The sequence below is a fragment of the Spirosoma koreense genome (assembly GCF_054777875.1).
Genome location: NZ_BAAHAC010000022.1, coordinates 230,686 through 288,356 on the forward strand (window position 1 = coordinate 230,686; position 57,671 = coordinate 288,356).

The 57,671-nt window shown below is 55.3% G+C and carries 48 protein-coding genes (2 of these 48 only partly in view); 13 read left to right on the top strand and 35 right to left on the bottom strand.

The features are described from left to right. On the bottom strand, positions 1-314 hold the 5' portion of the coding sequence (locus ACYVC2_RS14510; protein WP_461103168.1) for a zinc-dependent alcohol dehydrogenase family protein. Its footprint begins 658 nt before the window's first position; only the first 314 of its 972 coding nucleotides appear in the window; its start codon is at positions 312-314; its stop codon lies off the left edge, out of view. 198 nt (positions 315-512) lie between these two features. On the opposite strand from ACYVC2_RS14510, the gene ACYVC2_RS14515 reads away from it, so the two are divergent. Continuing rightward, positions 513-1,238 (top strand): MIP/aquaporin family protein, encoded by a 726-nt coding sequence (locus ACYVC2_RS14515; RefSeq protein ID WP_461103169.1) that lies wholly within the window; start codon positions 513-515, stop codon positions 1,236-1,238. Positions 1,239-1,244: 6 nt separating this feature from the next. Here the strand turns inward: ACYVC2_RS14515 and ACYVC2_RS14520 are convergent, their stop codons facing one another. Together ACYVC2_RS14520 and ACYVC2_RS14525 are read right to left on the bottom strand one after the other, a co-directional pair. Further along, positions 1,245-1,448, bottom strand: a complete 204-nt coding sequence (locus ACYVC2_RS14520; protein WP_461103170.1) for a type II toxin-antitoxin system HicA family toxin — start codon at positions 1,446-1,448, stop codon at positions 1,245-1,247. A 1-nt stretch (position 1,449) separates the two neighbouring features. Beyond that, positions 1,450-1,689: a type II toxin-antitoxin system HicB family antitoxin gene (locus ACYVC2_RS14525; RefSeq protein ID WP_461103171.1), complete on the bottom strand. Its 240-nt coding sequence runs from the start codon at positions 1,687-1,689 to the stop codon at positions 1,450-1,452. 55 nt (positions 1,690-1,744) lie between these two features. Between ACYVC2_RS14525 and glpK the strand changes: the two genes are divergently transcribed. Beyond that, a complete protein-coding gene (gene glpK, locus ACYVC2_RS14530) occupies positions 1,745-3,244 on the top strand; it encodes a glycerol kinase GlpK (protein WP_461103172.1) in 1,500 nt (499 codons plus the stop codon). A gap of 62 nt (positions 3,245-3,306) precedes the next feature. On the opposite strand, the gene ACYVC2_RS14535 is transcribed toward glpK, so the two are convergent. Then, on the bottom strand, positions 3,307-3,771 hold the full coding sequence (locus ACYVC2_RS14535) for an Lrp/AsnC family transcriptional regulator (protein WP_461103173.1): 465 nt from the start codon (positions 3,769-3,771) through the stop codon (positions 3,307-3,309). A 212-nt stretch (positions 3,772-3,983) separates the two neighbouring features. Between ACYVC2_RS14535 and ACYVC2_RS14540 the strand changes: the two genes are divergently transcribed. From ACYVC2_RS14540 to ACYVC2_RS14550, 3 genes are all read left to right on the top strand, one after another. After that, entirely contained in the window at positions 3,984-4,946 is a 963-nt protein-coding gene (locus ACYVC2_RS14540) for an NAD-dependent epimerase/dehydratase family protein (protein ID WP_461107139.1), read from the top strand. A gap of 4 nt (positions 4,947-4,950) precedes the next feature. Next, positions 4,951-6,165, top strand: a complete 1,215-nt coding sequence (kbl, locus tag ACYVC2_RS14545; protein ID WP_461103174.1) for a glycine C-acetyltransferase — start codon at positions 4,951-4,953, stop codon at positions 6,163-6,165. 213 nt (positions 6,166-6,378) lie between these two features. Next, positions 6,379-8,934: a GH116 family glycosyl-hydrolase gene (locus ACYVC2_RS14550; protein WP_461103175.1), complete on the top strand. Its 2,556-nt coding sequence runs from the start codon at positions 6,379-6,381 to the stop codon at positions 8,932-8,934. A gap of 27 nt (positions 8,935-8,961) precedes the next feature. Here the strand turns inward: ACYVC2_RS14550 and ACYVC2_RS14555 are convergent, their stop codons facing one another. The 9 genes from ACYVC2_RS14555 to ACYVC2_RS14595 all read right to left on the bottom strand — a co-directional run bounded on the left by ACYVC2_RS14555 (position 8,962) and on the right by ACYVC2_RS14595 (position 21,650). Then, complete coding sequence (locus ACYVC2_RS14555; protein WP_461103176.1) at positions 8,962-10,290, bottom strand: NAD(P)/FAD-dependent oxidoreductase; 1,329 nt, start codon at positions 10,288-10,290, stop codon at positions 8,962-8,964. 101 nt (positions 10,291-10,391) lie between these two features. Then, positions 10,392-10,688, bottom strand: coding sequence for an antibiotic biosynthesis monooxygenase family protein (locus ACYVC2_RS14560; protein ID WP_461103177.1), 297 nt, complete (start codon positions 10,686-10,688; stop codon positions 10,392-10,394). A gap of 178 nt (positions 10,689-10,866) precedes the next feature. Then, positions 10,867-14,835, bottom strand: a complete 3,969-nt coding sequence (locus ACYVC2_RS14565) for a hybrid sensor histidine kinase/response regulator transcription factor (protein ID WP_461103178.1) — start codon at positions 14,833-14,835, stop codon at positions 10,867-10,869. A gap of 314 nt (positions 14,836-15,149) precedes the next feature. Continuing rightward, a complete protein-coding gene (locus ACYVC2_RS14570; RefSeq protein WP_461103179.1) occupies positions 15,150-16,340 on the bottom strand; it encodes an amine oxidase in 1,191 nt (396 codons plus the stop codon). A 17-nt stretch (positions 16,341-16,357) separates the two neighbouring features. Continuing rightward, the gene (locus ACYVC2_RS14575) at positions 16,358-17,140 is read right to left on the bottom strand and encodes an alpha/beta fold hydrolase (RefSeq protein WP_461103180.1); all 783 of its coding nucleotides are present in this window, start codon (positions 17,138-17,140) and stop codon (positions 16,358-16,360) included. 11 nt (positions 17,141-17,151) lie between these two features. After that, positions 17,152-18,492, bottom strand: a complete 1,341-nt coding sequence (locus tag ACYVC2_RS14580; RefSeq protein ID WP_461107141.1) for a family 1 glycosylhydrolase — start codon at positions 18,490-18,492, stop codon at positions 17,152-17,154. Positions 18,493-18,544: 52 nt separating this feature from the next. Beyond that, on the bottom strand, positions 18,545-20,086 hold the full coding sequence (locus tag ACYVC2_RS14585) for a GMC family oxidoreductase (RefSeq protein ID WP_461103181.1): 1,542 nt from the start codon (positions 20,084-20,086) through the stop codon (positions 18,545-18,547). Positions 20,087-20,176: 90 nt separating this feature from the next. Beyond that, complete coding sequence (locus tag ACYVC2_RS14590; RefSeq protein WP_461103182.1) at positions 20,177-20,776, bottom strand: gluconate 2-dehydrogenase subunit 3 family protein; 600 nt, start codon at positions 20,774-20,776, stop codon at positions 20,177-20,179. A gap of 7 nt (positions 20,777-20,783) precedes the next feature. Then, positions 20,784-21,650 (bottom strand): SDR family oxidoreductase, encoded by an 867-nt coding sequence (locus ACYVC2_RS14595; protein WP_461103183.1) that lies wholly within the window; start codon positions 21,648-21,650, stop codon positions 20,784-20,786. A 310-nt stretch (positions 21,651-21,960) separates the two neighbouring features. On the opposite strand from ACYVC2_RS14595, the gene ACYVC2_RS14600 reads away from it, so the two are divergent. Next, positions 21,961-23,166, top strand: a complete 1,206-nt coding sequence (locus tag ACYVC2_RS14600) for a glycosyltransferase family 1 protein (RefSeq protein ID WP_461103184.1) — start codon at positions 21,961-21,963, stop codon at positions 23,164-23,166. A 77-nt stretch (positions 23,167-23,243) separates the two neighbouring features. On the opposite strand, the gene ACYVC2_RS14605 is transcribed toward ACYVC2_RS14600, so the two are convergent. The 4 genes from ACYVC2_RS14605 to ACYVC2_RS14620 form a co-directional block, all read right to left on the bottom strand. Further along, positions 23,244-25,958: a permease prefix domain 2-containing transporter gene (locus ACYVC2_RS14605; RefSeq protein ID WP_461103185.1), complete on the bottom strand. Its 2,715-nt coding sequence runs from the start codon at positions 25,956-25,958 to the stop codon at positions 23,244-23,246. A 316-nt stretch (positions 25,959-26,274) separates the two neighbouring features. Next, a complete protein-coding gene (locus ACYVC2_RS14610) occupies positions 26,275-26,952 on the bottom strand; it encodes a response regulator transcription factor (protein ID WP_461103186.1) in 678 nt (225 codons plus the stop codon). A gap of 3 nt (positions 26,953-26,955) precedes the next feature. Beyond that, positions 26,956-28,458, bottom strand: coding sequence for a sensor histidine kinase (locus ACYVC2_RS14615; protein WP_461103187.1), 1,503 nt, complete (start codon positions 28,456-28,458; stop codon positions 26,956-26,958). A gap of 84 nt (positions 28,459-28,542) precedes the next feature. Continuing rightward, a complete protein-coding gene (locus tag ACYVC2_RS14620; RefSeq protein WP_461103188.1) occupies positions 28,543-29,508 on the bottom strand; it encodes an aldo/keto reductase in 966 nt (321 codons plus the stop codon). Between the two features lie 90 nt (positions 29,509-29,598). Here ACYVC2_RS14620 and ACYVC2_RS14625 point away from each other — a divergent pair, with 90 nt between their 5' ends. Further along, a complete protein-coding gene (locus tag ACYVC2_RS14625) occupies positions 29,599-29,961 on the top strand; it encodes a winged helix-turn-helix transcriptional regulator (RefSeq protein WP_461103189.1) in 363 nt (120 codons plus the stop codon). A 62-nt stretch (positions 29,962-30,023) separates the two neighbouring features. Here the strand turns inward: ACYVC2_RS14625 and ACYVC2_RS14630 are convergent, their stop codons facing one another. Beyond that, positions 30,024-30,944 (bottom strand): helix-turn-helix domain-containing protein, encoded by a 921-nt coding sequence (locus ACYVC2_RS14630; protein ID WP_461103190.1) that lies wholly within the window; start codon positions 30,942-30,944, stop codon positions 30,024-30,026. Between the two features lie 71 nt (positions 30,945-31,015). Then, the gene (locus tag ACYVC2_RS14635) at positions 31,016-31,816 is read right to left on the bottom strand and encodes an SDR family oxidoreductase (protein ID WP_461103191.1); all 801 of its coding nucleotides are present in this window, start codon (positions 31,814-31,816) and stop codon (positions 31,016-31,018) included. Between the two features lie 223 nt (positions 31,817-32,039). Between ACYVC2_RS14635 and ACYVC2_RS14640 the strand changes: the two genes are divergently transcribed. From ACYVC2_RS14640 to ACYVC2_RS14665, 6 genes are all read left to right on the top strand, one after another. Then, complete coding sequence (locus tag ACYVC2_RS14640) at positions 32,040-33,434, top strand: FG-GAP repeat protein (RefSeq protein ID WP_461103192.1); 1,395 nt, start codon at positions 32,040-32,042, stop codon at positions 33,432-33,434. Between the two features lie 246 nt (positions 33,435-33,680). Continuing rightward, a complete protein-coding gene (sugE, locus tag ACYVC2_RS14645; protein ID WP_461103193.1) occupies positions 33,681-34,001 on the top strand; it encodes a quaternary ammonium compound efflux SMR transporter SugE in 321 nt (106 codons plus the stop codon). A gap of 129 nt (positions 34,002-34,130) precedes the next feature. Then, positions 34,131-34,922 (top strand): GLPGLI family protein, encoded by a 792-nt coding sequence (locus ACYVC2_RS14650; protein ID WP_461103194.1) that lies wholly within the window; start codon positions 34,131-34,133, stop codon positions 34,920-34,922. Positions 34,923-34,971: 49 nt separating this feature from the next. Then, positions 34,972-37,722, top strand: coding sequence for an outer membrane beta-barrel protein (locus ACYVC2_RS14655; protein WP_461103195.1), 2,751 nt, complete (start codon positions 34,972-34,974; stop codon positions 37,720-37,722). A gap of 184 nt (positions 37,723-37,906) precedes the next feature. Beyond that, positions 37,907-38,941, top strand: coding sequence for a dienelactone hydrolase family protein (locus ACYVC2_RS14660; protein ID WP_461103196.1), 1,035 nt, complete (start codon positions 37,907-37,909; stop codon positions 38,939-38,941). Between the two features lie 511 nt (positions 38,942-39,452). Next, a complete protein-coding gene (locus ACYVC2_RS14665; protein ID WP_461103197.1) occupies positions 39,453-40,121 on the top strand; it encodes a TetR/AcrR family transcriptional regulator in 669 nt (222 codons plus the stop codon). Between the two features lie 75 nt (positions 40,122-40,196). On the opposite strand, the gene ACYVC2_RS14670 is transcribed toward ACYVC2_RS14665, so the two are convergent. The 16 genes from ACYVC2_RS14670 to ACYVC2_RS14745 form a co-directional block, all read right to left on the bottom strand. Continuing rightward, on the bottom strand, positions 40,197-41,714 hold the full coding sequence (locus ACYVC2_RS14670) for a C1 family peptidase (protein ID WP_461103198.1): 1,518 nt from the start codon (positions 41,712-41,714) through the stop codon (positions 40,197-40,199). A gap of 92 nt (positions 41,715-41,806) precedes the next feature. Further along, a complete protein-coding gene (locus ACYVC2_RS14675; RefSeq protein ID WP_461103199.1) occupies positions 41,807-42,763 on the bottom strand; it encodes a hypothetical protein in 957 nt (318 codons plus the stop codon). Positions 42,764-42,786: 23 nt separating this feature from the next. Continuing rightward, a complete protein-coding gene (locus tag ACYVC2_RS14680) occupies positions 42,787-43,287 on the bottom strand; it encodes a hypothetical protein (protein ID WP_461103200.1) in 501 nt (166 codons plus the stop codon). 65 nt (positions 43,288-43,352) lie between these two features. Beyond that, positions 43,353-44,492: a hypothetical protein gene (locus ACYVC2_RS14685; protein ID WP_461103201.1), complete on the bottom strand. Its 1,140-nt coding sequence runs from the start codon at positions 44,490-44,492 to the stop codon at positions 43,353-43,355. 63 nt (positions 44,493-44,555) lie between these two features. Next, positions 44,556-45,404 (bottom strand): TssN family type VI secretion system protein, encoded by an 849-nt coding sequence (locus ACYVC2_RS14690; RefSeq protein ID WP_461103202.1) that lies wholly within the window; start codon positions 45,402-45,404, stop codon positions 44,556-44,558. Between the two features lie 202 nt (positions 45,405-45,606). Next, positions 45,607-46,536 carry a type VI secretion system baseplate subunit TssG gene (locus ACYVC2_RS14695; RefSeq protein WP_461103203.1) on the bottom strand — a complete coding sequence of 310 codons (930 nt, stop codon included), beginning with the start codon at positions 46,534-46,536 and terminating at the stop codon, positions 45,607-45,609. A 13-nt stretch (positions 46,537-46,549) separates the two neighbouring features. Continuing rightward, entirely contained in the window at positions 46,550-48,358 is a 1,809-nt protein-coding gene (locus ACYVC2_RS14700) for a hypothetical protein (protein WP_461103204.1), read from the bottom strand. A gap of 54 nt (positions 48,359-48,412) precedes the next feature. Next, positions 48,413-48,892, bottom strand: coding sequence for a hypothetical protein (locus ACYVC2_RS14705; RefSeq protein WP_461103205.1), 480 nt, complete (start codon positions 48,890-48,892; stop codon positions 48,413-48,415). 23 nt (positions 48,893-48,915) lie between these two features. Continuing rightward, positions 48,916-49,353: a GPW/gp25 family protein gene (locus tag ACYVC2_RS14710; RefSeq protein ID WP_461103206.1), complete on the bottom strand. Its 438-nt coding sequence runs from the start codon at positions 49,351-49,353 to the stop codon at positions 48,916-48,918. A gap of 4 nt (positions 49,354-49,357) precedes the next feature. Next, entirely contained in the window at positions 49,358-49,885 is a 528-nt protein-coding gene (locus ACYVC2_RS14715; protein WP_461103207.1) for a hypothetical protein, read from the bottom strand. Beyond that, entirely contained in the window at positions 49,860-50,792 is a 933-nt protein-coding gene (locus tag ACYVC2_RS14720; RefSeq protein ID WP_461103208.1) for a PAAR domain-containing protein, read from the bottom strand. Before ACYVC2_RS14720 ends, ACYVC2_RS14715 begins: the two co-directional genes overlap by 26 nt. 8 nt (positions 50,793-50,800) lie before the next feature. Beyond that, positions 50,801-52,582, bottom strand: a complete 1,782-nt coding sequence (locus ACYVC2_RS14725) for a type VI secretion system Vgr family protein (protein WP_461103209.1) — start codon at positions 52,580-52,582, stop codon at positions 50,801-50,803. A 102-nt stretch (positions 52,583-52,684) separates the two neighbouring features. Next, on the bottom strand, positions 52,685-53,080 hold the full coding sequence (tssD, locus tag ACYVC2_RS14730) for a type VI secretion system tube protein TssD (protein ID WP_461103210.1): 396 nt from the start codon (positions 53,078-53,080) through the stop codon (positions 52,685-52,687). A gap of 77 nt (positions 53,081-53,157) precedes the next feature. Then, positions 53,158-54,528, bottom strand: coding sequence for a type VI secretion system contractile sheath protein TssC (locus tag ACYVC2_RS14735; RefSeq protein ID WP_461103211.1), 1,371 nt, complete (start codon positions 54,526-54,528; stop codon positions 53,158-53,160). Positions 54,529-54,589: 61 nt separating this feature from the next. Next, positions 54,590-55,039, bottom strand: coding sequence for a hypothetical protein (locus ACYVC2_RS14740; RefSeq protein WP_461103212.1), 450 nt, complete (start codon positions 55,037-55,039; stop codon positions 54,590-54,592). 75 nt (positions 55,040-55,114) lie between these two features. Beyond that, a protein-coding gene (locus ACYVC2_RS14745) for an ATP-dependent Clp protease ATP-binding subunit (RefSeq protein ID WP_461103213.1) crosses the window boundary here: on the bottom strand, positions 55,115-57,671 show its 3' portion. The gene runs 92 nt beyond the window's last position; the window shows 2,557 of its 2,649 coding nt (coding positions 93-2,649); its start codon lies beyond the right edge, outside the window; its stop codon occupies positions 55,115-55,117.

A 57,671-nucleotide genomic window follows, 5' to 3' on the forward strand; every position in this document is an offset into this window, starting at 1 on the left:
ACCAGGCTTCTGTGATGCGCAATGGCATATTCGGACCAGGTGCCAATGCTGGTAAAACTTACCCGGCTACCGGTCGGCATCTGAACCCCTTCGCCCACGGCATCGACAATTCCGACGCCCTCGAAGCCCGCGCTGGAGGGTAGCTGCGGCCGAATACCATACAGGTTTTGTACGAACATGATGTCTGATGGATTGATGGGGCTGGCAATAACCCTGACCCGCACTTCATTGGGGCCGGGCTCGGGCATAGGAACATCGACAGGTTTGAGGATTTCGGTTGGTTTTCCAGTCTGTTCAAATAAAATGCTTTTCATACTCGTGGAGATTCTACTGCGTAAAAGAGTGAATTTCAGGGTAAAGTTTGGAAATGTTCTGGAAATATGATTAAATTTGCATAAACTATTCCTAAACCATGAACCAGTGGTTAGTCGCTAGGACGTAGTCGATAGGTAGAACCGCTCATAAAGCTACTTATTGATGAACAACTATCGACTAACCACTTTTGACTTTTCATGCAGACGTCTCCCTTTCTTGGTGAATTGATCGGCACTACGGTGCTCTTGTTATTAGGTAATGGTGTCGTCGCAAATGTGGTGTTGAAACAAACGAAGGGAGAGTCGTCGGGCTGGATTGTCATTACGGCTGGGTGGGCATTTGCGGTAACCATGGGCGTTTTCGTCGCCAAAGCGTTCGGCAGCATCGATGCCCACCTGAATCCCGCCGTAACGGTTGCTTTTGCGGTGGCTACCGGCGATTATAGTCATGTCGGTCCTTACATCATGGCTCAAATGATCGGCGCTTTCCTGGGAGCAACGCTGGTCTGGTTGCATTACCTACCCCACTGGTCGGCCACGGCTGATCCAGCCGATAAACTAGCCTGTTTTTCCACGGGACCTGCCATTCGGAATACGGGTGCCAATCTTCTAAGCGAAGCGCTGGCCACACTGGTGCTCATTCTGGGCCTGGCGGGGATTTCTTCCAAAAATCTGGGTGAGCTGGCCATCGGCGTCGGTCCATATTTGGTGGGTATCCTGGTCTGGAGCATTGGTCTCTCGCTTGGCGGTACCACCGGCTATGCCATGAGTCCCGCCCGCGATCTCAGCCCAAGGCTGGCTCACGCCTTCCTGCCGATTCCTAATAAAGGTTCATCTGATTGGAGTTATGCCTGGATTCCGGTAGTCGGTCCGCTGGTCGGAGCCGTCCTTGGTGGGGTGCTGATCCGATGGTTCGCGTTGTAGAATACGCTACAAACGTTCTTTATCAATGCCAGCGTCTCGAAGTATGGCCAGGAACGTGCCTTTCTTCATATCCTTGTTATGGACGGGAACCGGCACAGTCACTTTGGTATCCGGATTATAATAAATGTGGTGGCTACCTTTTCCTGTTCTCTTTAAGTAAAAGCCATTTTCTTCCAGGATTTTAATTAATCTTTTGGGAGATAAATCCATATCAGACTAACTCAGTAACCAGATTTAATGAATATTCAAACGTGTTGCTATCGTCAGGTGGAATAGGTTGGCCTTCTTCGACTAATACTTCCAGACATCCTTCAATGGCATCTCTGGCCATCGCAATAGCTTCTTCGAGCGTTTCGCCATAAGTGACACACCCACGGATGGCAGGTACGCGAACGGTATAACCTCCTTCTGGTTCCGGGGTCAGAATAAGCCGATAGTTGAGCGTTTTCATCAGTAAGTCAGACGTATTGTATTGCTAAATATAACTCCTTTCTTCCAAAAATTTTATGCCCACTTACGTAGCTGCCATTGACCAGGGAACGACCAGTACACGCTGCATTGTCTTCGATCGGCAGGGACAGATCGTTTCGCTGGCTCAGAAAGAACATAAGCAGATTTATCCGCAACCCGGCTGGGTCGAGCATGACCCGGACGAAATCTGGCGGAACACCCTCGAAGTGATCGCCCTGGCGCGCATCAAAGCCAAACTGTTTGCCCATAACATTGTTGCCATCGGCATTACCAACCAGCGCGAAACCACGGTGGTCTGGAACCGCCGAACCGGCAAACCCTACTATAACGCCATCGTCTGGCAGGACATGCGCACGGCCGAGCTGGTCGGTCAGTTTGCGAGCGAAGGCGGGCAGGACCGTTTTCGGCCACAGACCGGATTGCCACTGGCCACCTATTTCAGTGGACTGAAACTCAAATGGCTGCTGGATAACGTACCGGGCCTGCGCGAAGATGCCGAAACCGGCGAAGCCCTCTTTGGCAACATGGATACGTTTGTGGTCTGGAACCTCACCGGCGGACCCGCGGGCGGCTTGCACCTCACCGACGTGACCAACGCCAGCCGGACGCAGTTGATGAATCTTCAGACCCTCAACTGGGATGATCAGTTGCTGGCCGATTTTACGGTGCCGCGCGCCATGCTGCCCGAAATCCGGCCCAGCAGCCAAGTCTACGGCACCGTTTCGTCGGAGGTGTTGCCGGGCGTTCCGGTGGCGGGAATTCTGGGCGATCAGCAGGCGGCCCTCGTCGGGCAAACGTGCTATGAACCGGGGCAGGCCAAAAATACCTACGGCACCGGCTGCTTTCTGCTTATGAATACCGGCACCGAACTCCGTACATCGACCTGTGGCCTGCTGACGACGGTAGCCTACCAGTTTCAGAATGAGCCGGTTCATTACGCGCTCGAAGGCAGCGTGGCCATTACGGGGGCGCTGGTGCAATGGTTGCGGGATAATCTGGGCATCATCAAAAAAAGTACGGACATCGAAACCCTGGCCCGGTCGGTCGAGGATAACGGCGGAGCGTATTTTGTGCCCGCTTTTTCGGGGTTGTACGCGCCCCACTGGAAAGCCGATGCCCGCGGGGTCATTGCCGGGCTGACGCGCTTTGTGAACAAGGGTCACCTGGCGCGGGCGGTGCTGGAAGCCACCGCTTATCAAACTGTCGATGTCGTGCGGGCGATGGAGCAGGACGCTGGCGTTTCGCTCAAATCATTGCGTGTCGATGGCGGTATGGTGGTCAATTCGTTGCTGATGCAGTTTCAGTCCGATGTGCTAAACGGGCCGGTCGTGTGTCCGCAGATGACCGAAACCACGGCGCTGGGGGCCGCTTACGCCGCCGGGCTAGCCGTCGGTTACTGGCAGAACCTGGACGACCTGCGCCAGAACTGGGGTGTCGCCCGAACCTACGAACCGAATATGGACGACGCCCAACGCAAACGACTCATGCGAGGTTGGCAGAAAGCCATCGAGCGCTCCTTCGGCTGGGAAGAGTAGCGCCAACCGGGACCGGTCGAGAGTGATTCAAACTCGCTCACTCCCGACTGGTCCTGGTTAGTTTAGGGAATAAAGTAACCTAGATTGTGCTTGATCTCCTTGAGCACGAATGTACTGTTCAGGACGCCGATGTTTTCGATCTGCGACAGTTTATACTTGACAAAATCGTGGTATTCGCTCAGGCTGCCGACGTGGATTTTAAGCAGAAAATCGACCTGCCCCGCCATGTGGTAGCACTCCTGCACTTCTTCCAGCTTCTGGATTTCTTCCTCAAACTTGTCGATAAACGCTTTGTCGTGGTAGCGCATCGATACCTGGCAAAAGGTTGTGATGGGCTGGCCTAGCAGGCTTTTGTCCAGAACGGCGACGTACTGCTTAATAAAGCCGAGTCCTTCCAGACGCTTGATGCGCTCATATACCGGCGACAGCGTAAGCCCAAGTTGCGCGGCCAGTTCCTTGGTTGTCAGCTTGGCATCGTGCTGTAAAAGCCGTAACAACTTCTTGTCGGTATCGTCCAGTAGTTCCATGCCGAAATATTTTCTGTGCTGGTTGATAAGGAAAAAATGATTCAGGAAATTTATCTATAAGTAATCGTCAACGCAACAATATTCGCTGTATTTAGTCCAATTCGATCAACTTACTGCCGCCAAATTTAACTTTGTGCCGTAAATATTCGTTATCGTTCGTAGCGTTTATTCAGCTTTACTCATCCCTTCTAAACCTGTTTTCCTGGTTCATGATGAAGCGAGAAACTGTCTTAGTCATTGGCGCCAATGGGCAGATCGGAACGGCTCTGCTGCCGCAATTACAACAGCTGTTTGGCTCCGGAAATGTTATTGCCTCTGATCTGCGGAAGCCCCAGACCGACGTAGGCATCTTTGAGCAACTAGATGCTACCAAGCCCGAGCTGTTGACGGAAGTGGTTCGTAAGTACCGCGTGACGCAGATTTACCACCTGGCGGCTGTACTGTCGGCCAAGGGCGAAAGCGATCCGCTCTGGGCCTGGAATCTGAATATGCAGACTGTGCTGAACGTGCTGGAAGTAGCCCGGCTTCACAACATCCGGAAGTTATTCATTCCCAGTTCGATAGCCGCTTTCGGTGAGCATGCGCCCAAGGAAGATACTCCGCAAACCGCGTTTCTCGATCCGGCCACCGTCTACGGCATCAGCAAGGTTGCGGCCGAAAACTGGTCGCTCTATTATCACAAGCGGTACGGGCTGGACGTGCGTTCGTTGCGGTATCCGGGCGTGATTAGTTATCAGTCTATGCCCGGTGGCGGCACCACCGACTATGCGGTCGCTATTTTTCACGAAGCCGTTCAGGGGCATTCGTACGATTGTTTTCTGGCTGCCGATACCCGTCTGCCCATGATCTATATGGACGATGCCCTTCGAGCAACACTGGAGCTGATGGAAGCCCCGGCTGAGCAGATCAGCGTACGGACATCGTATAATCTGGCCGGAATGAGTTTTACTCCCGCTGAGCTGACGACGGCTATTCAGGCCTATTTCCCGAACTTCGTTACGCATTACAAGCCCGATTTCCGGCAGGCTATCGCCGAGTCATGGCCCCGGACCATCGACGATTCGGTGGCGCGTCAGGACTGGGGCTGGAAACCCGCTTTCGATCTGACCCGCCTGACGCACGAAATGATTACAAACCTGACGGCGACTTATCAGCCGCTCGTCTCAGCCCTTTAAACACATGTACGGAACGATCAAAGAACAACTTCAGCAGGAACTGAATGCTATCAAAGACGCCGGTCTGTATAAGTCCGAGCGCATTATTGTGTCGCCCCAATCGTCGGTGATTGCCATTCACGGCGGGCGGGAAGTACTGAATTTCTGCGCTAACAACTACCTGGGCCTGTCGTCGCACCCGGCGGTGATTGAAGCGGCTCACCAGACGCTGGACAGCCACGGGTTCGGGATGTCGTCGGTGCGGTTTATCTGCGGGACGCAGGATATCCACAAAGAACTCGAACAGAAAACTGCCGAATTTGTCGGGGCAGAAGACTGTATCCTGTATGCAGCAGCGTTCGATGCCAACGGCGGGGTGTTCGAACCACTGCTGGGCGAAGAAGACGCCATCATTTCAGACGAACTGAACCACGCGTCCATCATCGACGGTATCCGGTTGTGCAAAGCCAGGCGCTTCCGGTATAAGCACAACGACATGGCCGATCTGGAAACCCAGCTCAAAGCAGCTTCGTCGGCCCGGCGGACGCTGATCGTTACGGATGGGGTTTTCTCGATGGATGGCACAATCGCTCAGCTCGACAAAATCTGTGACCTGGCCGATCAGTACGGCGCCATGGTGATGGTGGACGAATGCCACGCCAGTGGCTTCATGGGCAAAACCGGCCGGGGTACCCCCGAATATCGGAACGTGCTCGGGCGCATCGATATCATTACTGGTACGTATGGCAAAGCCCTTGGCGGAGCATCGGGTGGTTTTACGGCGGCCCGGAAAGAAATCGTTGACTTACTGCGCCAGCGCTCGCGTCCGTATCTGTTTTCCAACACCCTGGCTCCGTCGATCGTTGGGGCGTCGCTGAAAGTACTCGACATTCTGAAAGGGTCTACTGCTCTGCGCGACAAGCTCGAAGCGAACACCCGCTACTTCCGGGAGGCCATGACAGCCGCCGGATTCGATATTCTGCCGGGCGAGCACCCGATTGTGCCGATCATGCTTTACGAGGCCCCGCTAGCGCAGGAGTTTGCGGCCCGGCTGCTGCAGGAAGGTATTTATGTGATTGGTTTCTTTTACCCCGTGGTGCCGAACGGAAAAGCCCGGATTCGGGTACAGATTTCGGCCGGTCACGAACCCGAACATCTGCAACAGGCTGTGGAGGCTTTCACCAAAGTGGGGCAGGAGCTTGGCGTCATCAAAGCCGGTGAACCGGTAGCCCAGGCGTAGTTATTTTCTGACTTATTCGTTAAAGCGCCGGAGTGGAAGCCTTATCAGGTTTCTACTCCGGCGCTTCTGGTTTTCACGATGCATATGTATGCATCTGACTTTATTTGCATAATGGCTAAGTGCAGTGATTAACAATGGCCGGATTTAGCCTTATGTAGCGCGGGTGGTCGGCCGCAGCCGCGGAAACCCGCGCTACATAAAATCCTGCCTGTTATGAAATCGTTTGTCCTGTTTTTTCTCCTGAGCGTGCTGACGGTTCAGGCTCAGACCGCCGTGTGGCGACCACAGTCCTGGCCCGCCCTGAAGCATTATGACCAGCAGCACCTTACCCGCATTGCTTTACCACTGGGAGGTATCGGTACCGGTACCGTGTCGCTTGGTGGGCGAGGGCAGTTGCAGGACTGGGAAATCATGAACCGCCCGGCCAAAGGCTACAGCACGGTACTGACGGGCAATACCGCGCCATTTTTTGCCATCCACGTGGCCGAAGGAAAGAAAACCAAAGCCCTGCTGGGTCCGCTCGAAGCGCATGAGTACCAGCATATGGAAGGCCGACCCGTCGATCACCACGGGCTGCCCCGCTTTGCCCGCGCCAGTTTCGAAACGGCTTACCCATTCGGACAGGTCAGTCTGGACGATCCAGGCATGCCGGTTTCCGTACGGATCAAAGGCTTCAATCCGCTTGTTCCGGCCGACGCCGACGCTAGCGGAATCCCTATTGCCGTGCTGACCTATGAGGTGACGAATACCAGCAGCCAGCCGCTGACGGTATCCGTTTGTGGCTCGATGCACAACTTCGTGGGGCGCGATGGCAGCCGCACTAGTAAATCCTGGAAAGGCGAACTGGAGCCGCAGGGAGCCAGTAAGAATCGGAATCAGTTTCGGCAGGGTAATGGCGTTCGGGGTATTTATCTGTCTTCCGATGGCGTCGACAAAGCCGATCCGGCCTGGGGAACGGTGGCGCTGACGACCAACGAGTCGCAGGGTGTCAGCTACCGCACATCGTCGGTGACGAATGCCTGGGAAAATGCCCTGCTCGATTTCTGGGATGATTTCAGCGACGATGGCCGACTGACCGAAAAATCCCGCCCGGCGGATGAAGACCCAATGGCGTCGCTGGCGGTGCAGAAGAAAATCGGTCCGAAGCAAACTCAGGCGTTCACATTTTTCCTGACCTGGCACTTTCCCAACCGCTTTGCCTGGTCGAAGGAGCGGGTGGGGAACTACTACACAACCCAATACGATGATGCCTGGGCCGTAGCTGAAAAAACCATACCACGGTTGCCTCAGTTGGAGCAGAAGACGATCCAATTTGTAAACGCACTTTTGCAGAGTACGTATCCGGCCGAAGTAAAGGAAGCGAGTCTGTTTAATATCAGTACGTTGCGTTCTCAAACGGTGTTTCGGACGCCGGACGGGCGGATGTTTGGCTGGGAAGGAACCATGGACGATGTCGGCTCCTGTCACGGCTCCTGCACCCACGTCTGGAATTATGAGCAGGCCACCGCGTTTCTGTTCGGTGGTCTGGCCAAAACCATGCGCGATGTGGAGTTCAACTACGCGCTCGACACCACGGGGCTGATGAGCTTCCGGGTCGGATTGCCGCTGCAGCGGGGCTTCGGGGGTGGGGTGGCGGCTGCGGATGGGCAGATGGGGACGATCATGAAATTTTACCGCGACTGGCAGCTTTCCGGCGACACCGATTTTCTGCGTACCAACTGGCCGCATGTCAAACGGGCGCTGGCGTTTGCCTGGATTCCCGGCGGCTGGGATGCTGACCAGGACGGCGTTATGGAAGGATCGCAGCACAACACGATGGACGTTGAATATTTCGGGCCGAATCCGCAGATGCAGCTCTGGTATTTGGGGGCGCTGAAGGCCGCATCGGCTATGGCTACCGCCTTGAATGATCCCGCTTTCAGCCAGACCTGCGAGCAGCTTTTTCAGAAAGGCAGCACCTGGACCGACGCCAATCTGTTCAATGGGGAATATTATGAACAACAGGTGATCGCGCCCGCCGGGCATCTGTTAGCGAAAGGAACGTTTTCGGGTTTCAATACTGTGGATCAGCGGGAGCCCGCTTACCAACTCGCCAAAGGCTGTCTGGTCGATCAGCTAGTGGGGCAGTTTATGGCGCATGTTTGCGGGCTGGGTTATCTGGTCAATCCGCAGCATGTGCAGAAAACCCTGCAGTCGATCCTGAAATACAACTACCGGGCGTCGATGGCTGATCATTTCAACAACATGCGCTCATACGCGCTGGGCAACGAAGCTGCGCTGCTCATGGCCAGCTGGCCGAAAGGTCGTCCGACGGTGCCCTTCCCGTATTTTTCGGAAGTAATGACCGGGTTCGAGTACACGGCCGCTATCGGTATGCTATACGAAAATCAGACGGAGCCGGGGCTGCGCTGCATCCGGAATATCCGTAACCGCTTCGATGGCAGCAAACGCAACCCTTTCGACGAAGCCGAATGTGGTCACCACTACGCCCGGGCTATGGTGAGCTGGGCCACGACGCTGGCCATGAGCGGATTTCATTACTCGGGCGTCGATCAAACCATGCAGTTCAACCGGCAGGAAGGTACGTACTTCTGGTCGAATGGCTACGCCTGGGGAACCTGTACCAAGAAAAAACAGGCGGGTCAGTTGCAGATAACGCTCGCTGTACTGCATGGACAGTTGCCCTTGAAAACCCTTATTGTGGGCGATCACCGCATCACGGCCAAACCGATGGCTGAAGGCAACACGTTCGTAGCCCTTATGAAATGACGCCAGAACCGACAGCGGCTGCCCGGGCTAAGCCATGGTGTGTTCCAACTGCCTTTCGCGATGAATAACCGATTTCTGTGGACGGAACGGCTTCAGTCCTTTGCGCTGACCCCGGAAAAGAAGAGAAAACCAATTGCCGATGGTACGAATCATGAGTCGACGCGACGGCATGAAGTAATGAAAGAAAAACCAGCGCATCAGCCAGGCAATCGGGCCGGTAAACTGAAATCCGTATAGCTCCGTAATTCCTTTGCCGATACCCAGACTAGCGGTCTGCCCCAGCCCTTTGTAAGTAAACGGCCGGAGCGGATGGCCGTTGATGGCCCGGACTATGTTTCGGCCCGCATACTCGCCGTGCTTCATCGCCCACAAGGCATTGGCCGGGCAGGCTTCTCCCGTCTGGATGTGTGGCACATGACAGGCATCGCCCCCACCCCAGACCGTCGGCAGGTCGTTGACCTGTTGAAAGGCATTGGTAATCAGTCGTTCTGTCGAATCGCGGGGCATCGATTCGGTGCCCGCCAGGATAAACCGGCTTTGCCCAACGGTCGAGAAGACCATGCTGCTTTCCAGAAAAGACCCATCGCTCAGGTAAGCACCCTGTAAGCTTATTTTGGTCAGCTGGGTATGGGTATACACCTCGATTCCGTACCGACGCATGGTTTTTTCGGTATAGTCGATGAGCCGCCCGAAGGGAGGCTGAAGGCCGGTCAGCACCTGAGGCCCGCAGGTAATCAGCCGAATCTGCGGTCGGACGTCACGTAGGGTTTCGTAGGGGCGCTTCATTAGGTCGATCCATTCGGCCAGATTCGTTACAAGCTCCACGCCAGCCAGACCACCACCGGCAACGGTGATGCTCAGCAATCGGCGCGCCATGGCCGGATCAGACTGGGCGGCCTTCCGGACGAGTTTTTCGAGTGTCTGCCGGGTACGCTGGACCGCTTCCGGAGATTTAATCTGATAACCAAAGACGCGACTGCCTTCGACCGTATCGGTGTCGAACGAGCCGATTCCGAGCAGCAGATGGTCGTACCGAATGGCCTGCTGCGCTCCGGCTCTGGTCCGAAGGTACACGACCTGATTGACCTGATCCAGTTCCTGTGCTTCCGCCCTGATCAGTGTCGCCTTAGGCATAAGTTCCGTCAGCGGACTCAGGCGGTTCTGGTTGTCGATAATGCCGGTCAGGCTCTCGGCTGTCCAGCCATGATAACAATGATACTCGTATGGAGCAACGACGGTGATGGCTACCTGACCCGTGGCCAGTTGCGAACGCAGGTGCCTAATCAACGAGCGATATGCCCAGACGGAGACGTAGCCACCGCCCAGCAGGACGATTTGAGTAGGAGAGGACGGCATAGGGAGGGAGGCTGATTTTAAGCGTAACGCGGTAGTCGGGCGTAACAAAAAGCAGGAAGTTGAGCAGTCAGCCCGGTTGGGCTACAACGGCCGGTACACCGTCAAACAACCTGTACCTGCACCTCATAATGACCGCTGGTCGGCTGCCCGTCGAAGTACTGCTGCATATGCTGGAAGAGTGTTTGCAGAAACCCATCAGTCTCTGCGGCTCGCCGATCGGTTTCCGATTCCCAAACCATCACCATCAGGCAGTGATGGGTAAGGGAACTGCTCAGTAACCGACCGTTCAGAAAACCCGCCTGCTGGCGGAGGGCGGGACCAATAGACTGCCGAAAGTAGTTAATGGCATCGCTGTGGGACTCCGCCAGCAGAGCTCCTCGAAGGGTACGGGCATACATAGTTGTTAAAAAAAGAGGAAGGTTATGGGAGACAGCAACCGCTGGCTGGTCGCCCGAAACTTACTGACAAATGTGGCCCAGGAAGCGTTAAAAAGACTATAACAAATGTTCCAAATACTATAACGGATGTTCCAGACCTGCCAGAAGTGCCAATAAAAAAGGTAAATAAATAAAGTTATCAGGCTTGTGCGACAAATTCACGCGGAGTCAGCCGGTACGTTTCCCGGAAGCATTTGGTGAAGTAAGCCGGACTCTCGAAACCCACCCGATAGGCGGTTTCGGTGATCGCGTGGCCGTCGCGCAGAAACTGGGCTGCTCGTTTCAGGCGGTACTGCCGCAGCAATTCGTTGGCCGACAGGTCAGCCAGGGCTTTTACTTTTCGGAACAGGGCCGTGCGGCTCATGCCCAGTTCGGTCATCAGCTGCTCTACGCCGAAATGCGGATCGCTCAAGTGCGTTTCGATCAGAGTATACACGCTCGCCAGAAAAGGATCTGGCGTTTCCGAAGCCGCCGGGTCTGGCGTCGTGGTCGGACTAACCAGACTGGCCCGAACCCACTCCCGCTGGCGACGTTTGCTGGCTAGTTGGTTGCGTACGCGGAGCTGAAGCTCCCGGACCTGAAAGGGCTTCGTCAGGTAATCGTCTGCTCCCGCCGACAGCCCTTCCAGCCGGTCATCGGCCGACACTTTAGCAGTCAGCAGAATAACCGGGATATGACTCGTTCGGAGGTCGGTTTTCAACCGGTCGCAAAGCATGAAGCCGTCCATGTCGGGCCCGCCCTGAGCAGGCATCATGACGTCTGAAATGATCAGGTCGGGCTGATGTTCCTGGGCCTGGGTTAGGCCGTCCTGACCATCGACCGCACGACGGATGCGGTAGGTGTCGGGCAGGCTGTCGGCAATAAAGTGGGCCAGGTCGTCATTGTCCTCCACGATGAGTAAGTCGGCCCGGGGCTCCGGGCTGGATCGGTCCAACAGGTCGCGGTCCGACGTATCGGCATAGGTCGTTTGTTGATCATTCGTCAATGTCTGCCCTATCCCCTCTGCCCTATCCTCTCTGCTCTCTGCCTGCCGGTACGGCAACTTCACCACGAACGTAGTGCCCAGATTCAACTGGCTCTCGACAGAAATTTGCCCGTCCTGCAATTGAACCAGCTCCTTAACCAGCGCCAGCCCGATTCCCGTACCGGCCTGCCGCAAATCGTCGGACTGTGGGTCCTCGACCCGGTAAAAGCGATTGAAAATGTGCGGCAGATGCCGGGCAGAAATGCCGATACCCGTGTCGGAAATGGTCAGCGTGACGCCCTCGGGCGCGGGGGTTAGCCCAACCGAAATCTGCCCTTGCTGCGTAAATTTCAGGGCGTTGGCGGTGAGGTTATACACGATGCGTTCCAGCTTTTCGGCATCGAACCAGTAGCTGCCTTCCAGGCTGGAGGTAAAGGAGAGGGTAAGGCCCTGTTGCCTGGCCTGCTCGCTCAACGGCTGAATCCAGCGACGAACGCATTCGGTCAGGTCGCCCCTGGATTCATGGATGGGCATCACGCTGGCTTCGAGCCTGGACAGGTCCAGCAACTGGTTGATGAGCCGCAGCAAGTGCTGGGCATTCTGTTCGATGGTCAGCAGACGCCGACGGTTTTTCGGTTCCGGCTGTTCGCTCACCATCTGCTCGGTCGGGGCCAGGATCAGCGTCAGGGGCGTACGAAACTCGTGGGTGATGTTGGCGAAGAAACGGGTCTTCATATCGCTGGTAGCCCGGAGCTGTTCGGCTTCCTGCTGCTTCAGCTCTACTTCTTTTTGCTTCAGCAATACAGACTGCTGAAGCTTGAGTCGGTTGATAGACGCGCGCACCAGCCCGTACACGATACCGCCCAGAATCAGTCCATAAATGACATAAGCCCACCAGGTTGCCCACAACGGGGGCTCAATAGTCAACTGGAGCGTACGAACGTGCGTGCTCCAGACCCCAGCCGTGTTGGCCGCGTTGAGCCGTAAGGTGTACCGTCCTGGCTGCAGGCCCGTATAAACCGTAATTGGCCGATCGGTTTCGGTCCAGCCTGCTTCCAGCCCTTCGAGCTGGTAACGGTACCGTATTTTGTTCCGGCGGTTGTATTGCATGGCCGCGAACTGAACCGTCACGAAGTTCTGGTTGTAAGGCAGGGTCAGCTCCGACAGGATCTGCACGGGTACGGTCCCCGTCGACACGGGCTGATTGTTTACCTGAATACTGGTGATCTGCACGGGTGGCTGGTAGGTATCTTCGTGAAGGTTACCCGGATCGAAGCTGGTTATGCCTTCCAGACCGCCCAGCAGAATGCGTTCGTTGGCGGTGCCGTGTTTAGGCAGGCGCAGGTAATGATGCCGGTTGAACTCATCGCCTGCCAGTCCGTCTTCGCGGGTATAGATGCGCGTCCTGAACGTGCGTCGGTCCATCCGGCCCAATCCCTGGTTGGTAGCTATCCACAACGCCCCGTACCGATCCGGAATCGCTTCGTAGATCACGTTGTTCGGCAGGCCGTCGGCCGTGGTGAGCCGTCGGCTCAGTCCCGTTCGTTTATCGAACCGGCACAGGCCGCTTCCGAACGTACCGATCCAGAGAATCTGACTGTCGTCTGGATCGGCAAACAGGCAAAACAGATTGTTATTGCTAATCGACGCCGGATTTTTGGGGTTATGAGCGTACTGACGGACCGCACCGGTATGCCGGTCTACCCGGTATAATCCGGTTGAGCGGGTCGCCATCCACAGCGCCTGCTCGTCGACCACGACTTCCAGAATCATCGATTCAACCGACACCCCCACAGACCGGTGCTGAAAGCGGTGGGGAAAAGATACCCAGCGGTTAGCTGGTTCGTCGTACCAAAAAGCCAGTGAGTCGGCTACGGCCCATACCCGGCCCTGCGGATCGGTCGCCATCGGAACCGGAAAATCCGGCGCACTGGTCGGAAATTGAATCGGAAAAGGAACGGACGTGACTCGTTTAGTGGGCAGGTCGACGCGGTAGAAAGGCGCGGTCCGCAGGTTGAACCAGAGTTTGCCCGTACCGTCGATCGTCGATCGAAACTGGTAGGACCAGCTCGGCGGTGGGTTAGGCACCCGCCCGGGATCGAGCCCGAGCTGCCGAACCAGAACATCGTTATGGAAAGAAACCTGGTAGGGAAAAGCGCTGAAGGCTCCGGCGTTGAGGTTGTATTTGAGAACACCGGCCCCGTCGGACCCTACCCAGAGTACGTTCGATCGGTCGACGAATAAGCTTTTGATGATGAAATTTTCCGGTAATCGAGCGGCCAGACTGAATCCTTCCCGTTCGTTGAACCGAAAGAGTCGATTGTGCTGAGCAATAAACACATGCTGAGCGTGGTCGGCCATCAGCGGCCCCCATTCCCACCACTCTTCCCCCGCGGGCAGCGGGTAAGTATGACGCACGCGCTCTGTTCGCGGGTCGAACACGATGACGTATCGGTTGGAGCGCAGCAACAGATCACCATTGGCTAAAGGAAGCAGGGCTTTCAGCGCATTTTCCGGCAGCGAAGCGGTCGGGCTGACCTGCTGTACCTGGCCCGTCCGCCGATCGAGCCGGCCAAGGCCTCGCTGGGTCGCCATCCACATGACGCCATGTCGGTCTTCAACAACCGAACGGACGCTGTTGATATTCAGCGAAGAGGGGTGCCCTGGTTGCTGCCGATACCGCCAAAGACGACGGTTAGGCAGGTCGAGCCGGACCAGCCCGTCATCGCGCAGGCAAAGCCACAGGTAATTCTGCCGGTCGACGTAACCCGATTCAACGATGGCCAGGCCAATGGCCTGCTTATAAAAATCCAGACGCGATACGTTCAGGAAGGTTTCGCGGGCCGGGTCGAACCAGTCTACGTCGCCGGCTTCGCTGATAAGCCAGAGCTTGCCCTGGCGATCTGGTACTATTTTAGTAACCTCCGAAGATGACAGGGCAGGGCGGCCGTCGGCTCTCGGCTGAAATACTTTAAACGTATTGCCGTCGTACCGGCACAGGCCGTCGCGCGTAGCCATCCAGATAAAGCCCTGCCTGTCCTGAATGATTGCCGGAACAAACGCCTGGGGTAAGCCTTGCTGGCTGGTTATCAACTCCGGAGCAGGCAGTTGCTGCGCCTGTAGGGAAGTTAGCCAGCAATACATTGAAAACCAGCCTATAGACCACACTGACTTTAACCGAAACGCAGTCCGAATGGCTTTCATAAGCCCGATATAGCGAATAAAAAGAGGATGAAACGGCGTCAGGCAGCTACAAACCTGATATGCCCCCACCGGAGTCACATACTTATAGATAAGTCAATCTTCTATGAACATGTGACCCCGGTGGGGGCATACCAGGCTAGATTTTTGAAGAAATGCCTGCTTACACGGCAAAACGCTATTAAATATAGTTTATAAGTAAGAAAGACCAGCTCAAAAAGGCGTTTCGGCTTAGTAATCGGTTAAGCCCCGACCGCTTAAACCTGCAAAAGCGGGGCTGGCTGCTGCAACAACGAATTTTTTACAACGGCCTGAGCCCTTAGAAGCGCATCGGCATACGGTTGATCCAGCAAGCGGGTAGGGGCCTCTACCGAGGGGTCAGCATCCCACAGACCCGCATGATGCCAGTGGTGCAAATTGTCCCAGTCCGGTCGGTCGATGATTGGGTACAGACAGACACCCCATAAGGGGGCTCCCGCTTCGATGACCGCAGCACATTCGCGGCCGATCATTTCAATCCATACTGGTCGATCGATTCCGGGGTGGCTGGTTTCGGTCAGGGCAATCGGTTTGCCGTACCGGTGGGCGGCTTTCATCAGCAGTTGACGGAGCGGAACCCAGCGCGGGTCGGGAACCCGATCGTTCCAGCCCAGAAACTGAGTCGTTTTATTGATCCACTGGTTGTTGTAGTAATAATTAAAGCCCAGTATATCCAGGTAATCGGGCGAGCCGCCCAACTCCGGTGCGATGACACCCGACAGTATGTCGACCGATTGAAACTGGTTTTCGTCGGCAATGGCCGCATCGATAATTTCCTGATCGGTGGCTGGCCAGGGCGGTACCATCTGTACCAGGGGTTCGGTGGTCAGGATTCGGACGCCGGGATCGATCTCCCGCATGGCCGCCACGCCCTCGATATACGCACGCATGAGCCCGAGCTTCACTTCCCAGCCTTGTTTGGTACAGTAAGGTACGGTTCCGCGGGCATCGCCACCCAGCCAGGAAATGAAACTGACCTCATTGATGGGGGTAACGACCAGTTCTTCGTCGGGGTACCGATCGCGGTAGAACTGAACGAAAGCCCGGCAGAGAGCCGCAAACCGGCGGGCAAACATGGGGTGCAGGGGCGTCAGATCGTCGGGGTAGCCGAAGTGGCAGAGATCCCACACCTGCTGGATACCCTGCCGCTGTCCTATTGCCAGCATTCGCTCGACGGGGCTCCAGTCATATTGGTAAGCCCGCTTTTCGACTTGGCTCCAGCGGATGCCCTCCCGAACGGTCTGGATGCGAAACGGATCAAGTCGCTGGTAATCGGCTTCCAGGAGATCCAGATGGCCGGTTGTCGATAGCAGATCAATTCGATTTCCGAAACAGTTGAGTTGATCGGCACATTCAAAACCGGCCCACCAGAATGACCGAAATGGATTAGTAGTTAGCGATTGGGCCATAGAAACGTAGTAAGTGATTAATGAACATCAAGTAGGGCCAGCTTGGCCCGAATAAAGTCGGCTACCACATCGGGAACCTCCCACGGTAGTAAATGTCCCGCTCCCTGAACCGTGTCGAGGGTAGCGCTGGTCAGGTAAGGCAATGTCATCTTTGGTTGAACTGTGAACGGGAGAGCCCGGTCCGCCGTTCCGGCAATAATCGCTACCGGAACAAGAATAGACGCCATTTGTTCAGAAATATCTTCGCGGCTGCCCAGCGTGAGCCAAGCTTTCCAGGCCAGATCTGAGGTGCGCAGGTGGTCGGCAATGATCTGTTTTTGAGTGGCTGACGAAAGCGGTTTTTCGGTTATTTTGTGCAATGTCTCCCTGGCTTCGGCGGGCTGACCGTGCGTATCAAGCATGTGCTGTCGATCGGCCTCCGGAATGGGTTCGGGCACGGGTGGCGAAGGCGCCAGCAGCAGAACCGACCGCAGCCCGGCAGGCTGTCGGCTGGCCAGATCCAGCGCTACTTTACCCCCCATTGAATGCCCTACCAGTACGAAATCCTGAATTTCCAGGACCTGAAGCAGTGCCCTGACATCGTCCGCCATGGTTTCGACGGAATAATCCGCTGCGGGCGCTTCAGAATCGCCGTGGCCGCGCAGATCGATAGCCAGACAACGGTACTGATCGCTCAGTAGCTGCATGACCGCCTGCCATTCCAGAACCGACCCGCCAAAATAATGCAGAAAGACGATCGTCAGCTGAGCTTGCCCAGCTTCCAGCACGTTGAGCCGGACATTGTTTACGGAATAAGGCACGGGCGAGTCGGTTAGATGGCTACTTTCAACCGCGCCGGCCGGTCGGTAAATTCGAGCATCTCGGCGTGCGGAACGATGGTAATCTGGCCGAATTCTTTCAATACGGTCTTATACGCTTCGGCGACGGGGCGGGGCTTGCGGTTCATGTCGTAGAGGCCGCAGGCATTCACGCGGTTGTTCACCTCCTTCAGTTGTGTATCCCAGTCTAACTGATCGATCAGGCTATACCAGGTAAATCCCAGCACCGGAACGCCTTCCCGGCGCATCCGCATTACACTGACCCATTGTTTGAACAACCAGACAGGGGCCAGGTCGGCTTCGAATACGTTGGTTTCGGTATGCATGACCGGCATCCGATACCGTTCGTAATAATCTTTGGTAATTTCGTACCAGCCCAGCACGTCCATCGACGTTTCAATCGAGCCGTCTGGCAGCTTGATGCGCTCATTACGGCCGTAATAGTCGTTGCCCATGATCTGATAACCCGGCGGTTTACCGGTCATGAACCAGTTGTATTCTTCGCGGGTCAGGCCGTTGTCCATCATGTACATGGCCACCGTAGCCGACGGCGCATTGGCATACAGCAAATCGAGCGAGAGGAACCGGAGTTCGTTCTCGATGGCAATCTCCATCGACGGCGTCGCGCAGACTTCATGCGTATATTCGGCACTTTCGCTCTGTACAATCACACAGTCGTTCCGACGCTTGACAATCTCATGGTTCGCCATGATACTGGCGGCAACACAGTGTTTAAGCGCCGTTATAAAGCCCTTATCGGTGCTGAGCTGCTCGTTCCAGGCGCCTTCTTTGCCACTCAACCGGGCCGTCACGTAAATCTCATTGACGGGCGTATAATAGCGCACCCACGGGTAGCGCTCGGCCACGGCCCCGGCATACTCGGCAAAATGAACGGGTAGTTCAGGATTCTGGTAGTTGCCGATCCAGTCGGGCAGGCCAAAGTGCATCAGGTCGAGAATGGGGGTGATGCCGAGCCGCTTGATTTCGGCCATGACTACATCGGCAAAGCTCCAGTCGAATTTTCCGGGTCCCTGATGAATGCTGTAGTAGGGTAAGCCATACCTTAATACCTTCAGACCTAGCTCTTTAACCAGCCCAAGGTCTTCTTTCCAGCGGTCGTAATGGCCACATTCGCGTAATAAATCCCGCCGGATCTTACCGTTCTGAATGGTTGGGTACGAGCATTCGATGCCCGTTGCGAACATAAAATTGCCGGGGTTTTTTGTGGGCATACCGCTCCCGTCATGACCGGCGGCTCCGCCGAACTGGTCGCCGTCGTAATTGCCGTCACCAAATTGCTTTTTGATGAGGGTTAAAAAGCTTTTCTGAGCCATAGGTTGTCTGGCGGGTCGAACCCGCTTTTGCATACGGTCGCAGGGGTTCCTGCTATTTCCATTGTTCTAAAAACCGGTCGGCCGTACGAAGCGACAGCGCCATGATGGTCAGGGCGGGGTTCACGCTTAGCGCGCTCGGAAACGTTGAGTTATCACTGATGTACAGATTGGGAATGTCGAATGACTGCCCCTCGGGATTGACAACGGCCCTGGCCGGATCGGTACCCATCCGACAGGTGCCGATCACATGCGCATTTCGCGGAAACGCCCATACGTTTCGGGCACCGGCTGCGGCCCAGATGTCGCGCATGATTGCGTCGGCGTGGGCGGTCATGCGTTTTTCGTTTTCCCCGTTCGAAAAATAGATACGTGGTTTTGGTAGTCCCCGGATGTCCTTTTCGTCAGACAGAGCCAGGTAGTTCTGATCGTGGGGCAGGCAGTCGCCCAGAATGTTAATGCCCGCTACGTGGTTGTAGGCCAGCGCAGCCCGCTTAAGGTCCTGCCCCCAGAGGCCCCGCCCCCGGGCCATCTGCGTGATGTAGGTAAGCGGCATTACCCCGATAGACTGGAGCAGGTAGCCGCCCGCGAAGTCAGCGTTTCGGGGGCGGTGGGTGTCTTCCGAAATCAGCGCGCCGGGTATGCCTTTGTAGGGACGGATATCTTCCTCGAACTCGCCCCAGATTTGCAGACCCGGATGCGCCATGACATTCCGGCCGACCTGTCCGCTGCTGTTGGCCAGGTCATTGATCAGCAGCAAGCGGGCCGTTTCGATCGTTCCGGCGCAGAGAAACACAAACCGGCAGCGCTGCCGTTCTTCCTGCCCATTACGAATGTAGACTACCTCCCGAATGCGCCCCGATTGATCCCGGGGTAATTCCGTGACGAAGCTCCCGGTCCGGATTTCGGCGCCGTGGCGCAGAGCCAGTGGAATATAAGTGACATCCATGCTGGCCTTCGCGCCGATGTTGCAGCCAGCCTGGCAGAAACCCCGGTTTGTGCAGGCCGGCCGGTGGCCGACACCTTCCTGATAGTACCCCGCCGATAAAGCCGCATTGGCCGCCGGAGAAGTCCTGATGCCCAACTGGTCGCAACCGCGCTGCATCAGTTGTCCTGCTGCGTTGATGGGCAATGGCCCCAGCGCATAGCCGCGTTGGCGAGCCGGTCCCCACGGATAAGGCGAGGGCCCTGAAACCCCCAGAAACTGTTCGACTTCGTCATAGTAAGGTTCCAGTTGCTCATAACCAAAAGGCCAGTCTTCGCCTACACCGAAATCGGTCCGAATCTGGAGGTCGTCGGGTTGAGCGCGGGGTGTGTAAGCAGTATAATGCAGGGTCGATCCGCCAACCCCCGTACCGGAATTGTTGCTGCCGAACGGCAGAGGGTCATTCCCCGCGCTCAGCCGCTCGTCGGTCCAGAATAGTTTTTCCTGCGCTTTCTCATCCGTGGCGAAATCAGTATCCGGCTTCCAGTAGTTTCCGGCTTCGAGAGCCACTACGTTTAGCCCCGCAGCCGCCAGCCGGGCTAGAAGTGGTGCCCCGCCAGCACCGGTACCAATAACCACCGCATCGACGGGTTCGGAGGGGGAATAAGGCATGTTTGTTGAATGAATAATGAATAATGTAAAATGAATAATGAAGAATTGGAACGGGGAATAAGCCAGCCAGAGGGCATTATCCATTGGCCATTATTCATTTTCCATTAATTTGGGCTCCCGGTCTTCCAACTGGTTCAACCCGATTTTTTGCCAGCCCGGGACGTCTGCCATGCCCACGTAGCCAATTTCTTCCTGAGCCAGCGGATGGCTGTAATACGCATGGGCCGCTTCGGTTAGTAACTCTTCGAAAAAGCGTCCCGCGGGTAGTTTTTTCCAGCCATCGCCCGGCGCGTCGCCCTGCTGAACCTGCCGGAGCACGTCGTCTTGCTGATCAGCGGACAGGTTGATGAAAAAGTCCCGAAAAAGTAGGTTGGCCGTTTCGTTGACTGCCGCCAGACCAGCTTTGTAAGCCATACCGTCGGGCGGCATAACGTCGTATCGCCAGCCATCCGACCCATTTTCGGCCAGCCGCTGGTCGATGACTGGGGCCACCGGAATTCGGCGGCCGTTGTCCTGCGGCAGCAATCGGTCGCAGATCGCTTCCAGAAGCAAAAACTCGCTTTCAGCGAAAAACGCATGCGTATAGTCAGGAGCCGTCAACCGCTCGGTCAGTGCCTGGCGGGTCGCTTCGGTAACCTGGCGGGTCTGGAGCAGAGCGCGGACGGTGCCTTCCGGATAGTGTTTCTGCATGATAAAATTATCCCAGTTTTCCACCCGTTACCTCCAGAATGCTGCCGGTAATGAAACTCCCTTCGCTGGAAGCCAGCAGTACGTAGGCCGGTGCCAGTTCTTCGGGCTGGCCGGGTCGGGCCAGCGCTACTTCATGACCAAAATTTTTGACTTCGTCTTCGGGCATGGTTCCGGGAATGTTGGGCGTCCAGACAGGACCAGGCGCTACGCAGTTGACCCGAATATTCCGCTTACCCAACTGGATCGCCAGCGATTTGGTGAAAGCATGAATGGCTCCTTTGGTTGCCGTATAATCGATTAGAATCGGATTGCCGACAATACCCACGATGCTTCCCGTGTTGACGATGGCATCGCCCGCGTGCAGGTGGGGCAGGGCCGCTTTTACCATAAAAAAATACCCGAAGATGTTTGTCTCGAAGGTGCGCCGGAACTGCTCTTCCGAAATATCTTCGATCCGCTCCTGGGCCATCTGGAAAGCTGCGTTGTTCACCAGAATATTTAGTTTGCCATACCGGTCTACGGTCTGCTGAACGGCATCCTGACAGGCGGCTGACTGCCGGACGTCGGCCTGAATGACCAGACAGGACCGGCCCTTGCTTTCGACCATCCGCTGGGTCGTCAGCGCATCGTCCGTATTCTCGTTGTAGACAATGGCGACGTCGGCACCTTCCATGGCAAAAGCAATGGCCACGGCCCGGCCAATGCCCGAGTCGGCTCCGGTAATGATGGCAATTTTGTCGGTAAGTTTTCCGGCCGGTTTGTAATTGGACAGATCGCTATCCGGGGCAGGGTTCATGTCCGACTGCCGGGCCGGATAAGGCAGTTGCTGTCCGGGAATTTTATCTGATTCGGGGCGAAATTCAGTTGTTTCCATAACGTGTTGTATAGCGCGCATTACAGGAGCGCTGGCCTGAATGAGGGTTATAAACAGCTGTTGAGGAGTTTTGTTAAAAGTGAGGAAACGGGGCGGTTGGCTATCGATGCGTAACAGGACAAGCTCAGGTTGGTCGAGTGGACCAGCCGGGGCCATAAGCTCACTTATTTTGGGATTAACAAGTACTCTATTGGATTCTTTCTTTGCGACCCTAACAAAGTTGTTAATACTTGGTTGATGTCAGTGCCATTTCCTCTGGACTTGCCTGCTGTTTTAATTAAGAAATGTCTATTGTTTTCCAACTTAGTGTATGCTTCAAGATCAACCCGTATCCGTTTTTCATGTAGGTTCCAGAGACAAAACCAACGCTCCCGCAAAAACTCAAACTCCCGTTGGCCTGACAGTTGAATCGGTAACCGACCTGCTTTGCTTTTCTCATCTGCGCTGGAATTTTGTTTACCAGCGCCCTCAGCATTTATTGAGCAGAGCCAGCCGCCAATGGCGGGTCTGGTTTATTGAAGAACCCATATACGGTGATACCAATCGGGTAGAGATTCGTTCTGTAAGTGATAACATAACGGTAGTCGTGCCTCATCTGAAGCACGGAACGAGGCACGAAGATGTCATTCAGCAACAACGGGAAGTCGTCAATCAACTCATCGCTCAGCACGGCATTCAGGACTTTATTTCCTGGTATTACACGCCTATGGCGCTTTCGTTCAGCGACCACCTTCGCCCGCGGTTAACGATCTACGACTGCATGGACGAGTTGTCTGCTTTTCTGGGCGCACCAGCCTCGCTGCTGGATCGGGAGAAGCGCCTGCTGGCTCAGGCCGACCTGGTCTTTACGGGCGGGCTGAGTCTGTTCGAAGCTAAACAAACCCGGCATCCGGGGGTATTTGCCTTTCCAAGCAGTATCGATTATCACCATTTTGAGCCAGCCCGGCGGATGCTGCCCGAACCGCAGGATATGCGGGACATCCCGACACCGCGAATCGGATTTTGTGGGGTTATCGACGAGCGTATGAATCTCAACTTGCTGCGTGAACTGGCCACGAGTCGCCCCGACTGGCAATTCGTTCTGCTGGGCCCTGTGGTCAAGATCGATCCTGCTACCTTACCTAAAGCTGCGAACATTCATTACCTGGGTCACAAACGCTATCAGGATCTGCCCGCTTATTTCAGTCATTGGGATGTAGCCATCATGCCGTTTGCCATCAACGAAGCGACTCGTTACATCAGTCCGACTAAAACGCCCGAATACCTGGCGGCTGGCCTGCCGGTGGTGTCGACGCCTATTCATGACGTCGTCAGTATGTACGGGGGCTGGGCTCCGGTGTCGATTGCTGAAACCAGTCAGGCCTTTGAGCAGGCCATCGACGACGCGCTTACGCAGCCCGCCCAAACCGAAAAATGGGCCGATACCGATAAGTTTCTGCTGGGGAATTCCTGGGATACGACCTGGGGGGCCATGAACCGGCTGATGCAGGCTAAACTGAGCCTGGTTTTTGAGTAATATACGCTAAACTTATCCAACTGCCAGGGGGTGGTCGAGCATCTTGATGTTCGGTCACCCCCTGGCTTTAATTTTCGTCATTCGGTACGAAGGCTTTTGACCGGGTTCGACAGCGCAGCTTTGACACTCTGGAAACTGACCGTAAAGACGGCGACGAGAACGGCCAGAACACCGGCTAACAAGAACATCCACCACTCTATGTCGATCCTGTAAGCGAACCCGTTCAGCCATCGGCTCATGACCCACCAGGCCAGGGGCGAAGCGATCAGAATGGCCACGACGACCAGTTGCAGAAAATCTTTGGAAAGCAGAACGACAATTCCCGAAACCGTTGCCCCGAGCGTTTTTCGAATGCCGACTTCTTTGGTTCGCAACTGAGCCGTATAGGCCGACAAGCCAAACAGCCCCAGACAGGAAATCAGGACCGCAAAAGCTGCGAATACGTTCAGGATATTGCCCGTTCGTTGTTCGGCATCGTACAGGTGGTTCAGTTTTTCGTCCAGAAACGTGTAACTGAATATGCTTCCTGGTGAAACCCGGGCCAGCGTCGATCGGGCAAACTGTAACGTCTGTGTCAGCTGATGGCCTTTGATTTTCAATAAAAAATAATTCGTCAGGTTCGGGTATTGCACAATCACTAACGGTTCGACGCTGGTGTGCAGCGACGCAAAATGAAAATCGTCGACCACCCCGACCACTTCACCCGTGTCGCCCCGGGTTACGATCTTCTGACCAATGGGTGATGCCAGTTTGAGATCCTGGACGGCCGCCCGGTTTAGAATGAACGATAAAGGAGCGCCGTCTGGTTTAGGTCTGAAGTTACGACCAGCCGTCAGGCCAATTTGTAACAACGGAAGTACGTGCTCATCGGCCCACATAAACCGCATCTGGCCCACGGCTTCGGATCGGCCCAGTACGCTGAGCATGTCGGTACTGAACCGGTCGCCGGGAAGGGTTGAGGTTCGGGCTACGCTGGTAATGGCTGAGTTCCGGCGAAATTCCTGTTCGAGCGTATGGGTGTTTTTCAGCATGTCGGGGCCGTAGAGCTTAACCGCAACGACCTGTTCCTGATCGAAGCCTAAATCTTTGGTCTGAAAGAACTGCATCTGCCGATAGACGACGATGGTACTGAACAGCATAAAGACCGACACGGCAAACTGAAAGACGATCAGGCCTTTCCGGACCAGCGCAACCGACGGAGCGGTATTCTTATTGCCTTTCAGCGCATTAACCGAATTGAAACTGGCAATGAACCAGGCTGGGTAGAAACCCGCCACCAGACTGACCAGCACCGTCAGCAACAGCAGCATCACTACAGTCGTTGGCGTGAACAACTGACTGAACTGAAGCTGCTGATCTGCCAGCGCGTTGTAGAGTGGTAATGCAAACCGGAACACCAACAGCCCCAGCAAAGCCGAGACCAGCGTCAGCAGGAACGAATCGCCGAGAAACTGGTTGACCAGCTGACCCTTACGCGCACCGAGGGCTTTTCGCACGCCCACTTCTTTCATCCGGGCGAAGGCCTGCGCAGTAGCCATGTTGACGAAATTGACGGATGCGATCAGCAGGATAAATAAGGCAGAAATCGAAAAAACGTACACATACGTCATGTCGCTGTTGGGCCACATCTCCTTCTCCAGTTTCGATCGCAGGTGAATGTCTGTGATCGGTTGAAGCGGTAGCCGGCGACTGGCTAGAATTTCCTTTCGGGTCTCGCCTTTGGCCTCGTAGAATTTCACCATGAAGTCGGGAATCCGGGCTTCGAGGGCCGAACGCGACGTATGGTCGTTCACCAGAATATAGTTATAAAATCCCGACCACCCCCGGTTTTGCTGCGTTTCCTTGTCCGTCGAGCCGTACCAGGTAGCCATCGAAATCAGGTAATCGAACTGCAGGTGCGTTGGAAACGGAAACGTCCGGACGACTCCGGTCACGGTTAGTGGGCGTTTATCCAGGTCATCCAGGAGCACCTTGCCGAGTGGTTCGGCGTCGCCAAAGTATTTTTTCGCCATCGCTTCGGTCAGCACAATGGTATTGGTTTGTTTCAGCGCCGTTTGCGGATCTCCTTTGACAAAGGCAAGGTCGAACATACCGACCACCGTCGAGTCGGCAAAAAAACCTCCTTTTTCCTCGAACTGCCTGGATGCACCATCTGGGGGCAGGTAGCTGAATACCCGATCCGGATACGGACGATGGAACCGGGCTATCTGTTCAATAGCTGGAATTTGCTGTTGCATCTCCACCCCCAGAATCGGTGAGGTAGCCGCCCACTGCCGATTGGTTTCGCCGACGTTTTCCTGCGTGATTCGGTAGATCCGGTGGGCTTTTGAAAAGCCTTTGTCATAGCTCAGCTCGTGCCTGACGTGCAGAATAATGAGCAGGGCACAGGCCAGGCCTAGCGCCAGCCCTGTGATTGTCAGCGTGCTGTTGACGCGGTAGCGAAGCAGATTGCGCCAGGCAATCCTGAGATAATTCTGTAGCATATCAGTGGTAGCAGGGTTTGGGTATTCGGCACGACGACGGGTAGGCCGAAGCGCGACGATGGGTTTATGTTTACGAAAAAAGGGCGTCAGGCAGTGCAGCACCGCCCAGACATACGCTCGTCGGGCGCGGGCCAGACCTACGTGCTTGACCTGCCGGTAGAATACCTCATGCAGATCTCCCTGCACGTACTCCAGCAGATGCGGGGCTACAAACCACTCCAGTAGGCGGTCGGCCCAGCGGGGAGGCTCGTCAGGGTCGGGGAAGCGACCTGAGTGGGAAGGTCCGGTAAGATTAGGCGGCTTGTTCATAAATTTTCAGTTGAATGAGCACAAAGCTTCAGCCCAGTAGTTTGCACACGTCTCCCGTCTCCTTAATACGCTCTTTGTCATAGCTTAAAACCGGCAAACGGATTAGATACAATATAATAAATCAAATCTGGTGCCAGAGTTGGAAAAGCGATGCACAGCTACAGAATGGAGGGCAGAGATGAGAGCATTGTCCAGAAACGGACGATCTGATGTCCAGTCGTGGACAGGCTTGTCTGGCAGATCAGATTCCATGTTGTATCGCCGTTGAACATGTGTCCGGCTTTAAGCCATGGCCGGAAAGACCATCGGTTCGACCTCAGGCGATCAGTTTATAGCCGATGCCGCGGATGTTGATGATTTGGATCTGATCGTCATCGCGCAGATGCCGCCGGAGCTTCGTAATGAACACGTCCAGGCTCCGGCCATTGAAAAACGAATCATCGCCCCAGAGTTCGGTCAGGACCACACTTCGTTCGAGCACCTGATTCCGGTGTTCGTACAGACGTCTGAGCAGTTCGGCTTCGCGGTGCGAGAGCAGCACTGTCTGATCGCCCAGCCGGAGCTTCTGTTTCGATGGATCGAACCGATAACGACCAATGGTCAGCAACGCGGGTGAAGCGGATGAAGCCGTGGTGGTCCGGCGGAGCAGGGCGTTGATCCGGACAATCAGCTCATCCAGACTGAAGGGCTTCTTCAGGTAGTCGTTACCGCCCAGTTCGAAGCCCCGGACCACATCGGCCGTTTGCGAGCGGGCCGTCAGAAACATAATCGGAACGGCCGCATTTTGCTGACGGATACGCTCGGCCAGGGTGAAGCCGTCCATGTGCGGCATCATTACATCGGCCACTATAATATCGGGCTGTTGCTGCTCGAACAGGCTCAGACCCTCCTGCCCATCGCTGGCGTACAAAACCGTAAAGCCCCGGACTTCCAGACTGTCGCGGACGATCATGGCCAGGGCGGGTTCATCTTCGATCAGTAAAACGGTCGGCATCGGTCAAAAGTCTATGGTAAATACGCTGCCTTTGCCAGGTTCGCTGTGCACACGAATCGTTCCCCCGTGTCGTTCGACAACCTGCCGGACGTAGGCCAGCCCCAGCCCAAAGCCTTTGACTGGGTGCAGATCGCCGGTCGGAACGCGGAAGAAGCGATCGAAAATGGCCGACTGGTACGCTTTCGGAATGCCAGTGCCGTTGTCGGTTATGGTCAGTTGCCATTGGCGGTCCTGTTGCCGAGCCACAATGGAAATGGTCACCTGATCCTGCGAATACTTGATGGCATTGTCGATCAGGTTATCAAGCGCATTGCTGAAGTGTATCCGGTCGACCGTAACGACGGTTTCAGGAGGAATGTGCAGGGTAAAATGGACCGGTTTGGCAGCGCGGAGCTGGTGGTTTGTCAACAGTTCCTCAACCAGTGCCGCCAGCGTAACCGGTTCGGGATGCAGCACGAAATCGCGCTTTTCGTCAACGGCCAGGTTCAGCACTTTTTCGACCAGATCGGCCAGCCGTTGCAGATTATTGCGGGAGATGGTCAGGTAGGTCTGGGTTTTCTGCGGATCGTTCAGCGCACCGAAATGCTGCAATGCATCGACCGCGGCCGTAACTGTAGCAATGGGCGTTTTCAGTTCGTGCGTCATGTTGTTGATGAAGTCGTTCTTGACCGCCGACAGCTTTTTTTGCCGCAAGATCGTCGTCAGCATAAACAGAAAGCAGCCGGTCGTCAGTATCAGCAGCAAAGCAGAACTGCCCAGCAGCCAGCCCATTTGCCGGAGCAGGTAAACCGTTGGGGTATTGAACGAAGCCTGGACAAACAGATTCTTTACCGGATTGATGGGTTCCGGGGTCGTTCGCAGAATTGTACTGGTTTTGTCGGTCTGCCGGGCAGATAAACTCCGGAAAATAACTACGTTCCCGTCTGTCTGTTGCGGTTTGATAGTGAGTGTATCCAGTTGAAAATCCGTGTTGATTTTCCGTCGCTGTAGTTCGGTTCGATAAGCTGACGCCAGCCTGGCCAGATTCACCTCAGCACCCGTGGCCCAGTCGAGCAGAAGCAGGCTGGAGATTCGGTGAGCGAGCGAATCGGCGGGTGCGGCTGCAACGGCCGACGGCGTACGAACGGCCTTATACGTAACCACCAGTTGCCGGGAAGCGCTGTCCGTACCTGATTTCGGAATCCGTTCGTTGACGAATATGTGGGTTTTTCGGTCATCGCCCGCCATCGGCCCCGATTCACTGTAGCGACGAACAATAATTCGGGACGACGCTCCCGACGCTGTTGGCTGCCGGACCGAATAGCCCAGTAGCTTCTTGCCCACCAGCCGTCGGGCTTCGGCGATCTGCCGCTGCTCCAGCACATGAAACAGGGCATCCTGAACCGAGCGGCTAAATTGCTGGCGGTTAAGCTGGTAGGTCGTCCAGAGCCAATATCCCTGAAACGCATTGATTCCCACAATGCAGAGCGTCATCAGCCCGAAAATCAAACGTATGCGCCGGTCCATAAACAAAGCTACATCGTTCAGTGGGCCTTTGCACCGGCGTTAACACTGTTTAACGTTTCTCCGCTGCAAACCAGCGTTTACAACTTATTTTTTCTGGACCGTAGCCAGCAGTTCGTGCGGATAACCCATCGTTACGGCGCTGCTCTCGTCCAGACGGGCTATCTGTTCGGCCGTCAAGCGGATATCCACCGCTTTCAAACTAGCCTCAAGCTGGGTCAGGGTCCGTGCGCCGATGATCGGAAAGATGTCTTTGCTCATCACCCACGCCAGGGCTATCTGTCCGGGCGTGGCGTCGAGTTCGCTGGCCATCTGCTCCAGTTGATCGAGGAGTTCGCTGGTGCGCTCGTCTTCCCGGTAGCCATCTGGCGCAGCCTGAGTCAGTCGCCCCGCGGCTCCCTGCCGGTATTTTCCGGTCAGTAATCCCCCCGCCAAAGGCGAATAGCCCATTACGCCCAGGCCGAAGTGGGCAGCCATGGGCATCAGTTCACGTTCGGCGGTTCGCTGCAGCAGGTTGTATTCGATCTGCACGGCCGTCAGCGGAATAGCCGTGGCCATGGCGGCTGCTTTCCAGGCCGGGAAATTGGCCAGACCCGTATACAACACCTTCCCGGCTGTGACCAGATCGTCCAGGCCACGAACGATTTCTTCCAACGGTGTAATGCCGTCATCAAAATGGGGTAAGTAAATATCGATATAATCCGTTTTCAATCGCTTCAGGCTACCCTCGATGGCCTGGCGCATGGCTTTACGGTGATTTCCGGCATTGGCCAACGACGGATTCGCCTGACTGCTTCGGGTATACTTGGTGCAAATAATAAAATCGTGGCGCTGGTGCTCAATAAAGCGGCCGACCGTCTCTTCCGCTTCGCCAAACTGATACTGGTCCGATACGTCGATAAAGTTTCCGCCGGCTTCGGCATAAGCCGCGAGGATTTGGAGCGCTTCCTGGACGGGTGTGCCATAACCCCGGCGGTTGCCCAACTGCGAGCCGCCCAAAATCAGTTCGCTGGCTGGCAAACCGGTCTGTGTTCCCAATAGCTTATGTTTCATACGGCAAAAGACAGCTGCAGGCAGCGCATAGTCAAGTACGGCTGAATTCAGCCGTATTTACCAGACCTTCTAATACGGTATATTTATTGGATGTACGAGAGAAAGTTACCGGTCGAAGTCGAATGTGGCCTCCATCTGTTTCTGGAAGTGATGAACGGAAAGTGGAAGATCAACCTCATCTGGTGCATTCATTCGGGCATCAGGCGACCGGGCGAATTGCAGCGGAGAATTCCTAAAGCGTCGCGGAGGTTGCTGGATACCCAACTGAACCAGTTGGTGGCGCATGGTATCCTGTCTAAAACCAGTTTCGATCAACTGCCCTTAAAAGTAGAATACAGCCTCACCCCACTGGGCGAAACCCTAATACCCATTATCGAACTGACGGCACAGTGGGGTGAAACCCATAGGCGTGTGCTGGAACCGCTGTTTATCGGTGAACAGCAGAACGGGTGAGCTTCATCAAAATAGGGTAAATAAGCCTGTAATGCCTCAGCGCTCCCGTTTTTTTTCGGACCTTAGTTAAAGCTCGCTCTAAACTCCAGCGGAGACAGGTCCGTTTTTGACTTAAACAGTTTGCTGAACGATTGGGGATGCTCGAAACCCAGCTGATAGGCTATTTCGCCCACGGTCAGGTTACTGATGGTCAGCACTTCTTTGGCTTTCTCGATGAGTTTGTGGTGAATGTGCTGCTGGGTATTGTGTCCGGTCAGCGTTCGCAGCATATCGCCCAGATAGCGAGGGGTTACGTGTAATTCGTCGGCCAGGTACTGAACCGTTGGTAATCCGTTCATCAGCGCCGTTTCATCGTTAAAATAGTTGAGCAGCAGTAAGTCCAGTTGCTCCAGTAACGCATTGTTGACGGGCTTACGGGTAATAAACTGGCGTTTGTAAAAGCGCTGACTGTAGTTGAACAGCAGTTCCAGTTGCGAGATGAGCACATCCTGACTGAGGTCATCGATCGCCGTTTCCAGCTCGTCGGCTATGTTTTTGGCGATACCAGTCATGATGGTTTTTTCTTTATCCGACAGGTGTAACGACTCGGTCACGGAGTAGGAGAAAAAACCATAGTTTTTGATTTTGGTATCCAGCGGATAATGCCGTAGAAAATCGGGATGAACCAGCAAGGTAAATCCCAGCCCGGAATCGGAGGCCCGAACGCCGGTCAGGGGTTGGCCGGGTGAAGTGAAAAACATACCTCCCTCGTCGAAGTCGTAGGTTGTCTGGCCATAGCGCATGCTGCAACCCGCCGACTCGTTGTAGGTAATGTTGTAGAAGTCCATGGCAAAGGTGGAGGCCAGCATCTCATTGGTGATGGTCACTTTGCTGTAGTCCAGCAGGCTGATCAGCGGATGCAGCGGCTGTGGTAAACCAAAAGCCCGTTGCATTTCGGTAATAGATGAGTAGATGCGTGGTTTGTTTCTAGAGTCTCCTTTCATGGCTGCTTAACAAGATTGCCGGTACAAAAAGTTACCAGATTGTACCGGCAAAATAAGTCCTGATGTTCGGGTTACGCTGCGATCAGCAATTGTTTGAGGCCTTCCCGGAAAGCCTCGTCGCCTACCGCCAGGCGCTGAGCATATAGGGCTTTGGCATCGTCACCACACACGTACCGTAAGGTATTTTTGCCATCTGTCGCGGCTTCGTAAACTACTTCGGCGATCTGGTCGGACGTAGTAACGATTTTATCAGGGCCGATGGCCGCCATAAACCTGCCCAGCAACGGTTCGTAAGCCGGATGCGAAGCGATGACGGACTTAGCCCCAATTTCGGTAGCCACCAGACCGGGCTCTATGGTTTTGATACCGATACCGAATTCGGCCAGTTCAAACGAAAGGCTTTCGCTCCAGCCTTCCAGCGCCCACTTGCTGGCATCGTACATCGAACTGACGGGGAAGCCCATCAGCCCCGCCGACGAACCTGTGGTAATAAAAAGACCGGCTTTTTTCTCCCGGAAATAAGGGATAAACGCCTGTGTGACCCGCACGACACCCAGGAAATTGGTTTCCATCTGATCGACCAGTTGCTCGTCGGTGATGGCTTCCAGGGCGCCCAGTAGCGCATAGCCGGCATTGTTAAACACGATGTCTATGTCGCCCAGCGCCAGTGCTTTTCGGGTGGTTTCTTTAATCTGGTTTCTATCCGTTACATCCAGTGGCAGCAGGGTTACATTATCCATCAGATTTAACTCTGTTTCGGCTTCCGGCCTGCGCATGGTAGCGATTACCCGCCAGCCTTTGGTCGCAAATAGTTTCGCTGTTGCCTTCCCGATTCCTGTCGAAGCACCCGTAATAAAAATGGTCTTTGTCATTTCTTTTCCTTTGTTTTCCGAGACGCAAAGCTCACGGACCAACGGTTGTCGCGCGTAGTGAAACTGGAGAATCTTGTAGTCGAAATGGTAAACGACCTGAATTTATCGGGTGGAAGGGTAATTGACAGCCATAATCGTAGCGCGGACGGTCTAACAAAATCGCGTCACTACACCCAGTTTGACGTTTCTGAACATATCTTAGAGCGTTAATTAATCCACTAAGATGATCCGTACTTTTTACCTCTTCTTATCCGTAACGCTGCTGCTAAGTCAGCGCACTTTGTTTGCCCAGGTTGGTATTGGTGGCCAACCGCACCCCTCGGCGGTGCTGGACCTGAAATCGCCCGCCAACGACAAAGCCTTTTATCCACCCCGGCTCACCAGCGCCCAGCGACAGGCCATCGCCAGCCCGCAGGTAGGTGCCCTTGTGTATGACCTCGACAAAGGGGCCTTACTCCTCTTCGACGGCCAGAACTGGTTGCCGCTGCTCACCACCGATCTCAGCCAGGCCTCCCCGGTTACCCGCACCGCCGACGATGGAGCAGCTGGAGATAACTTCGGCATTAAAGTAACGATAGCGGGCGACTATGCTGTTGTAGGAGCTTATAACAAAACCATTGGAAGTAATGCCAATCAGGGCGCAGCTTACGTATTTGTTCGTAGTGGCAATACCTGGAGTCAAATGCAACGACTCACGGCCAGTGATGGGGTAGCTAATACCCACTTCGGAAGTAGCGTAGCTGTGTCAGGGGATTATATAATCGTGGGAGCGAAGGAGGCCGCCTATGTGTTTGTGCGCAATGGTAACACCTGGATACAGCAACAGCGACTCACAGCCAATGACGGGACAAGCGGTGATAACTTCGGCACTAGTGTAGCTATATCAGGGGATTACATAATCGTGGGTGCCAATTTCAAAACTATTGGTGGTAACACTTCGCAGGGAACAGCTTATGTATTTGTTCGCGGTGGCAGCACCTGGACGCAGCAACAACGGCTCACGGCCAGCGATGGAGCCAGTAGTGATTTCTTTGGCAGTAACGTAGCTCTAGGAGGAGATTATGCTATCGTGGGTGCTTACAACAAAAATGCTACTCAAGGAGCAGCTTACCTGTTTGTGCGCAATGGTGATACCTGGAGTCAGCCGCAACGACTTATGCCTAACGATGGAGCCAGTTATGATAACTTTGGCATTAGCCTGGCTATATCAGGCGATTACGCCATCGTAGGAACCAAGACTAAAACTATTGGTGGTAACTTATACCAAGGAGCCGCTTACGTGTTTATGAACGTTGGTACTAGCTGGCTGCTGCAGCAACGGCTCACGGCCAGTGATGGGGCAGCCAATGACGGTTTTGGTACTAATGTCGCCATAGCGGGGGATTATGTTATCGTGGGAGCCAACAACAAGACCATTGGTAATAACTCTGGACAGGGAGCTGCCTATATATTTATGCGTAGTGGCAATACCTGGACACAGCAACAGCGCGTAACCGACAACAGTCCAGTCAATACACTGAATGGTTCAGCGGTCGGGTTATCCAATGGGACTTTTATCATCGGTGGGCCTGGCTTTCAAAGCTTTCGGGGTAAGGTTGGGTTTGGTACGGTCAACTGAGTGTAATTGCCAGGATTTTACCAGCACTTGTCCCCACGACTCTTTTCTGAGGCAATGGCCTACTTGCACTTCTTATCAAATCCCCGTGGCTTCAGTTAGCCACGGGGATTACTAATTTCGCGGCACGATGTTATTTTTGCCACATCGTTGATCGGCTTCCGAAGAGATCAACATACACCTGGAGGACGACCTCCCTCATAGTGAGAAATCGATTCGGGACGACCCGGCTTTTAAAACCTATACGTCGTGTCCTGGATTTATTTAGTTCTCGCGGGTCTGCTGGAAGTTGTCTGGTCCTACGCCATGAAACAGTCGGAAAGTTTTACCCGGCTGATTCCTTCTCTAATCACTGTCGTTGCAATGATCGCCAGTCTGGGCCTGCTGGCATTGGCTATGCGCACGTTGCCGCTGGGCACGGCCTATACCATCTGGACCGGTATTGGCGCTATCGGCGCATTTCTGGTCGGAATTTTCGTGCTTGGCGAATCCGTTAGCCCCACTCGTTTACTGGCAGCGCTGTTGATTGTTGCCGGTCTTTTGCTAATGAAGTTCTCTTCAGACCATTGACGATCATTACCCAATAGCAACGCTTTCACTATCGGCTTATGACCATTAACACTGTTTAACACTAGATAGCAGTGGGTTACAAACCATCGCCTGACCTTTGATGCGTCAAACCAAACCAGGCGATTGTTTATGAACACCTCCATCATGGCTGCTTTTCTGAGCGCACTGCTCCTGGCAGCGTCCCGGCCCGCGCTGGCGCAGGCGTCCGGGCAGATTACCTACGAAGTAGCCCGTAAAGTGGACCCGTCCGCTATGCATATCGTGATCAACGGCGAGCCGGTCAAACCCGGCGACCCGAATTTTCCGACCGATATTCCCGACACCCGCACCTTTGGGCAGAAGGTCGTGTATGCCGATAAATACGCCAGGGAAAACCGTGATGAACAGAACGCGGTCGTGCGAATGACGGTTCAAGGGCCGGGCGGGGGCGGAGTGCCCCGGAATACCAATATGGGCCGACCGTTTGAGGAACAGGTATTTGTGGATCTGGCCAATCAGAAAACCATTACGCTGCTGACGGTTGGGAAAGACAAGGACGCCAAAACCTATCAGGCCGAAAAACCCATTCAACGGGCGAGCGGCTGGCAACTGACCGATCAGACCAGAAAAATTGCGGGCTATACCTGCCGCAAAGCGACGGTTCCCTTCCGAAAAGAAACCTACACGGTCTGGTTCACGACGGAACTCCCCATTACGTACTCACCCATTCGCGAACTGACGCCCGAAACCGGGGTGGTACTGCTGGTAGAAAGTAGCCGGGAGCAGTTTCGGGCCACGAAAGTCAGCCCATCGGCTATCGATCCGGGTGACGTGAAACCGGCAACCACCGCCCAGACCGTGAGCGTCGAGCAACTGGCCGATCTGCGGCAGAAAGCTATCGCTGATTTCCAGCAACAACTGATGATGGGCGAGCGAAACTGAGCGTGTGTAAATCAGACCGGCCCGTCCCGCCACTCCTTCCAAACCAAACATGAAACGCCTGCTTTGTTGGATCGGCCTGGTGCTGGTCACCTGTTTTGTCTCACTGGCCCAGAAAGTGCCCGCTACGGCCACGATTGCCGGAGTCGTTCTCGATTCGGTGAGTGGCAAACCGCTACGAATGGCGTCAGTATCGTTGTTGACGGACCGGGATTCGGCCTATATCGACGCAACCATCACCGACGGCGACGGACGATTTCTGTTGCGACATGTACGTGCCGGCCGCTATCGGCTCCTGGTTACATTTCTGGGCTACCGGAATGGCTCGTTGGAGGTTACCATCGACCAGGCGGCAACGGCCGACGTCGGAACGATCCGCCTGAATGAGCAGGCCAATACACTGAACGAAGTGGTCGTCAGGCAGGAGCAGGCACCCGTTACGGTAAAGCAGGATACGGTGGAGTTCAATGCCGGCTCGTTCAAGACCCAGCCCAATGCGCAGGTAGAAGAGCTGTTACGCAAACTGCCCGGTGTAGAAGTGGCCCGCGATGGTACCATCCGGGCGCAGGGTCAGGCTGTCAGCCGGGTCCTGGTGGATGGCAAACCGTTCTTCGGCAATGACCCGAAAATGGCCACCCGCAACCTGCCCGCCGACATTGTCGATAAGGTTCAGCTGTACGACCAGGCGTCCGACCAGTCGCAGTTTTCGGGTATCGACGACGGCAACCGCGAACGAACTATCAACCTGACCATTAAGCGGGATAAGCGCCGGGGCTATTTTGGGCAGAATGCGGTGGGTGCCGGGACGGATCACCGCTACCAGGGGCGGCTAAACCTGAATCGATTCAACAACGGTCGGCAACTGTCCCTCATCGGGCAGGCCAATAACCTGAACCAGCAGAATTTTTCTCTGGCCGATGGAACGGCTCCGGGGCAAAACGGCGGGCCAGTTTTCGTGGGTGGCGCGGGGACGGCCGGTATCCCCGGTAATCAGCAGCCCACCAATATCGTCGAGATAAGAGCCGGGGGAGCAAATTTTCGGGACAAGTGGGGCAAGCAGGCCGAAGTGGCCACCAGCTATTTCCTGAATCAGGCCATTACCACCACCGACCAGCAGATTCGCCGGGAAAACATCCTGCCGGGGCAGGCGTTTCTCACGGATCAGACCAATTACTCGCAGAATCGGCAAACAACTCATCGGTTTACCGGTCGACTCGACTGGCAACTGGATTCGCTGACCAGCCTGCGGCTGACGCCCAACATTGCCTGGCAAACGACAGGCTACGAAAGTCAGCTCAACAGCCGGTCGTATATACCCGCTGGCCCGTCGCTCAACACGGGCGACACCCGCTACGGCTCAACGGGCGACGGCATCAATGGCTATAACAACCTATTGCTGATGCGTAAATTCCGTCGGGAGGGACGTCTGCTTTCGGTCAATCTGAATACCGTGCTGGCCGATGGGCGTACTACCGGTATCAATCAGTCGGCCAACACCCGGTACGACTCCATCGGAATCAGTCCGTATCAGACGATGCACCTGAATCAGCAAAACGATCAGGCGAGTTACGCCCTACAGCAGACGCTGACGCTGTCGTATACCGAACCGTTGTCGCTGAACCAGAAGCTGGAGTTGCGGTACGCTTATCTGAACAGCCGTAACCGGGCCGACCGCGCCGTGGCGGATGCCGATGAAACGAGCGGATTGTACACGCGTCCGAATGCGATGCTGAGCAACCACTTCGGGAGTCTGTTTATGACGCATCGGGTCGGGACTACCCTGCAAACCCGGCGATTGCGCTACACCTATGCGCTGGGACTGGATGTGCAGCAGTCCCACTTACAGGCCGAGAATCGTTCCGTCGATACGAGCCTGAGCCGCCGGTACCTGAACGTACTGCCCAATGCGTTGCTCAGTTTTACGTTTGCGCGCAACCGCAGTCTTCGGCTGCAATACCGAACCCGGCTGAATGCCCCCTCGGTCGCGCAGTTGCAGCCCGTTGCCGACAATACCAATCCACTCAGCATCCGGCTTGGTAATCCAGCGCTCCGGCCCGAATATGACCATACTGTAACGCTCACTTACAATGGCACAAGCGGAATGGGAGCGAAAAGTTTATCTCTGTTTGCCAGCCTGAATCAGAGCGATAACCGAATCAGTACGGCTACGACCATCGACGAAGCCGGAGCGCAAACCACGCAACCCGTGAATACCGGCGGGTATTGGGCTACCAATGGCTTTCTTTCGCTGGGACGAACCCTTCAGCCGACAAAGCTGAGCCTTAACCTGACGACGAATGCCAGCCTGAGTCGTACGGTCAGTTTGATTAATGGGCAGACGAACCGGACGAATACCCTGACACTTGGACAAACCGTGCGGTTTCAGTCGACTTATGACGGGAAACTCGATTATGGCGTGAGCGGTACGCTTAGTTACCAGACCGTTACGTATTCGCTGCTACCGCGACAAAATACCGCTTTCTGGGCGCAGTATGGGACGGCCGACGTTCACTGGCAGCTTCCGTTCAATCTGGTGTTGACAACCGATGTTACCTACACAGCCACTACGGGTCGGTCGGCGGGGTATAATCAGCGATTCGCCCTCTGGAATGCATCCGTGGCCTGGCAGTTTCTGAAGACCAGGCAGGGTGAAATTCGCGTTCAGGCATTCGACCTGTTGAACCAGAACCGGAGCCTGGTTCGCAACACGACCGACGCTTACGTGGAGGATGTTCAGAGCCGGGTCCTGACCCGTTATGTTCTGGTCAGTCTGGTGTATAATCTTCGCAGGTTTGGGGTATGAGAGGTAGGGGTTAGTCATTGGTGGTGAGTTGTCAGCGGGCAGTGTATTCGAATCAGGGTAGTAAGCGTGCCTCAGTTCCAAACCGTGGCACGCTTATTACCCTGATTCGAATACTAGTATATTCCTGTATCGTGCCGGCTTTTGAGGGGGAAGCGCTGAAATTCACGTCTAATCGAATCGCCGGATGATTCATAAATTGGGTTTATTAATCGTACCCGCTCTGATGTTGGGTCTGTATCGTCCCGTTTCGCTAAACCACCAGCCCATTGTTGTCGACCGTATGACCCACAATACTCCCCGGCAGCCTTTAGCCGACAGTAAACAAGCGCGTCGGAAAGAGCTGTATGGCCTGCTTGGACGATTGCCCGACCGCAACCGGCCGATTCGGGCAGAGCTGATTTCCAGACAGGAAACGGATGAACTGATCATCGAAAAGCTGTTGCTGGATCTCAACGGCCTGGAGCGCGTACCGGCGTATTTTACCCGGCCAAAAACTCAGACCAGTAAGCTTCCCGTTGTGCTCTTCAATCACTCCCATTTCGGTCAGTACGACGTCGGCAAGGAAGAGTTTGTGCGTGGGCGGCCCGAAATGCAGCAACCACCGTATGCACTGGCACTGGCGCGGGCTGGCTACGCGGGTTTGTGTATCGACAGCTGGTGCTTCGGTGAACGCCGGACGAAATCAGAACTCGATACGTTCAAAGAAATGCTGTGGCACGGTCAGGTGCTATGGGGAATGATGGTATACGACAACCTGCGGGCCCTGGATTATCTGCAAACCCGACCCGAGGTCGATACGCGCCGGATCGCTACCATGGGAATGTCGATGGGCAGCACCATGGCCTGGTGGCTGGCGGCACTGGACGAGCGCGTCCGTGTGTGCGTCGATTTATGCTGTCTGACAGATTATCAGGCTCTTATCGATGCGAAAGGACTGGGTCTGCACGGCATTTACTACTACGTTCCTGATTTATTGACGCATTTTACCACCGCCGACATCAACGCGCTCATTTCGCCCCGGCCTCATTTTGGGTTGGCAGGACGATTTGATCCGCTGACGCCCTTACCAGGTCTGGCTAAAATTGATGGGGCGCTTCAGACCGTTTATCGGCAGGACGGCGCTCCCGATGCCTGGCAGCTCCGGATCTACGACGTAGGTCATCAGGAAACCGAAGCCATGCGAACCGATATCCTGGCTTTTTATAAAAAGTGGCTGTAAGATCGCTTTTGCGTTCCTAATCCATTGGGAAGTTGTGAGGCCCCCAATTCGTACTATTTATATGACCCCGCTGGAGTCATCTGTTAGCACTGGACAATGATTTTCGGCTTGTGTCTGGTCCACTATAACCTATAGACGCAACGGAGCTAGCTGCAACAACTCTGATGAGCGAATAGCACACGGGGGCCTCTTGATGAATATATCCCTTCAATCAGACCGGCGAAACAAACCTGATTTAGAAAAACACTGTTAGCTGTAGACCGGCTTGAACGAAACCTTATAGGATTAAAATAATCAGATATTACTACACTAAAAGTTATTACATAGTGAAATATGGATCCGTTAGATAAAAGGTTGTTACGATAAGTAACAAATTATTACCATAAATGGCGGATTCTGTTTAAATTGTTATGTAGAGGAGGATTATTTAAAAATTGTTAGTTCTTAAAGTGACTTCATAATAATTAAATAGTCTAACTCAGTAATAATAACAATATTCTAAAAACCATTCATGGAAAAAGGTAAACGAAACCGGGCGGCCACAACTGAGCGTATCATCAATGCTCTGGAAGAACTATTAACCGAGCGTGGGCTAGATGGCGTAGGAATTAATGTAATTGCCGAACGAGCCGGGGTTAGCAAAGTGCTTATCTATCGCTATTTCGGTGGAATCGAAGGCCTGCTGGAGTATTATGTAGGCATGGGCCGGCTGATTCCTCACTATTCGAACTCCTGGCTGGAGCAGATTCGTCCGACACAACCGACCGATCTGGCCAACATCTGGTCGGGTCAGGCGCTTCAGCTTTTTCGTCAGTTCCGCTCGTCGCGGGCAGCTCGTGAAATACTCAAGGCTACGGTAAAAGAACAGGACTCGCTGGCCGAATCCATCAGCCGGGTTCAGGATACCGAACTGACGAATCTGGTCGAGCAACTGGCGTTTATCAAAAAAGCAGACTATCAGGCTACCTCGGCCGTCATTCTGGGGGCTTTATCGTACCTGACCATTCAGGCTCAGCTCGACCGACCGGTAATTGGAATTGACCTGCGCAGCGAAGAAGGCTGGCAACGGATCGAGGAAGCGGTCAAAATGATTTATAAAGCCTTGAATCGCATGGCTATCGAGTCGCCAACGACCAAAGTAGCGACCAAATCGGCTAGTGTTGCTGTAGAGATGTGGTAAATAACGGACAATCAGTTCTCCGTAAAAGGGGGCGTTCTGGAAAACTGGTTGTCTACTATACCGTGTTCAGCTAATTTATTTGTGCTGTAGCTCAATCAGTACGGGCACGACGTTGCCCGGTGTTGCGGATTTTACGTCAAAGGCGATCTCGTCGTCTTTATACCGAATCTGATCCTGTTTAACGAGCTGGTCGCCAAGCACTTCGACCACGCGCTTATCCAGGGCTCCTTTCTTCCGATCCAGATTTTTGATGAGCCCCGGTAGGTTCAGTGGTCGTTTCGAAAACAGAATCAGCAGGTAATCTTTTCCTTTATGATCGTCCATCACGATCGAACTGTTTTCGCCCGGATAAACGATCGTCGTATTCGGTCCTAGCAGTGGACTGGTCAGTTCATCGAACGGGAAAAGAGTCTCAAAATCACCCCGTTTGGTCATGGTCAGGGCGTAAATGTACGCATTCTCCGAAACGTTCAGGTAAAACTTAAACCGCGTTCCCGACGTATACGCACCGGCCGTCCGGTACGGTCGAATAGCCGTGGGCGCTTCCTGGTCGGCTTCCACTTTGAGGCCGCGTGTCAGTTGCCGGCTTATGCCCATTGCCGTGCCGTCGTTGAGCTTCAACTCCGCCGATCCGTGGCGGGTGTCGTCGGCAGGACGGGGGCTGGCGGGGCGTTGGCTGGACGTGGCTGCGGTCGTCGGACGATCGCCCGTAGCGCCATCGTAGACCTGAAAGGCGTTAAGAACGAACTTGCTGAAATAGGTGTACGGAATCCAGCAGAACCCTTTCTCCCCCCATTTGGAAGCCCAACTGTTGACAATCCGAAAAGCTCCGCCGTATTTTTTGTCGTCGTAACCCAGCACGCAGATAGCCTGGTTGTAGAGCGCATCATCGACTTTTTCATTCGGGGCCGGTTCCCACACCGCGCGGGCCTCTTCGAAAGACAAGGGCGCGCCGATGCCAGCCACCACCGGGTAGCCGTCGGCAAGTGCTTTTTTGATGATCAGTATCTTCAGATCGGGGGGCGTCTGATCGGTCAGCAACTGCTGGTAATCGCCGATGCGGTACTGCGAAGCTTCTTTGGAGATATCCTGCGGAATGGCCTGATTACAAAGTGGATAGCCTAGTTTTTTCAGTGACGGGGCACCGTCGGTTTTCAGCACGTCCAGCGCTTCCTCGATGGTGCCGCCACCCTGGCAGTTGACGTCCTTCGGATCACGGATTTTGTTGTACACAAACGTGGGAGAAAACCGAACCTCATCGATTTTAGGTTTCTGAGTAATGTTCTGCTCTTTACTCGCCATAATGGTCCGGAGGTAGTAGGCCGTTGCAAACGCGACCGAGGTTTCCTGCTTCCCCTGATCGCCAACCGTGGGGCAATACTGTTCGTAAGACACCTGAGCGGGCAGGTTCGCAAAACTCTGGTTGGCCAGGGGTGCTTTGGTCATGACCGTCAGCGAACGGGTGCGGTTCAGCTTAAGGCCCCCGGCGTATTTGCGCGCGGGCTTGTCCTGCGCCTGACTGGTAAGCATCGGTGCGCCCGCTATAAGTAAGAACGCAAAGCCGAAGTGTATGGAAGAGGGAATTGATTGCATAGCGATGATAAAGAAAAGGACCCGGATGGCCACGCCCGGAACCATGATAATCTGATCTATCCGGATGTGGCCGTCCGGATCAAGCCAGTGTTTTACTCTTTTTCCAGTTCGACCCTGATCGGTTTGTTCAGCCGAACGGACAGTGAGCTGCCCCCAGTTGCCCCAACATCGAGGCCGGCCGTGTTCCCATTGATGGTCATGGTCATCAGCCCGTCGTCGCTTTTAAAGGTGTCGGGCGTGGTCGACTTATCGACGTAATGAATTCGCCATGGCGTTCGCTCCGGTACCGACAGCTTCACGATCTTAAAGCCGGGCGGGGCCGTATAGATTTCCTTCCGCTCCGTCACTTTCGCCAGGGTTCCGGCTTCGTCTCCGCCCGTTTCGAAATAAACCGCCAGCGATACCTGCTGTCCGCGGATAATCATAAACTGCACGGACGCGTTGATCTCGGGCTGATTTTTACCGAATTCGCCGGTTCCCGAAATCAGCAGCGGCTTAAAAGGACCATAAATTCCCTGGTTGATAACCGGTCCGGCCGGAGCCGCGGGTGGGGGAGGAGGGCCGGCCTTCGGCGCCGAAGCGACCTTCGTCAGCTCTTTACCGGCCTCACTCAGAGCAGCCAGCAGGCTCGCTTTTCGGGCCTCCAACTGGATCTTCTGCGAATTCAACAACTGAATCGACTCATCACCGGCCCGACGGGCGTTTTCATATTCGCCTGCCAGCTGTCGATAGCTATTGGTCGTCGCTCTGAACAGCGGCTTTGGAAACTGCTGGTCCAGCGCGCTGGTATTGGCGTAAAAATTTCGGCTCCAGTTTTCGGTCAGGGCCGTTCCTTTTTCCACATCGGCCAGCATCTTGTCCGTTCCGGCGAGCTGCTTTCGGTAAGCGATCATTTCCTGCATCGTCTGGTTCTGCTGGACAGTGGTTAGTTTTGGAATGAGCGACAACGACAGCCACCAGCACAAGGCAACGGCCAGCAGCAAAGCCGCATACAGGCCCAGAAACTGGCTCCATCGTCTATTTCGTTCGGTGTAGTTCAGAGGTTTCATAGAGAGCGGTATATCCCTGGTATTTACGGTTGAGCAGCCTTGAGGGCACGCATACTTTCCAGACTCGATTGTTTCAGCATCAACTGGGTTTCCAGACTTTGGATGTCGGTTTTCAGCGTAGCCACCTGATCCGTCAACTGGTCTTTGGTTTCCGCCTGCGTTTGCCGATCGGTAGCCTGAAGCGCCACCGTGCCGAGCAGCTTGCTATAGTTGCGGGCCGTTATCTGCGAAAGCGACCGAAAGACCGTGTCGGCTTTGTAGCCCGTTTCCATTCGGCCAATGGCGGCTTCCTGCTGAAAGCGCAGGCTGGAAAAGTCGCTGGCCTGTTCGTTGGGGTCTGTTTTCTTTAGTTTGATGTGTAAGCTGTCGGCCTGGTGAACATCGCCCAGAAATTGTTCTTCCTGCTGAACCGACAGACCTTTATCGGCAGTAGGACCTTTGCCGATCAGGGCATAAATCAGCCCGCCAAGCCCAGCCGCCAAAACAACCGTCAGGAGTAAAAATTTAATCAGAGATGCGTTCATGATGGTATCGGTACAAAACGTCGGAAATTGGATTCGTTGGGCATCTATAGCCGCTGGTAAACCGGCTACCGGCCCCAGAAACTGCTTTTTCCTCCGCTCTTCGGAGTCGTATCCTGGCGATCGACAAAAAATTCATCTTTGTCTTTCTCGACGTAGTTCAGCTGGCTCAGCTTGCCGTAGAGCGCAATGACAACGTCGCACAGACTGACAACAGAAGCCAGGACCGGCTGGCAGTCGGCGTGGTTATACTCCTGATCCAGAACCTCCTGCATGGCCGACTCAAACTGGACCGGACTGATGCCACACCAGTTTTTGAAATAGTTATACATGGCCTCTTTCTCCCGGTCGGGCGTGCTGCGGATCATGAGCGTCATGGCGCGGGCGAACCGCATGCCAAACTCTGCCACGAAGACGGGCGATTCATAAGGCCCTCGTAACTGAAACGCGTCGAGGTTATCGGCGATGGTCCGGATGGTGGCTTCGGCCAGATACCCGATGGTGGTAGCCAGCAGATTGGGCTGACCCGAACGGGCATTGGTACGCACCCGAACGATGATCGCCGTGGCAAAGCCCGCAATCTCGCCCATCCGGCTGCCAATCGTCAGGTATTGCTGCTGCATGGGCGGAAAAACACCCACCATGCGGCAGGGGGGCAGGTAGTCGGTTGCCAGCGCAAAAACACCATTGGCCAGCGTCAGCCGGCCGATTGGTAAGTGATAAGCCGCCGACAGCGAACTTGCCAGCGCTGAGTTCGGAATGGCGCCCAACCGATAGGCGGGCGTCGTGAAGGGATACCGCAACGGCACCTCGTCCGGATCGGGTTGCCCCCAGGGCTGCGGCTCGAACGGATTCACTTCGACCACCGCATAGCCCGACGATTGGCCCAGCCGCATCCACTCGTCGCGGGCGGCACTTAGCGCCAGCCGCAGCGGTGGCTGAGCCGCGTCGAGTTCGATGCGGGCCCCACCGGGCGTAACGGCCCGGCATACACTCAGGATCATTTCGTGGCCGTCGCAGGTAAGGGCCAGCGGGCTGTCTTTGCCGGGCGCGGGCGGCAGCAGGCCGTAGGTTAGCGGATTGAGTACCATGCCGCCTACATCCCGGATCGCATCGCGAAACGCATTGTCGTTGCCGAGCAGATGTGTTCGGTTTATTTTCATGCCATCGGCCCAGTTGATCGGCCAGTGTGAAAGTTCAGGGAGCATAGACTGAGTGAGTTTCGATAATGGAGTATAAACGTGCTGCGCTTCGGGCTACGGGTTAGCGGTCTATTCGGTACTGATGAAGCTGCGGGCAATGATGACATCGTTGGCTTTGATACCGCTGCGGTTCAGCGTCAGGCCAGGGTCCAGAAACTGTTTCGATAAGCCGCCCATGGATTCTTTGTAGAATACCCAGCCCAGCAAACTGCCTTCGTGGTTCTGTTCATAATACAGAATGGGTTCTTCCGGATTTTCCTCCGAATTGTGGGAGTAGATCATGTAATGAAACAGGTCGTGCAGGGTTCGGTCGACCGGGGCTTTGACGGTATAGGTCGCCATTTCGGCGGTTTCCGGGGTTTTGGTGACGCGAAAGCTCAGCCGGACGGTGTCGTTCAGTTCGATCAGCGGTACGGCGTGATCGACGGGGTAGAACCACTTTCGATACACCCGGGGTGGTATGGCCAGCCAGGCGCTGTAGGCATACAGAAACAGCAGCGGCAGCAGAAACGGCAACAGACCCGTCGCCAGCGCGGGCAAAAACCGGTCGGCCGATTGCAGTCCCTGAAACAGACTCGTAAACCCAGTCGCAATCAGAAACAGGATCGTACCCGTCAGAAAAAATTCGGACCAGAAGCCGCCCTCATCCCCGAAAACGAACAACCGGCGCATGGCCAGCACATGAACGATACCCAGCACCAGGGCCAGCCCTTCAATCCAGTAAAAGACCATGACCAGCGATGAAGACCGGGCAAAAGCCGCACCCAGCGCAGCCGCCACCGCGAGGGAAGCCAGCGCGTAAGTAATCATTTTTTTGGTGAAGACAGCGCCCGCCGAATGACGAACCACCAGCCCAACCAGGCAGAGGATCGCCATAACGAGGTAGAACGCAACGGTGAGCATAACGTCAGTCGTCATATCAGTTTTGGTAGTCGGTTGGTCGAATCTATTTTTAGAAGTGCCAGTGCAGATGTCAAGTCAATAATCGCGTTGTGTGACCCCTGCGGGGTCATATAGTTATAGAGACTAGATTTACTATAAACATGTGGCCCTGAAGGGGTCATACCGGCAATGTTCAATCGCTGAATTGGCCTTATTACTGGCGTTTTATCCATTGCTTTCAATTTAAAATAGTCGTCAAGCCCAGCCGCCCGGCTGTGTCACCATCCGTCAGGCTGAACAAATTTTCCGCTGCATTCGGTAAAACCGCCAGTTGCCAGTCGGCATCGGCGGGCAATAAATAATCTGCCAGCAAACCGATGTAGTTCAGCCCGACTCCGTTCGGTAAGTAATCCATCAGCTGATCACCCGAGAGCGGACCGACCGAGATACGAACCGTGCCGCCATCATCGATAACCGCATTTGTGTTCAGCACCCAGTCCTGCCCCAACCGACCCGTACCCAGGGCCACTGCCGGCGTTCCGCTGGCAGACGTTTTAGGCAAAACGGGATAGGCGTTGTACTCGACCTGAACCGGTGCCTGCAGGAATTCTTCCAGGTAGAAAGTCGTCTGTTCCCAATCGCCTACGATCCGGTACGCATTGGTCCAGATCGATAGCAGACAGGCTTGCTGACGGGGCGATAACGGAATCGGGAGTTCACCCCAGAGATAGCTGTGCAGCTCATCCCAGATGGCTCCGTAAGCTCGCGTCAGGGCCAGCGCTTCCTGGGCTTCGATCTGAACCCGTTGCCGAAACGATTCCTGCTCAAAGGGTAGCCAGAAGGTACGGGCCTGAGTTTCTTCCTGCCGGAGCCGCCGGCTTTGTTCGAGCATGGCGCGGGCCTCATCGCGCCCCGGCCGAAGCGGGGGCGAGGGCGGATGATGCAGGGTTTCGGGTAAGGTGTCGTACAGCCCCTCGCGGCTGAGCTGAAGTACGTGGGTCAGCCGATGCGCAGCATCCGCTTCGTATGTTTCCAGCGTCAGCACATCCTGATTATAGGCCCGGCTGAACGTACCCTGCGGCCGAACGATAATGTCCGTCGGCAAAACCGCCTGCTGTTGCCGGTCGGCAATCCAGACTTCCGCGCGTATGTCGTATAAGAATTTCATAGCCGCATTCGGTTTACGCAAGGCCGGGGTTTAGCAACAACACCCGCAACGGCAACACGCCCGTCCACTGGTCCTGAAGGGTGATCGTCAACTCATGCGTAAGTTGCTGCTGAACTTCGGGGTTGAGCCGGGCCGTATTCCGAAGACTCACCCGCACGTCGAGCGTGCGGACAAGCCCCTGGCGCGGATTGGCGCTCACCATACATCCCTTCTGCACATCGACGCGCTCGACAAGCTCCGGAGCCGCTGCCCGGCAAACCGCCCGGATGTCTTCCACGGTCAGTGCCCGGCCGCGCGTCAGCAGTGCCTGCCGGAAAGCCGGTAAGCTGGCGGATGGGCTAAGCCGGGACGCACCTCCTACCGACGGTCGGAGTAAGGTCAGCCCTTCACGCCGGAAAGCCGGCTGGTTGGTATCGACGCGGGCACCGATGGGAAGCCGGTTGCCGCGCTCGGCCGCCGTCGACCAGAAGTTGACGAATAAATTGCCGCGCTGCGGGCCGTTGTTCAGAACGATGAACGGCACCGGCTCACCCGGCGGGGAAGGCGGTACGCTTTGCCGGATTCGTAACAGACTTTTCTGAATATCATCGATGTTGCTCCGCAGCGTATCGTAGCCCAGCGCAGCAAAGGATGCGCTTTCGTCCCGCAACAAGTCCAGTAACTGGCGAACCGACTCATCGGCATTCCGACTATCGAACCGACCGACGCCCTGCCGTCGAAGCGCATAACTACGGGCCGTCGGATCGCTGGCGCTGGCTTCGGTATAGGCCGGGTATTCGTTGCCTTCGCTGTCGGTTACGTCGGCCAGTTCAATGAGCGGCAGATCGGTCTGGATCGGAAAGACGTTGAGGCCATCCGTGAGTCGAAAAACAGCCCGGCCCAACTGACGATTCAGTACGGGAAACGCGTTGAGGACGCATTCAGTTCGGGCCATGATGTCGGCTCCGAAAACTGTCGGGAATTCCACGCGAATCCAGGTCAGCAGCGGTAGTGTCTGTAACAGCGCCGGATCGAACGCATCCGTCAGGGCCGACGGAAGAAACGTGCCGTTGGAATTCAGAGCGGGGGCCGGAAACCGACCGCGAACGGTCAGGAAGTTCGACCGGTAATAGCGATCCACATGGCCTTCAGTCATCCGTAAAGCAGCCGACAGGCCCGCTTCAGCCGGGCTGTCGAGTCCCGCTTCGATCGAGAGCGGCTGATCGTTCAGCCACCACCGGGTCTGGGGCAGGTGCTGGGCGTAGTCGTAAACGGGAAGCGGCAGGTTTTTCCAGTCGAAGAAAAACCGGAGCGATAGGTCCGGCGGTAAGCCCGGCATCAGTTCCAGCCCGATCCAGAGAGTGTAATCGGGCAGTCGGCGCTGAAGCGAGGCCTGTGCCACCGGAATCGTGTTGCCCGACTCATCGATGCGCCAGAGCTGAGATCCCGCGGCCAGACAACTCACCCGCCCGTTGACCAGTGAAAACCGGCCCGCCGGTGAGAGGGTCATTTCCTGGGCCGTTTGCGGGTGCCGGGTCGTAAACACATCCGTGCGTATGACTTCGCCCTGCAGCTCGATGGGGCGAACCGCCAGCACGCTATGCGCCGGACGCGGTGCCGTCACCACTTCGGGCATCAGCAACTCGACCAGCCGCTCCAGAATCCGCCCGCGCGAAGCCTGAATTTCGCCGTACACCCGCTCCGATTCGGTCGCCAGTGCACCCACCAGCAGATCGACCAGCGGGTCGAAGGCGGTGGTGTCGATGGCGGCTTCCTGGTAGCCCCAGAGCCGGGCGGCCTGCTGCAGCATCCGGCTTTTGATTTGGTCGCGGGTTTCAAGCATAGGTTTGCGGTGTTTAACAGGGTTAGTCTCGTCGGGCAGTTTTCAGCGATCCGCCTATTTTTTGATGGGTCGATAGGCCCACACTTTCCCGGTGATACTGACGGATTCGCCCCAGTTGAGTCCTGTTCCGGAACTCAGATACAACGTGTTCAGCTGGACATCCCGGCTGCCGTTGACATTCTGCTCGTAGACGAGTACGACCTTGGCCCCGATAACCGGATAAACTCCAGCAACGATAGCCGTATGGTGGGGGCGTTTCTCGGTTTGCCAGGAGCCATCGTCGCCCGTTACCTTCGCGATGTAGTTCCGAAACTGAATGATGTCGCCCGGCTCAACGTCCATGATCTGAATGGCCGTACCCCAGCGATAATCGGCCGTGGCCGTCACATTGCGGGACCCCATGATGTCGTTGGATGTTCTGGCTCCGGCCGCTTTCAGGGCTTCTTCGGCCAGGTCCCAGCACTCGCCCCGCTTTACCTGCGTGCCGGTGCGGGCGGCTGCAAACCCGGCAACTCCTAGATTCGTTGGATTCATCGTTTTTATGGTTTGGTCAACGGTTATTCACTGGCTACTGGACTGAAATACATAATGAAGGTCTGCTCAGGCAGGGTCTCGCCGGTTTCGGGCAGGTTGCCGCTTACCCGGATCGTGATGCGTCGGCGTACCCGGATCGTGCGCCCATCGGCGTCCTGGTCGGCCGGTTCGTCGATATCGACGTAGACCCGGGTGTATTGCAGGCGTTTCTCGTACTGCAGAATCAGGTTTGTAATGGTCTGTTCGGCATCACTTTTCCACTGCGTCGGGTTGGTGATATTGGCGTAATCTTCCTGCCAGATGCCACAGCCCATGGCGGGGTCGTAGCGGTACTCGTCCAGCCGGGTAGCCAGCAGCAGGTTGATGTGCTCACGGATTGCCGGGACGGTCGGAACGCGCGGCTGCGTCTGCTTTTGCAGCAGGGCCGAAATGGGGGCGTGGAGGGAGTAGGCGCTGGGCATCGGTTTAGCTGTGTAGAACGACGGATAGTTTAACCTGTTTCAGCTCGTCCTTGTCGGACGACAGTTCGAACGACAACTCAACCCCCTGGTAGCGATACACATGCTGGTACGTATGGGCGGGGCCGGTTGGGCTGGGCGGTACGGCGGTTGGGTAAGCGTTCATCCGCTGCTGGATTTGCCGGGCCGTTACGCGCTGGTCCTCCTGTAATTTCATCAGCAGAATCGTCGGTTTATTCAGATTGTCGGGCCGCGGTATCCGTAGCTCTCCACCCGAAAACGGGGGTTGGCTTTGCGTCGACCCGTAAAACTGGTAGTAGGCGTTGGACAGCTCTTCTTTAAACGTCATGCGGGTGAACTGCTCGATAGCCGCCGTATTGGGCGAACGGAGCGCGCTCAACTGGTCGGCAATGGTCAGGATGGTGGATAAGGCATCGTTCATGGAAATTCGGTTTGGCGTTGAGATCGCGGAACAGGAAAGCAGACTCAGTAAGCTGATCAGACCCAGCTTAGGGAGTGGGCGGGTGGGCATCATTCCACTCTTTCTGATAAGCATCGCCATAATATTGATTATAAGGTTTGTTATCCAGACTCGTCCGTTCGCCATTGCCGTATATCTGTCCAATGCGGTCCCGGGCGCGGTCGCGGTCGCCGTCGGCCTGGTAATCCCGCTGAATCTGCTCGTACTGGGACGTGTTGGCCGGATTACCCGCCACACCGATGTCTTCACCCGACCCGGACTTTATTTCGTCTCGTACTTCCATGTTCGTTAAAGTAGCTTCGCCTTCGTCGCCAAGTGCTGCTTTGGTATTGCCCTGAACGTATTGCTGCTCCGTGCTGCCTGCCATGGGCACTTCCGGGGGCGTATAGGTATCATGACCGGACTCGTGCGCCAGGGTCTGGATCATCGCCAACCCACCCGCTTCCTTACGGCCGACCCGAATATCTGGTTTATTAGTACTGGCCCCAGGCTCGTCGTCGACCGTAATCCGGCCACCTTCGGCCTGAATCTGCTTGAACTTACGCATCAGGGTTGGCGACTGCGCCATCAGTTGCAGATCGTGCATCGTCAGCTGACCGCTGTCCAGCAAAGCGGCCAGAAACACGATCATCATCAGGATATTCGGGTCGGTCACCTCCGTTTCACCGATCAGAACCGTTGGCAATCCGAGAGCGATCAACCCGCCGTGTGCGGTCGGATCACCCATCCGGGCGGCTGGTTTCTTGTTGATCATCACCCCGGTCGAGCCTTTCGTGATCGAATCCGGCGGACCGACACATGTGCACATGTCGCCCATCCCGGCGGCCGGTTGACCGCCAATCAGTACCGTCACCTGACCCGGTGGTAAAATCGGTCCTCCCACGTGCGGAATCGGGGGAACGCCGGGTGTCACCATCGGACACATGTGCATATCGCCCACACGGGCGGCTGGCTGACCCATCGGTTTCGTTAGTTAATCATGACCATCCCCCCTTTCACAGCCACCACGGCCGCGCCTTCGAGCGAGAGCTGCCCACCCGCTTTGGCGGTCGTTTTGGCGACGGCATCCACGGTAATCTGATTGCCTTTGACGTTCATTTCGGTATCGGCCTGGATTTCGCCTTTTTTAGCTTCTACTTTCCATTCCTTTCGGGCTTTCATGCTGATGGTGTCGGCATCCAGGCTGATACTGCCCGCGCTGAGGCTGATCGACCCCTGGCTCTTTATATTGATGTGCGTGCTGCCGTCCAGCGACATGATAATGTGGTTTTTTCGGTCTTTATCGTGCAGGCTGATTTCTTCCTTTCCTGGCTCGTCGCGGATGACAATGTGATTACCGCCCTTGGTAATGATCGCTTTGTAATAGTTATCCGCTGAATAATACGTATTCATCGTTCCTTCATTCTTGCGGAGTATAGCGCCCGTCACTAACGGCCGGGCTGGATCGTCGTTCTCAAAGATGGTCATCACGACCGTATTGATTTCGGGGACGAAGTAATGGCCCTGGTTGTCATGAGCCGTGTAAGGCAGCAGCAATCGCACCCAGGTCGAACTTTCGCTGTCGCCCTGGGCACTCTGCCACAGAAAATTCAGCCGAACACGGCCCAGGTGTTCGGGATCATCCACATGCGTCACTCTGGCCAGCTGCGTAGTCGCTTTAGGTAGATAAAAAGTCGGGTTTGTGCGAAACTCCACACCGGCCGGAATAGCCTCGAACTGGTTCGAGTACCCACCACTATTGTCGGCCTCGTGGCTGATCGAAATAATTCGGTACTGCCCTAGGCTCTCCGTGCGTTGGACAAGCGCATTCAGACTTGTCGTTTCTTTTATGTCGATGACTGCGCCTACTTTCAATCCAATCTTACTGCTCGATCCGCTGAAAATAACGGAATTGGCTACCGACGCTTTTTTCTCATAACCTGCCTGCTGTTTGGCTTCCCCATCGGTCCAGACGGGCAGCTGTGCGTAACTGAACGTGCGTTCGGGATACAGGTTTTCGGCTTTGTCGATCAGAAACTGACCGTACTCGCCCAGGCCCGACACCCGCACATCTTTCGAGTGACTTTTGACCGTCTGACTCTTCATGTAGTTATATTCTTCGACAAAGAACTCCCCGCCGGGCAGGTCCATCCGCATGTCGAAGGCACTAATGTCGTTGCCGAATTTCAGGTCGATGGGCGATCCGCCGGGAACGTCGCCGAAAACCGTTTTTTCACCGTCGAAGTAAAACCAGTTGCCTGTGGCAGCCGCAAACCGATGCAGAAAATTATAGCTGCTTTCGTCGAACTTGACCACGTAATCTTCCGGCTGATTGTTTCGCGGACCGACGCTGGGTCTGAGCAATCCCTGATCGTATTCACTCAGCACTTTGTTGACAATGGCCCCGTGGTCTTTCTGGTAAAAGGCGGCATAGCGGGTGCCTTGTTCGAGCAGAATGGACGCACTAAAGCCACGAATCACCACCGAACTGCCACTGGCGGCCTGTTTCGACAGATACAACTGGGTAATGAAGCCACGGAACACAAACGGCGAGCCCCCGCCCTGGCGATACCGGATCGTAATCAGGACCTCCTGGCTGATAAATTCTTTCGACTTATTGATGCGCATTGCGCCCGTTCCTTCAACCTGCTCGATGGGTACGCTTAGCTCAAACGTGTGGTGCCGGTCGATCCACTGCTGGATGCTGAGCCGTGAGAAAATTCCGACACGTTTGCCGCCAATTTCGACCTGGACGCTGGATAGGTTGCTCATGAATGCTGACTGCTTAAACGGTTTATAAACCAGACGGACGAACCTACTCGACTCGTCTTATCCGTTAGCGGGCCAGCCCGGCCCGCTAACGGACGAACAAGATCAATACGCGGCCCACTTATTCTCGTGAGTCGCCCCGTCGATCGACATCTTACGGGCTGAAATCACGACGCTGGTCGACATGGGCGAGTTGTTGCGGGCGTCCATGCTTTCCGAATAGCCCGTCAGGAAGGCATCTTCAAACTTCAGTTCTTTCATCGGCGAGTCTTCGTCCTGCTTGAAGAACTTGATATTGCCGCCGAATTTTTTGTTCGGATCGATCATCATCTTGAAGGCAGTGGTGTCTTTGGTCGACTCGAACTCGGCATTTATTTGCCCTCCCATCACATCAGACGTCGGTTTGCCGGTGGTGTAATCGGTGTTCTGGCCTAATGAAAAGCTGCAGTGGAGCAGTCGGTATTCGGTACCGTCGAGGTCAATAGTTGCTTTGAAAGCCATGATTGTAATTGGTTATTGGTTGATTGGGAAATAAGCTAAGTTGTTGATTGGACTGTCCGCGCTACCAGACAGCCCGTTTACGCCTGTTCGACGTCACCTTTCCAGTCGTTGGCATCGTCGCCTTTGGTGCCGTCGAGCCGGACGAGGAAGTTTTTGGCGGGGAAATACGGCTTGATGTGAATGTCGAGATGGATGCGGTCTTTCACGTTTTTGTCGCGCTCGAACCGAAGAATCTTGAAATCCTCGATGATCTTGTCGGCCCCCGTAATGCTGTTGAGGAACTTGACGATCTGCGCCCGCAGGTCTTTTTCGGCGTCGTAGGTCCAGTTTTCAAAAGCCCGCCTGTTCAGGAAGTCGATCAGCACTTTCATGATCCAGTCGAATACCCGCACGACCGAGTAAGTTTGCAGTCCCTGGTTGTCGCCATTGAAGAGCGTCTTGGCCGAATAGGCCATCACTTTGTTATACTCGTTCACCATCGGCACCAGCCCCAGTTTTTCGAGGTTGGCGATCTCGCTTTTTTTCATCTCGAACCGCACCCCGTCGACTTCGTTGAGCGTACCGTGCTTGCTGCCGGCCACCGGCTGCTGTAGCATCGTTTTGTAGATTTTCCCTGCCAGGGCCGTCGACGGCGGAATGTAGAGCGGCTCATCTTCGCCCAGTTCGCTGAAGGCTTCCCGCCCGACCAGGTAGTTGCAGGTCATCATGACATTGGCTTTGTAGGCGTCGGCGCTGGGCATGTCTTCGTCCTGCCAGAGTTCCAGCACGTCGTCGGGCGTGTCGAGGTGCCGGTAATCGGTCAGCATCATAACCTTGTTTTCGTGGGCCAGCCGCGCCCATTTGTCGACCACTTTTTTGGAGCCCAGGTAACCGGGCAGCACCATCAGCGAATAGTTCTGGCGCAGGTCGAGTTTGTCGTAATTCTGGCGCAGCTCGTTTGCGATTTCATCGAAGAACAGGGTGTTGTCCAGGTCCTGAATCTGCTCCGGATCGGCATTGACGATCGAAATATTCTTGATCTTCTCGGTGTCGGCGTTCTTGTAAAAAAGCGCTACCGAGCGGTAAGCTGTTTCGAGGTCTTTGGTTTCGTCGATGGCTTTTTTGAGATTTCGGCGCAGGGTTTCGGCGGCTGTCTCCGTTTTTTGTTCGGCTTCGCCGATCATGTCGGCTACATTTTCGTGCGCTTCGAGCAACTGAGCCCATTCGGTTAGTCGTTTTTTCAGTAGCTTCCGGTCTTTTTCGGAGCCTTTCTCGGTCAGGAAGATGTTTTTGCGCGCCTTTTTGGCCGGGTTCATGTTCTGCGCCCCATCGATGGTGGTTTCCACAAATTCGAAACCGCCAAATTTGGCCAGCTGCTGGCTGCTGTCGGCCAGCGTTTGCGCCGGGTTGGGGAGTTTAACGCGTTCTTTTACGGCCTTGCCGTTTGCTGATTGATCGGATGCTTCCATGCGTGTAAAGAGGGGTCGTTGTGACTGAATTACGGGTTGATTCGCCGGGTAAAATCCGGCGTTAGCTGGCGTCTTCGAGTTCCTGCAGCATGGCCCGGAGCGCTGTCAGGTAGGCGGCTTTGGCGGCCGGGTCGGTCAGGATTTTCTGCAGGACCTTATTGGCTTTTAGCTGCTTGATGAATTTCTGGTAATCATCCTGCTGGCTCTGTAATCCCTGCAGGAAAGGGCTTTGGGCCGTAATGCCTTTTTTGCCGAAATCGCCCAGGTTGTTGAAATGCAGCGATTCCTCGACACCGGTTCCCTCGGCGTCTTCGAACGAAATATCGAGTTCGGGTTTGAAGCGGGCGAATACCGCATCGACGGTTTCCAGCTTTTCTTCGATTCTGGGTTTAAACGGTGCGTCGGCCGTCAGCTTCTGCACCAGCAGCGTGCGGTTTTTCTGAATGTCGGCGATTGCTTCGTTGGCGTCGTTGCCTTTTTTTTCCTGACCGCCAATGCCATAGTCCATCATGTTGAATACGCGTTTAAAGGATTCGTTAAGGTTATGTAGTTGTGTCGAACGAGTACGTTAAGCCCGAAGGGTGGGTCATTGGGTAAGCGTCGCCGATGCCGGTTCGGGCACTGGCACGTTTTCGAAATGCAGTTCGCCTGAGCTGTCTGTTTGCAGATGCAGCTGGCTTCCCCGGCCAATCTCGCCCGACACGATCATGCGGGAGAGTGGCCGCCGGAGACGGTTGCGGATGACTCCCCGCAAAGGCCGCGCCCCGTAGCGGGGGGTGTAGCCTTCCAGGGCCAGCTGCCGCCGGACCTCGTCGGAAAGGGTTACGCTAATGCCCTGTTTGTCGAGCATGGTCAGCAGCGATTTCAGCTGGATATTGAAAATGCTGACGATGGCTTCCTCCGAAATGGGCTGGAACGGTATGATCTCGGTCAGACGGCCCAGAAATTCCGGCCGGAAGTACCGACTCATAATTTCGAGCAGCTCATTCGACGCGGCTATCTCGCCCTTCGCGGCTTTTTCCACCACGTAATCCGAACCGATATTCGACGTGAAGAGAATGATGGCATTGGAAAAGTCGCCTTCGCGACCAAGCCGGTCGTGCAGCAGCCCTTCGTCCAGGATTTGCAGGAAGATATCGAACACCGACGGGTGCGCTTTCTCGATTTCGTCGAACAGCACTACGGCAAACGGCTGTTGCCGGATTTTGGTCACCAGCAACCCGCCTTCTTCGTAACCCACGTAGCCCGGAGGAGCACCGTAAAGTAGTGCCGCCGAATGCTCTTCCTTAAATTCCGACATGTCGAACCGGATTAGCGCCCGCTCGTCGTTGAACAGAAAATCGGCCATCGACTTGGCCAGTTCGGTTTTTCCGGTACCGGTCGGGCCGGAGAAGAAAAACGAACCGATGGGCTGACCGGGCCGACTTAGTCCCGACCGGTTTTCCAGGATAGCATCGGCAATGATCTTCACGGCATGATCCTGACCGACGACCCGCTGCTTCAGGTGCTCATCCAGCGTGAGCAATTTATCCCGCTCTTTGGATTGGATCTTGCCCAGTGGAATACCCGTCCGGTTTGCTACCACAGCCGCGACTTCCGCCGGTTCGACCTGGTCGCGCACCTGCTCGCCCAAGGCATCGAGTTTCGTAAGCACCGCGTCGAGGTGATCGGCCAGCGCATCGGGGAGCTCAAACGCATCCGTGTGCAGTTCCTCCTCCAGTTGCCCAAGCAGCACCGGACTCAGGCGGTTCTTCAACTGCCGTTCGAACCAGCGGACATCCGGCATCGACGTCAGCGGATCGTCCGGATTGATCCGTTCCCGAATGATGCTCAGTTCGGTTCGCAGGCGTTCAATTTCGGGTTTGGTCGTTTCTGCCGCCAGTTTCATGGCGGCCATCGTGCGATCGATCAGGTCGATAGCGGCATCAGGCAACCGCCGGTCTTTTAAATAGCGCCGGGCCAGCCGAACGGTTTCGGCAACGGTGGTGCTGGCCACGCCAATCTGATGGTGCTTTTCGAACAGCGGCAGAATGGTTTGGACCATCCGGGTGGCCGTTGGCTCGTCGGGTTCGTCAACGGCCAGCACCTCGAACCGCCGGGCAAAGGCTTCGTCTTTTTCGAGATACTTACGGTATTCGTCGTTGGTCGTCGCGCCAATCAGGGTCAGTTCGCCCCGGGCTAGTTCGGGCTTCAGCAGATTGACCGTCCCTGCAGCTCCGCCCTGCGGGTCCATCAGCACGTGGATTTCGTCGATGAACAGCAGCGCCCGGTCGAACTGCTTGAGGTCGGCCAGAATCCCTTTCAGCCGATCTTCGATTTCGCCTTTGTAGGAAGCCCCGGCAATCAGCGAACCCATATCCAGTTGGAATAACTGGGCATTTTTGAGGTGAGGAGGCACGTTGCCCGCCACGATCTGCTGGGCCAGTCCCTCCACCAGCGCCGTCTTTCCAACACCCGGCTCGCCGGTAATGATCACGTTTGGCTTAAGCCGTCGGCCCAGAATTTCGATCATCTGCCGGGTTTCGCGGTCGCGCCCGACAATGGGATCGAGCTTTCCCTCGCGGGCCGATGCGGTGCGGTCGATGCAGAATTTGAACAGGGTTTTTCCCGTTGCCCCAGCACTACCCGCTTCCGTCGATGCTTGCCCGTTGCTGGCCGCCCCGCCCGATTTTCCGCTCACGGCCTGCTGCAGATCCGCGCTCTTCAGCGCTTCTTCGAGCAACTGGCTTTCGGTGAGCGGAAAGGATTTAAGCTGGTCACGGGTGAAGGCAACGTCGGGTTTACACATGGCGACCAGCACGGCCAGTGGCGATAAAGCGCTCTCTCCGAGTTTCATCCGTACGACATCGGCCACTTCGAGTAACGCCCGGACCTGCGCATCGGCGGTCGGCTCGTCGGTTGCGCGGGCCGATTTCGGGTAGTTCTCGATGCGGATGTCGGCCCAGTCGCGCAGGTAAGGCACGTCGATCGACCAGACGACCAGTTGCGATGCCAGCCCTACCTCGTTATGGAGCAACCCTTTGAGCAGATGTCCCGGCGAGAAATTCAGGTGCTGATACTCGCGCGCTACCGCTTGGGCAATGCCAATCGCCCGGCGGAGTTCGTCCGTGAAGGAAAGCGTCATCATGGTCTGAGTAGGGGTA

What these genes read in the sequence shown, in the direction of transcription:
- ACYVC2_RS14620 (WP_461103188.1), bottom strand. Translation starts at nt 29,508, where the DNA reads ATGAAACATAAGCTATTGGGAACACAGACCGGTTTGCCAGCCAGCGAA.
- ACYVC2_RS14605 (WP_461103185.1), bottom strand. Translation starts at nt 25,958, where the DNA reads ATGAACAAGCCGCCTAATCTTACCGGACCTTCCCACTCAGGTCGCTTC.
- ACYVC2_RS14615 (WP_461103187.1), bottom strand. Translation starts at nt 28,458, where the DNA reads ATGGACCGGCGCATACGTTTGATTTTCGGGCTGATGACGCTCTGCATT.
- glpK (WP_461103172.1), top strand. Translation starts at nt 1,745, where the DNA reads ATGCCCACTTACGTAGCTGCCATTGACCAGGGAACGACCAGTACACGC.
- ACYVC2_RS14525 (WP_461103171.1), bottom strand. Translation starts at nt 1,689, where the DNA reads ATGAAAACGCTCAACTATCGGCTTATTCTGACCCCGGAACCAGAAGGA.
- ACYVC2_RS14740 (WP_461103212.1), bottom strand. Translation starts at nt 55,039, where the DNA reads ATGATGGACTATGGCATTGGCGGTCAGGAAAAAAAAGGCAACGACGCC.
- ACYVC2_RS14675 (WP_461103199.1), bottom strand. Translation starts at nt 42,763, where the DNA reads ATGAAACCTCTGAACTACACCGAACGAAATAGACGATGGAGCCAGTTT.
- ACYVC2_RS14705 (WP_461103205.1), bottom strand. Translation starts at nt 48,892, where the DNA reads ATGAATCCAACGAATCTAGGAGTTGCCGGGTTTGCAGCCGCCCGCACC.
- ACYVC2_RS14670 (WP_461103198.1), bottom strand. Translation starts at nt 41,714, where the DNA reads ATGCAATCAATTCCCTCTTCCATACACTTCGGCTTTGCGTTCTTACTT.
- ACYVC2_RS14560 (WP_461103177.1), bottom strand. Translation starts at nt 10,688, where the DNA reads ATGTATGCCCGTACCCTTCGAGGAGCTCTGCTGGCGGAGTCCCACAGC.
- ACYVC2_RS14715 (WP_461103207.1), bottom strand. Translation starts at nt 49,885, where the DNA reads ATGATGCCCACCCGCCCACTCCCTAAGCTGGGTCTGATCAGCTTACTG.
- ACYVC2_RS14665 (WP_461103197.1), top strand. Translation starts at nt 39,453, where the DNA reads ATGGAAAAAGGTAAACGAAACCGGGCGGCCACAACTGAGCGTATCATC.
- ACYVC2_RS14550 (WP_461103175.1), top strand. Translation starts at nt 6,379, where the DNA reads ATGAAATCGTTTGTCCTGTTTTTTCTCCTGAGCGTGCTGACGGTTCAG.
- ACYVC2_RS14580 (WP_461107141.1), bottom strand. Translation starts at nt 18,492, where the DNA reads ATGGCTCAGAAAAGCTTTTTAACCCTCATCAAAAAGCAATTTGGTGAC.
- ACYVC2_RS14720 (WP_461103208.1), bottom strand. Translation starts at nt 50,792, where the DNA reads ATGGGTCAGCCAGCCGCCCGTGTGGGCGATATGCACATGTGTCCGATG.
- ACYVC2_RS14565 (WP_461103178.1), bottom strand. Translation starts at nt 14,835, where the DNA reads ATGTATTGCTGGCTAACTTCCCTACAGGCGCAGCAACTGCCTGCTCCG.
- ACYVC2_RS14610 (WP_461103186.1), bottom strand. Translation starts at nt 26,952, where the DNA reads ATGCCGACCGTTTTACTGATCGAAGATGAACCCGCCCTGGCCATGATC.
- ACYVC2_RS14540 (WP_461107139.1), top strand. Translation starts at nt 3,984, where the DNA reads ATGAAGCGAGAAACTGTCTTAGTCATTGGCGCCAATGGGCAGATCGGA.
- ACYVC2_RS14710 (WP_461103206.1), bottom strand. Translation starts at nt 49,353, where the DNA reads ATGCCCAGCGCCTACTCCCTCCACGCCCCCATTTCGGCCCTGCTGCAA.
- ACYVC2_RS14535 (WP_461103173.1), bottom strand. Translation starts at nt 3,771, where the DNA reads ATGGAACTACTGGACGATACCGACAAGAAGTTGTTACGGCTTTTACAG.
- ACYVC2_RS14630 (WP_461103190.1), bottom strand. Translation starts at nt 30,944, where the DNA reads ATGAAAGGAGACTCTAGAAACAAACCACGCATCTACTCATCTATTACC.
- ACYVC2_RS14515 (WP_461103169.1), top strand. Translation starts at nt 513, where the DNA reads ATGCAGACGTCTCCCTTTCTTGGTGAATTGATCGGCACTACGGTGCTC.
- ACYVC2_RS14655 (WP_461103195.1), top strand. Translation starts at nt 34,972, where the DNA reads ATGAAACGCCTGCTTTGTTGGATCGGCCTGGTGCTGGTCACCTGTTTT.
- ACYVC2_RS14690 (WP_461103202.1), bottom strand. Translation starts at nt 45,404, where the DNA reads ATGACGACTGACGTTATGCTCACCGTTGCGTTCTACCTCGTTATGGCG.
- ACYVC2_RS14635 (WP_461103191.1), bottom strand. Translation starts at nt 31,816, where the DNA reads ATGACAAAGACCATTTTTATTACGGGTGCTTCGACAGGAATCGGGAAG.
- ACYVC2_RS14625 (WP_461103189.1), top strand. Translation starts at nt 29,599, where the DNA reads ATGTACGAGAGAAAGTTACCGGTCGAAGTCGAATGTGGCCTCCATCTG.
- ACYVC2_RS14595 (WP_461103183.1), bottom strand. Translation starts at nt 21,650, where the DNA reads ATGGAAACAACTGAATTTCGCCCCGAATCAGATAAAATTCCCGGACAG.
- ACYVC2_RS14640 (WP_461103192.1), top strand. Translation starts at nt 32,040, where the DNA reads ATGATCCGTACTTTTTACCTCTTCTTATCCGTAACGCTGCTGCTAAGT.
- ACYVC2_RS14600 (WP_461103184.1), top strand. Translation starts at nt 21,961, where the DNA reads ATGCTTCAAGATCAACCCGTATCCGTTTTTCATGTAGGTTCCAGAGAC.
- kbl (WP_461103174.1), top strand. Translation starts at nt 4,951, where the DNA reads ATGTACGGAACGATCAAAGAACAACTTCAGCAGGAACTGAATGCTATC.
- ACYVC2_RS14590 (WP_461103182.1), bottom strand. Translation starts at nt 20,776, where the DNA reads ATGCAGAAACACTATCCGGAAGGCACCGTCCGCGCTCTGCTCCAGACC.
- ACYVC2_RS14660 (WP_461103196.1), top strand. Translation starts at nt 37,907, where the DNA reads ATGATTCATAAATTGGGTTTATTAATCGTACCCGCTCTGATGTTGGGT.
- ACYVC2_RS14650 (WP_461103194.1), top strand. Translation starts at nt 34,131, where the DNA reads ATGAACACCTCCATCATGGCTGCTTTTCTGAGCGCACTGCTCCTGGCA.
- tssD (WP_461103210.1), bottom strand. Translation starts at nt 53,080, where the DNA reads ATGGCTTTCAAAGCAACTATTGACCTCGACGGTACCGAATACCGACTG.
- ACYVC2_RS14700 (WP_461103204.1), bottom strand. Translation starts at nt 48,358, where the DNA reads ATGCTTGAAACCCGCGACCAAATCAAAAGCCGGATGCTGCAGCAGGCC.
- ACYVC2_RS14725 (WP_461103209.1), bottom strand. Translation starts at nt 52,582, where the DNA reads ATGAGCAACCTATCCAGCGTCCAGGTCGAAATTGGCGGCAAACGTGTC.
- ACYVC2_RS14695 (WP_461103203.1), bottom strand. Translation starts at nt 46,536, where the DNA reads ATGAAATTCTTATACGACATACGCGCGGAAGTCTGGATTGCCGACCGG.
- ACYVC2_RS14585 (WP_461103181.1), bottom strand. Translation starts at nt 20,086, where the DNA reads ATGCCTTATTCCCCCTCCGAACCCGTCGATGCGGTGGTTATTGGTACC.
- ACYVC2_RS14685 (WP_461103201.1), bottom strand. Translation starts at nt 44,492, where the DNA reads ATGCTCCCTGAACTTTCACACTGGCCGATCAACTGGGCCGATGGCATG.
- ACYVC2_RS14735 (WP_461103211.1), bottom strand. Translation starts at nt 54,528, where the DNA reads ATGGAAGCATCCGATCAATCAGCAAACGGCAAGGCCGTAAAAGAACGC.
- ACYVC2_RS14520 (WP_461103170.1), bottom strand. Translation starts at nt 1,448, where the DNA reads ATGGATTTATCTCCCAAAAGATTAATTAAAATCCTGGAAGAAAATGGC.
- ACYVC2_RS14570 (WP_461103179.1), bottom strand. Translation starts at nt 16,340, where the DNA reads ATGGCCCAATCGCTAACTACTAATCCATTTCGGTCATTCTGGTGGGCC.
- ACYVC2_RS14680 (WP_461103200.1), bottom strand. Translation starts at nt 43,287, where the DNA reads ATGAACGCATCTCTGATTAAATTTTTACTCCTGACGGTTGTTTTGGCG.
- ACYVC2_RS14555 (WP_461103176.1), bottom strand. Translation starts at nt 10,290, where the DNA reads ATGCCGTCCTCTCCTACTCAAATCGTCCTGCTGGGCGGTGGCTACGTC.